Origin of the sequence: Streptomyces sp. NPDC001480 (assembly GCF_042894725.1) — a bacterium.
GTDB lineage: Bacteria > Actinomycetota > Actinomycetes > Streptomycetales > Streptomycetaceae > Streptomyces.
In genome coordinates, this window is the sequence record NZ_JBIAVX010000005.1 from 285,849 (window position 1) to 343,519 (window position 57,671).

47 protein-coding genes and 2 tRNA genes (1 of these 49 only partly in view) are annotated in these 57,671 nt (G+C 71.6%); 9 read left to right on the top strand and 40 right to left on the bottom strand.

The genetic code is table 11. The annotated features are described in order from the left end of the window. The 8 genes from holA to leuS form a co-directional block, all read right to left on the bottom strand. Positions 1-74 carry the 5' end (the start) of a DNA polymerase III subunit delta gene (gene holA / locus ACFY01_RS14205; RefSeq protein ID WP_390735995.1) on the bottom strand. It extends 916 nt beyond the left edge of the window, so the window shows 74 of its 990 coding nt (coding positions 1-74); its start codon is at positions 72-74; the stop codon falls past the left edge of the window. 53 nt (positions 75-127) lie between these two features. Further along, positions 128-373, bottom strand: a complete 246-nt coding sequence (locus tag ACFY01_RS14210; RefSeq protein ID WP_390735996.1) for a hypothetical protein — start codon at positions 371-373, stop codon at positions 128-130. A gap of 4 nt (positions 374-377) precedes the next feature. Continuing rightward, positions 378-1,214: an arylamine N-acetyltransferase gene (locus ACFY01_RS14215; RefSeq protein WP_390735997.1), complete on the bottom strand. Its 837-nt coding sequence runs from the start codon at positions 1,212-1,214 to the stop codon at positions 378-380. A gap of 4 nt (positions 1,215-1,218) precedes the next feature. After that, on the bottom strand, positions 1,219-3,729 hold the full coding sequence (locus ACFY01_RS14220) for a ComEC/Rec2 family competence protein (protein WP_390736221.1): 2,511 nt from the start codon (positions 3,727-3,729) through the stop codon (positions 1,219-1,221). Positions 3,730-3,878: 149 nt separating this feature from the next. Further along, positions 3,879-4,991: a helix-hairpin-helix domain-containing protein gene (locus tag ACFY01_RS14225; protein ID WP_390735998.1), complete on the bottom strand. Its 1,113-nt coding sequence runs from the start codon at positions 4,989-4,991 to the stop codon at positions 3,879-3,881. Positions 4,992-5,105: 114 nt separating this feature from the next. Further along, a complete protein-coding gene (locus ACFY01_RS14230; protein WP_390735999.1) occupies positions 5,106-5,951 on the bottom strand; it encodes a DegV family protein in 846 nt (281 codons plus the stop codon). Between the two features lie 72 nt (positions 5,952-6,023). After that, positions 6,024-6,758 (bottom strand): hypothetical protein, encoded by a 735-nt coding sequence (locus ACFY01_RS14235; protein WP_390736000.1) that lies wholly within the window; start codon positions 6,756-6,758, stop codon positions 6,024-6,026. Between the two features lie 119 nt (positions 6,759-6,877). Continuing rightward, positions 6,878-9,766: a leucine--tRNA ligase gene (gene leuS, locus ACFY01_RS14240; protein ID WP_390736001.1), complete on the bottom strand. Its 2,889-nt coding sequence runs from the start codon at positions 9,764-9,766 to the stop codon at positions 6,878-6,880. Between the two features lie 407 nt (positions 9,767-10,173). Here leuS and ACFY01_RS14245 point away from each other — a divergent pair, with 407 nt between their 5' ends. Both ACFY01_RS14245 and ACFY01_RS14250 read left to right on the top strand, forming a co-directional pair. After that, positions 10,174-11,499 carry a cytochrome b/b6 domain-containing protein gene (locus tag ACFY01_RS14245; RefSeq protein ID WP_390736002.1) on the top strand — a complete coding sequence of 442 codons (1,326 nt, stop codon included), beginning with the start codon at positions 10,174-10,176 and terminating at the stop codon, positions 11,497-11,499. Next, positions 11,496-13,109: an NADH-ubiquinone oxidoreductase-F iron-sulfur binding region domain-containing protein gene (locus tag ACFY01_RS14250; protein ID WP_390736003.1), complete on the top strand. Its 1,614-nt coding sequence runs from the start codon at positions 11,496-11,498 to the stop codon at positions 13,107-13,109. Before ACFY01_RS14245 ends, ACFY01_RS14250 begins: the two co-directional genes overlap by 4 nt. A gap of 130 nt (positions 13,110-13,239) precedes the next feature. Here the strand turns inward: ACFY01_RS14250 and ACFY01_RS14255 are convergent. Beyond that, positions 13,240-13,312 (bottom strand) — tRNA-Ala (locus ACFY01_RS14255). A gap of 113 nt (positions 13,313-13,425) precedes the next feature. Between ACFY01_RS14255 and ACFY01_RS14260 the strand changes: the two genes are divergently transcribed. Beyond that, positions 13,426-14,616 carry a glycosyltransferase 87 family protein gene (locus ACFY01_RS14260; RefSeq protein WP_390736004.1) on the top strand — a complete coding sequence of 397 codons (1,191 nt, stop codon included), beginning with the start codon at positions 13,426-13,428 and terminating at the stop codon, positions 14,614-14,616. On the opposite strand, the gene ACFY01_RS14265 is transcribed toward ACFY01_RS14260, so the two are convergent. From ACFY01_RS14265 to ACFY01_RS14275, 3 genes are all read right to left on the bottom strand, one after another. Continuing rightward, positions 14,606-14,839 (bottom strand): hypothetical protein, encoded by a 234-nt coding sequence (locus tag ACFY01_RS14265; RefSeq protein ID WP_019523121.1) that lies wholly within the window; start codon positions 14,837-14,839, stop codon positions 14,606-14,608. The genes ACFY01_RS14260 and ACFY01_RS14265 overlap by 11 nt on opposite strands. Before the next feature lie 3 nt (positions 14,840-14,842). Beyond that, positions 14,843-15,016, bottom strand: coding sequence for a hypothetical protein (locus ACFY01_RS14270; RefSeq protein ID WP_361797146.1), 174 nt, complete (start codon positions 15,014-15,016; stop codon positions 14,843-14,845). 68 nt (positions 15,017-15,084) lie between these two features. Next, positions 15,085-16,560, bottom strand: a complete 1,476-nt coding sequence (locus ACFY01_RS14275) for an MFS transporter (RefSeq protein ID WP_390736005.1) — start codon at positions 16,558-16,560, stop codon at positions 15,085-15,087. A gap of 109 nt (positions 16,561-16,669) precedes the next feature. Between ACFY01_RS14275 and ACFY01_RS14280 the strand changes: the two genes are divergently transcribed. Further along, complete coding sequence (locus ACFY01_RS14280; protein WP_390736006.1) at positions 16,670-17,548, top strand: helix-turn-helix transcriptional regulator; 879 nt, start codon at positions 16,670-16,672, stop codon at positions 17,546-17,548. Here ACFY01_RS14280 and ACFY01_RS14285 read toward each other — a convergent pair. The 7 genes from ACFY01_RS14285 to ACFY01_RS14315 all read right to left on the bottom strand — a co-directional run bounded on the left by ACFY01_RS14285 (position 17,540) and on the right by ACFY01_RS14315 (position 21,838). Continuing rightward, positions 17,540-17,612: transfer RNA gene (locus tag ACFY01_RS14285), tRNA-Ala, on the bottom strand. The genes ACFY01_RS14280 and ACFY01_RS14285 overlap by 9 nt on opposite strands. 86 nt (positions 17,613-17,698) lie before the next feature. Next, entirely contained in the window at positions 17,699-18,370 is a 672-nt protein-coding gene (locus ACFY01_RS14290) for a histidine phosphatase family protein (RefSeq protein ID WP_390736007.1), read from the bottom strand. Next, the gene (gene rsfS, locus ACFY01_RS14295; protein ID WP_390736008.1) at positions 18,367-18,813 is read right to left on the bottom strand and encodes a ribosome silencing factor; all 447 of its coding nucleotides are present in this window, start codon (positions 18,811-18,813) and stop codon (positions 18,367-18,369) included. The genes ACFY01_RS14290 and rsfS overlap by 4 nt, the downstream gene beginning before the upstream one ends. Before the next feature lie 116 nt (positions 18,814-18,929). Next, on the bottom strand, positions 18,930-20,576 hold the full coding sequence (locus ACFY01_RS14300) for an LCP family protein (protein WP_390736009.1): 1,647 nt from the start codon (positions 20,574-20,576) through the stop codon (positions 18,930-18,932). Positions 20,577-20,592: 16 nt separating this feature from the next. Next, positions 20,593-21,279 (bottom strand): nicotinate-nucleotide adenylyltransferase, encoded by a 687-nt coding sequence (gene nadD / locus ACFY01_RS14305; RefSeq protein WP_390736010.1) that lies wholly within the window; start codon positions 21,277-21,279, stop codon positions 20,593-20,595. Between the two features lie 67 nt (positions 21,280-21,346). Next, positions 21,347-21,511, bottom strand: a complete 165-nt coding sequence (locus tag ACFY01_RS14310) for a hypothetical protein (protein ID WP_165955429.1) — start codon at positions 21,509-21,511, stop codon at positions 21,347-21,349. Between the two features lie 165 nt (positions 21,512-21,676). Beyond that, positions 21,677-21,838, bottom strand: coding sequence for a hypothetical protein (locus tag ACFY01_RS14315; RefSeq protein WP_390736011.1), 162 nt, complete (start codon positions 21,836-21,838; stop codon positions 21,677-21,679). Between the two features lie 101 nt (positions 21,839-21,939). Here ACFY01_RS14315 and ACFY01_RS14320 point away from each other — a divergent pair, with 101 nt between their 5' ends. Next, entirely contained in the window at positions 21,940-23,040 is a 1,101-nt protein-coding gene (locus ACFY01_RS14320; protein ID WP_390736012.1) for a M48 family metallopeptidase, read from the top strand. 4 nt (positions 23,041-23,044) lie between these two features. Here the strand turns inward: ACFY01_RS14320 and ACFY01_RS14325 are convergent, their stop codons facing one another. The 5 genes from ACFY01_RS14325 to proB all read right to left on the bottom strand — a co-directional run bounded on the left by ACFY01_RS14325 (position 23,045) and on the right by proB (position 27,928). Continuing rightward, the gene (locus ACFY01_RS14325) at positions 23,045-24,115 is read right to left on the bottom strand and encodes a hypothetical protein (protein ID WP_390736013.1); all 1,071 of its coding nucleotides are present in this window, start codon (positions 24,113-24,115) and stop codon (positions 23,045-23,047) included. An 89-nt stretch (positions 24,116-24,204) separates the two neighbouring features. Continuing rightward, a complete protein-coding gene (locus tag ACFY01_RS14330; protein ID WP_390736014.1) occupies positions 24,205-24,813 on the bottom strand; it encodes a hypothetical protein in 609 nt (202 codons plus the stop codon). 95 nt (positions 24,814-24,908) lie between these two features. Beyond that, the gene (locus ACFY01_RS14335) at positions 24,909-26,195 is read right to left on the bottom strand and encodes a glutamate-5-semialdehyde dehydrogenase (protein WP_390736015.1); all 1,287 of its coding nucleotides are present in this window, start codon (positions 26,193-26,195) and stop codon (positions 24,909-24,911) included. A gap of 61 nt (positions 26,196-26,256) precedes the next feature. Further along, on the bottom strand, positions 26,257-26,685 hold the full coding sequence (locus ACFY01_RS14340) for a hypothetical protein (RefSeq protein WP_390736016.1): 429 nt from the start codon (positions 26,683-26,685) through the stop codon (positions 26,257-26,259). Between the two features lie 136 nt (positions 26,686-26,821). Beyond that, positions 26,822-27,928: a glutamate 5-kinase gene (gene proB / locus ACFY01_RS14345; protein ID WP_390736222.1), complete on the bottom strand. Its 1,107-nt coding sequence runs from the start codon at positions 27,926-27,928 to the stop codon at positions 26,822-26,824. Between the two features lie 236 nt (positions 27,929-28,164). Between proB and ACFY01_RS14350 the strand changes: the two genes are divergently transcribed. Beyond that, complete coding sequence (locus ACFY01_RS14350) at positions 28,165-29,595, top strand: polysaccharide pyruvyl transferase family protein (RefSeq protein WP_390736017.1); 1,431 nt, start codon at positions 28,165-28,167, stop codon at positions 29,593-29,595. A 22-nt stretch (positions 29,596-29,617) separates the two neighbouring features. Here ACFY01_RS14350 and ACFY01_RS14355 read toward each other — a convergent pair whose 3' ends face one another. The 12 genes from ACFY01_RS14355 to ACFY01_RS14410 all read right to left on the bottom strand — a co-directional run bounded on the left by ACFY01_RS14355 (position 29,618) and on the right by ACFY01_RS14410 (position 47,252). Beyond that, a complete protein-coding gene (locus tag ACFY01_RS14355; RefSeq protein ID WP_390736018.1) occupies positions 29,618-30,820 on the bottom strand; it encodes a glycosyltransferase family 2 protein in 1,203 nt (400 codons plus the stop codon). A 287-nt stretch (positions 30,821-31,107) separates the two neighbouring features. Next, positions 31,108-33,228, bottom strand: a complete 2,121-nt coding sequence (locus ACFY01_RS14360; RefSeq protein WP_390736019.1) for a hypothetical protein — start codon at positions 33,226-33,228, stop codon at positions 31,108-31,110. 159 nt (positions 33,229-33,387) lie between these two features. Then, positions 33,388-34,884, bottom strand: a complete 1,497-nt coding sequence (locus ACFY01_RS14365) for a D-ribitol-5-phosphate cytidylyltransferase (RefSeq protein WP_390736020.1) — start codon at positions 34,882-34,884, stop codon at positions 33,388-33,390. Between the two features lie 195 nt (positions 34,885-35,079). Beyond that, the gene (locus ACFY01_RS14370; protein ID WP_390736021.1) at positions 35,080-36,237 is read right to left on the bottom strand and encodes a hypothetical protein; all 1,158 of its coding nucleotides are present in this window, start codon (positions 36,235-36,237) and stop codon (positions 35,080-35,082) included. An 86-nt stretch (positions 36,238-36,323) separates the two neighbouring features. Further along, the gene (locus tag ACFY01_RS14375) at positions 36,324-37,871 is read right to left on the bottom strand and encodes an alkaline phosphatase D family protein (RefSeq protein WP_390736022.1); all 1,548 of its coding nucleotides are present in this window, start codon (positions 37,869-37,871) and stop codon (positions 36,324-36,326) included. Between the two features lie 314 nt (positions 37,872-38,185). Beyond that, positions 38,186-39,634, bottom strand: a complete 1,449-nt coding sequence (gene obgE, locus ACFY01_RS14380; protein WP_390736023.1) for a GTPase ObgE — start codon at positions 39,632-39,634, stop codon at positions 38,186-38,188. A 118-nt stretch (positions 39,635-39,752) separates the two neighbouring features. After that, a complete protein-coding gene (gene rpmA, locus ACFY01_RS14385; RefSeq protein WP_061922958.1) occupies positions 39,753-40,007 on the bottom strand; it encodes a 50S ribosomal protein L27 in 255 nt (84 codons plus the stop codon). Between the two features lie 14 nt (positions 40,008-40,021). Further along, a complete protein-coding gene (gene rplU / locus ACFY01_RS14390; protein ID WP_099928855.1) occupies positions 40,022-40,342 on the bottom strand; it encodes a 50S ribosomal protein L21 in 321 nt (106 codons plus the stop codon). A gap of 248 nt (positions 40,343-40,590) precedes the next feature. After that, a complete protein-coding gene (locus ACFY01_RS14395) occupies positions 40,591-44,727 on the bottom strand; it encodes a ribonuclease E/G (protein ID WP_390736024.1) in 4,137 nt (1,378 codons plus the stop codon). Between the two features lie 257 nt (positions 44,728-44,984). Next, the gene (locus ACFY01_RS14400) at positions 44,985-45,782 is read right to left on the bottom strand and encodes a TIGR03936 family radical SAM-associated protein (RefSeq protein WP_390736025.1); all 798 of its coding nucleotides are present in this window, start codon (positions 45,780-45,782) and stop codon (positions 44,985-44,987) included. Between the two features lie 46 nt (positions 45,783-45,828). Continuing rightward, positions 45,829-46,701, bottom strand: a complete 873-nt coding sequence (locus tag ACFY01_RS14405; protein WP_390736026.1) for a hypothetical protein — start codon at positions 46,699-46,701, stop codon at positions 45,829-45,831. After that, positions 46,701-47,252 (bottom strand): hypothetical protein, encoded by a 552-nt coding sequence (locus ACFY01_RS14410; RefSeq protein ID WP_390736027.1) that lies wholly within the window; start codon positions 47,250-47,252, stop codon positions 46,701-46,703. The genes ACFY01_RS14405 and ACFY01_RS14410 overlap by 1 nt, the downstream gene beginning before the upstream one ends. A gap of 170 nt (positions 47,253-47,422) precedes the next feature. On the opposite strand from ACFY01_RS14410, the gene ACFY01_RS14415 reads away from it, so the two are divergent. Continuing rightward, positions 47,423-47,845, top strand: coding sequence for a hypothetical protein (locus tag ACFY01_RS14415; RefSeq protein ID WP_390736028.1), 423 nt, complete (start codon positions 47,423-47,425; stop codon positions 47,843-47,845). A 29-nt stretch (positions 47,846-47,874) separates the two neighbouring features. Next, positions 47,875-49,227 (top strand): diacylglycerol/lipid kinase family protein, encoded by a 1,353-nt coding sequence (locus ACFY01_RS14420; RefSeq protein WP_390736223.1) that lies wholly within the window; start codon positions 47,875-47,877, stop codon positions 49,225-49,227. Positions 49,228-49,250: 23 nt separating this feature from the next. Here the strand turns inward: ACFY01_RS14420 and ACFY01_RS14425 are convergent, their stop codons facing one another. The 3 genes from ACFY01_RS14425 to ACFY01_RS14435 form a co-directional block, all read right to left on the bottom strand. Further along, positions 49,251-51,986 carry a cation-translocating P-type ATPase gene (locus ACFY01_RS14425; RefSeq protein WP_390736029.1) on the bottom strand — a complete coding sequence of 912 codons (2,736 nt, stop codon included), beginning with the start codon at positions 51,984-51,986 and terminating at the stop codon, positions 49,251-49,253. Continuing rightward, complete coding sequence (locus ACFY01_RS14430; protein WP_390736030.1) at positions 51,983-52,933, bottom strand: polyphosphate kinase 2 family protein; 951 nt, start codon at positions 52,931-52,933, stop codon at positions 51,983-51,985. Before ACFY01_RS14430 ends, ACFY01_RS14425 begins: the two co-directional genes overlap by 4 nt. 121 nt (positions 52,934-53,054) lie before the next feature. Then, positions 53,055-55,676 carry an amino acid permease gene (locus ACFY01_RS14435; RefSeq protein WP_390736031.1) on the bottom strand — a complete coding sequence of 874 codons (2,622 nt, stop codon included), beginning with the start codon at positions 55,674-55,676 and terminating at the stop codon, positions 53,055-53,057. Between the two features lie 157 nt (positions 55,677-55,833). Here ACFY01_RS14435 and ACFY01_RS14440 point away from each other — a divergent pair, with 157 nt between their 5' ends. Continuing rightward, positions 55,834-56,742, top strand: a complete 909-nt coding sequence (locus tag ACFY01_RS14440; protein WP_390736032.1) for a YhjD/YihY/BrkB family envelope integrity protein — start codon at positions 55,834-55,836, stop codon at positions 56,740-56,742. Between the two features lie 28 nt (positions 56,743-56,770). On the opposite strand, the gene ACFY01_RS14445 is transcribed toward ACFY01_RS14440, so the two are convergent. Then, a complete protein-coding gene (locus ACFY01_RS14445; protein WP_390736033.1) occupies positions 56,771-57,448 on the bottom strand; it encodes a GAP family protein in 678 nt (225 codons plus the stop codon). Positions 57,449-57,671: the final 223 nt, after the last annotated feature.

The window sequence follows — 57,671 nt, forward strand, 5'->3', positions numbered from 1 at the left end:
AGCAGGAGGTCCTCCTGGCCCACGGCAAGCGTCACCGGGGCGAGAGGGTCGTCATTCGCAGTCTTCCTGGCCATCGGGACAAGCATCCCACGCACCACTGACAAATCCGCGGCTCCTGCCCCGCGGCCTACGGCTCCTCGCGCCAGCCGTCCCACTCGCCGGCCAGCGCGTCCAGGTCCTCCGCGGCCAGCCGCTGCTCCTCGTCCCGCAGGACGAGGAGCCACTGCGCGTCCTCGGCGTCGTCCTCACCGGCCAGCGCGTCCCGCACCAGCTGCGGCTCCTCCTTGACTCCGAACCGCTCCCCGAGCGCCTCCGCCACCTCTTCCGCGGCATCCCGGTCGGGCAGCACCAGCACATGTCTCACATCACTCACGGCGTCATTCTCCGCGACCCGCCTCCGGCGCCTGCACGGCGGGCACTCCGGGCACTCCCACGGTCGGCACGGTGGCCCGCTCGATCCCGAACCGCTCCCGGTACACCGCGAGCACCTCCTCGTCCGAGTCCAGTTCCCGCACCTCTCGCGTCCCGTCGGGGGCCGTCACCGTCCAGCTGCGACCGCTCAGGGTGATCCGCCCTCCGTCGTCCGTGATCCGTGAGCACACCAGGGACCGTGTGAAGTGCGACCGCGGCGAGGTGCTGTGCCACCAGGCGCCGGCGGCGAAGTCTCCGAGCGCCCGGGGCCGGGTCTCCAGGCGGTACTGGGGTGTGCCGTCCCGCTCGACGTCCAGGTCCGTGGCCGCGTCCGGGCCGGCCACCGCGATCCGGAAGGTCCCGCCCGGGTCCGGCTGCTCACCCCGCTCCCCCAGCGCCAGCGGATAGTGGCTGTGCGCCCCGAACCCGACGTCGGCGAGCCATTCACCGCCGTCCACCGTCCGCACCCGCAGCGCCAGATGGTCGTACGGGATGCCCAGCCGGCCCTCGTCCCCGTACACCCGCCCCGCGAGCAGGTCGACGTCGAAGCCGAGCGCGGTGAGCAACGCTCCGAAGGCACCGTTCAGTTCGTAGCAGAACCCGCCCCGCCGCGCGCCCACCAGCTTGTCCACGAGCCGTGTCTCCTCCAGCACGATCTCCTCTCCGAGGTGCACGGACAGGTTCTCGAAGGGCACGGTCCGAAGATGGGCGAGATGCAGTTCGCGCAGTGCTTCGGCGGTGGGCCGCGCCGGGTGCGCGACCCCGAGGCGGCGGAGGTAGGCGTCGGCCTGTGCGGAGTTCATGCCCTCAGTCTCTCGCCACCCGCACCTCCCCGTCCGCCCCGCCTCTCCCCACGACCGCCAGCGCCCCGTCCCGGTCGGTGCGCAGCACCACCGCGCCCTCGTCCCGCAACGCCTGTACCGTGCCGGGCGCCGGGTGGCCGTAGGGGTTGTCCGCGCCGCAGGAGATGAGCGCGACGCGCGGCGCCACCAGGCGTATCAGGTCCGGGTCCTGGTAGGCCGAGCCGTGGTGGGCGACCTTGAGGACGTCGACGCGGCCCAGCCCGGCCACCGCGGGAGATCTCAACAGTGCCTGCTGGGACGGCGGTTCGAGGTCCCCGAGCAGCAGCAGCCGCAGCCCGGCCGACCGGACGAGCAGCGCCACGCTGGCGTCGTTGGGCCCGTCCGGTTCCCAGGCGGCCGGGCGGGGCGGCGGCCAGAGGACCTGCCAGGCCAGCGGTCCCGTCCGCCGCTGCTCCCCGGCGAGCGCGTGGGTGAGGGGGATGTTCCGTCCGGCCGCCTGCCTCCGTACGAACTCGGCCTGGTCGGCGGGCTCTTCATAGCCCGTCGTCTCGATCCCGCCGACCACTCGCCCGCGCAGCACACCGGGAAGCCCCGCGACGTGGTCGGCGTGGAAGTGCGTCAGCACGACCAGGGGGATCCGGGTGATGCCCAGCTCCCGCAGACAGTGGTCCACCAGCGCCGGATCGGGACCCGCGTCCACCACCACCCCGGTGCCGCCGCCCGCCGCGAGCACCGTCGCGTCGCCCTGCCCGACATCGCACATCGCCAGCCGCCAGCCGGGGGGTGGCCAGCCGGTGATCACCCTGGTCAGTGGCGCCGGGCGCACCACGGCGAGCAGGAGCAGCAGCCCGCAGACACCGCACCACCACGGGTGCCGCACCAGCCGCCGCCCGAGGAGCAGCACGGCCACGGTGGCGACGGCGAGCAGCAGCGCCCCGGCCCAGCTGCCCGGCCAGCCGACTCCCCCACCGGGGAGCCCGGCTCCGACTCGGGCCACGCCCGCGATCCATCCGGCCGGCCAACCCGCGAGCCAGGCCAGCGCCTTGGCCACGGGCATCGCCACCGGCGCGGTCGCCAGCGCCGCGAAGCCCAGGACCGTGGCCGGGGCGACCGCGAACTCCGCGAGCAGATTGCACGGCACCGCCACGAGGCTCACCCGCGCCGACAGCACGGCGACGACCGGCGCGCACACAACCTGGGCGGCGGCAGCGGCGGCCAGGGCCTCGGCGAGCCGCGGCGGCACCCGGCGTCGCAGCAGTGCCGCGCCGAAGCGGGGCGCGAGCGTCAGCAGGGCGCCGGTGGCCAGCACCGAGAGCAGGAAGCCGTAGCTGCGGGCCAGCCATGGGTCGTACAGGACCAGCAGCAGCACGGCCGTCGCCAGCGCTGGGACCAGCGATCTGCGGCGTCCCGTGGCCAGGGCGAGCAGGGCGACGGCTCCGCAGGCCGCGGCCCGCAGCACGCTCGGGTCGGGCCGGCACACGACGACGAAGCCGAGCGTGAGCGCCGCCGCGAGCAGTGCGGTGGCCCGCAGGGAAAGGCCGAGGCGTGGCGCCGCTCCCCGGCGTTCGGCGCGCTGGGCCAGCCCGGGCGGCCCGATGAGCAGGGCGAGCAGGATGGTCAGGTTGCTGCCGGAGACCGCGAGGGTGTGCGCCAGGTCCGTCGCCTTGAAGGCCTCGTCCAGCTCCGGCGTGATCCGTGAGGTGTCCCCGACGACCAGCCCGGGCAGCAGCGCCCGTGCGTCGCCCGGCAGCCCGTCGGTCGCTTCACGCAGCCCGGCCCGCAGTCGCCCCGCCAGGCGTTGCGGCGCGTTCGGCCTCCCCACGACCTCGGGTACCTGCCCGTCCCGCACCCGCAGCACGGCCGCGCTCCGCTCACCGGCGGCCGGCTCCGGTGCCAGTCGCCCGTTGACGCGGAGCCGCGTCGAGGGCAGGAGGCCGAGCCAGGCCGCCTGCGTTCCCGTCGCACGTTCCTCGGGAACTCCGCGCGGGCTCGGCTTGCCCGCGTCGACGACCACCAGCACGGGGGTCCGGGTCGCCGTCACCGTCCCGTCGGTCTCCTCGACGCGCCGGACCTCCGCCCGGACCAGCACCGCGACCGGGGCCGCGTGGTCGCCCGTGACCCGGGGTCTGCTGAGCCAGGGGTCGGAGCCGACCTCGACCTCGGCGGTCACCGTGGCATGCTGCCTGGCCAGTGCGGGCACGGGCCCGCGTCGCACGTCCGCCCCGTGCAGTCCGGCGGAGGCGGCGGACGCGGCGATGCAGAGGAGTGCCGCGGCGACCGTGGCGCGCGGCCGGGCGATCGAGGGGGGCGGGGCTTGTGTCCACCGCCCGTACAGCAGGATCACCGCCGCGATCAGGCAACCGGTCACCAGGCCGGCGGTCCAGCCCGGCGGGATGTCCAGCGTGAGCGCCGCCGTCCCCCAGGCCGCGAGCGCGGGCGGGACCAGGCGCAGGTCCGTCGGTGCCTCCTGCCGGGGGTGCGCGGCGCCCAGTCGCTTGCCCGAGGCGGCGTGCACGGTCCGGCGGGCGGCGGGGTGCTCGGGGTGGCCGGCGACGGACGGCGGGGTCTCGCACGGCAGCGGGGTTTCGCGCGGTAACGGGGCCTCGCGCGGCACCTGGGAGGGCGGGAGCGTGCCGGGGTGCGTCGGCCGGTCGGGTGCCCGGCTCATGGCCGCACCAGGTTCCGCAGGTCGGTGAAGCGCCGGTCGCCGATGCCGTTGACCTGGCGCAGTTCGTCGACCGAGCGGAAGCCGCCGTGCCGGGTGCGGTAGTCGATGATGTGCTGGGCGAGCACCGGGCCGACGCCGGGCAGGGTGTCGAGCTGGTCGGCGGTGGCGGTGTTCAGGGAGACCGGTGCGGTGGGTCCGGCTCCCGCTGCCGTGCCCACCGCGCCGGAGCCCGTCCCGGTGCCCGGTGCGGGACCTGGTGCGGCACCCGGTGCCTGTGCTGGGCCGCCCACGACGATCTGTTCGCCGTCCACGAGGAAGCGGGCCCGGTTGAGCCCCTCGGTGCTGGTGCCCGGGCGCACCCCGCCCGCCGCGCGCAGCGCGTCGGCGACCCGTGAGCCGGCCGGCAGGCGGTGGATCCCGGGGTCGCGGACCTTGCCGCTGACGTCCACCACGATCTCGGTGCCGGTGCCGGTGCCGGTACCGGTGGCAGCGCCGGTGGTGCTGCCGGGGGCGATCCGTGTGTCCCGCGCGTGCCCGCCGTTCTCCTCCGGTTCCGTCTCCTTCCGGTGCGCGTACGGGGCCTCGGCCCGCACCACCTGCGGTGCGCTGACGGACTCGGTGCGGCCGGCCCAGAAGTGCTGCACGGCGAAGACCGCGGCGACGGCCAGCGGCACCGTGAGCGCGATCACGCCCCGCCGCTGGAGACCGCATCGCGCCTGCCACCACACCGGCATCCGCTCCCGCAGCGCGAGCCCGGCCCGCTCCCGCCAGTCGGAGTTCACCGACTCGTCGTCAGAGCCGGTCTCCACGGCGGCCGTGGACGCGGCGACCGCCGCGGAGCTCATCCCCGGCGCCGGGCCCGTCCCGCTCGTCGTACCCGCTCGCGGCTGCCCCGGTGGGGGTCCGTGTCCCGACTCCTGTGGCGAGTGGGCGCTTTCGGCGAAGAGCAGCTCCGCTCGGCGGCGCAGTTCCTCCGCGGGCGCGTGATGGCGGTGCCGGGCGGGGCGGCGAGCGGGCGGACGGCGGTGCCGGATGCGGCCGTCGGAAGCGGGGGCGCGGCCGGGGCCGCTGGTCGCGGGCGCTGTGCGCGAGCGTGATCGAAGTGCCATGCGACGAGGATCCGACATCCCGTCACTTCGCGATGATCTTGCTCGACTTCCGTGGAGGACGGGCCGGTTGTGGAAAACCGCGCCACCCGTACGAGCGCCGCGGCTGACAGCGGGTCAGCGCGGCGAGACCACGGCTCCCAGCAGCCCCGGGCCGGTGTGCGCCCCGATCACCGCGCCGATCTCGCTCACGTGCAGGTCGGCCAGCCCCGGTACACGTGCCCGGAGTCGGTCCGCGAGGGCCGCGGCGCGGTCGGGGGCGGCGAGGTGGTGCACGGCGATGTCGACCTCGGCGCTGCCCGCCCGTTCGGCCGCGATCTCCTCGAGGCGGGCGATCGCCTTCGACGCCGTCCGTACCTTCTCGAGGAGTTCGATGCGGCCGCCGTCCAGTTCCAGCAACGGCTTGACGGCGAGCGCGGAGCCCAGCAGGGCCTGCGCGGCGCCGATCCGGCCGCCCCGGCGCAGATAGTCGAGCGTGTCGACGTAGAAGTAGGCGGAGGTGCCCGCGGCCCGTTTCTCCGCCGCGGTGACGGCCTCGTCCACGGTGCCACCCGCCTCCGCCGCCTCGGCCGCGGCGAGGGCGCAGAAACCGAGCGCCATCGCGACCATGCCGGTGTCCACCACGCGCACCGGCACCGGCGCCTGGCGTGCCGCGACGACCGCGGCGTCGTACGTGCCCGACAGTTCGGCGGAGAGGTGGAGGGAGACGATGCCGGTCGCGCCGGACTCGGCGACCTTGCGGTAGGTCTCCGCGAACACCTGGGGGCTGGGGCGCGAGGTGGTGACGGGGCGCCGTTTCTGGAGGGCTTGGGCCAGGGAGCGGGTGGAGATGTCGGTGCCCTCTTCGAGCGCCTGGTCGCCGAGGACCACGGTCAGGGGCACCGCGGTGATGCCGTGGCGCTCCATCGTCCGCTGCGGCAGGTAGGCCGTTGAATCGGTGACGATAGCGACATGGCGGGACATGACCTGGAGGTTACCTGGCGTAGCGCCCGTGCGGCAGCCCGGCCCCGGTGACCTGGGCCGGGGCCGGCCGGATCAAGTCGTGCTCTCCGGGCGGGTCTTCTTCTGCCAGGCGTACGGCAGGCGCCGGCCGGGAGGGGTGAGGGCCGGCCGGGCCGGTTCTTCGGCGGCGTCGGGCCGAGGGGGGTCCGGCCAGGTCTGCTGTGCGGTGCGGTCGTCGTCGGCCGGGGCGTCGGGCCATGGCTGCGGCGCCGTCGGGGGCTCCGTGTGCGTCCAGTGCCGCAGCGCGCCGGTCTCGACGTCGATCTGGGCGCTCAGTGTGTCGAGGTCGTCCCCGGCGAAGCGGTGGGCTCGGTCGCGGGCGGCCCAGCGCAGGGAGTCGGCGGACCGGGTGATGCGCTCGGTGCGGGCGCGCAGCTCGGGCAGCCGCTCGGCGAGCGTGGCACGGTCGGGCTCGGACTCCAGGCGCCTGAGCTCGTCGTCCAGTTCGTGCCCGTGTGCGCTGAGCCGCTCGAAGAGGCCGAGGGATTCCCGCAGCGACTCGTCCTCGGCGGCACCGGCCTGCAACGCGTCCCGGGTGGCGCGCATCGAGGTGCGCAGGCTCAGCCGGAGCTGCGCCATCTCGCCGGCCGGGCCGGGCTGGACGACGGACTTGGCGCGCAGCGTGTGGTCCTCGACCGCACGGCGGGCCTGGGTGATCGTACGGTCGACACCGCGCCTGGCGGCGCCGATCACCTTGACCGTGGCGTAGGCGCCGAGGACGACGAACAGCAGGAAGAGCAGGGCGAAGACTGCGATGACGGCTTCCACGGCGCTCCTCCTCCGGCTTCGCGCGGCGCGCACCGCGCTGCTCTCCACGGTAAACGCTGCGGGCAGGCCCAGGGTTCCGGAAGAACCCCGAACCTGCCCGTAGGGGACTACCCCGAGCGTTACGCCGGAACGATGTTCACCAGCTTCGGGGCCCGCACGATGACCTTGCGGATCCCGGCACCGTCGAGCGCGGCGACGACCTTCTCGTCGGCCAGCGCCGCCTTCTCCAGCTCCTCCTCGGAGATGGACGGCGGCACCTCCAGGCGGGCCTTGACCTTGCCCTTGATCTGCACGACGCAGGTCACGGTCTCGTCGACGACGTACCGCGGGTCGGCGACCGGGAAGTCCTGGTGGACGACGGAGTCGGTGTGGCCCAGGCGGCGCCACAGCTCCTCGGCGACGTGCGGGGCCAGCGGCGCGACCAGCAGCACCAGCGGGTCCGCGACCGAGCGGGGCACGGCCCCGCCCGCCTTGGTCAGGTGGTTGTTCAGCTCGGTGATCTTGGCGATGGCGGTGTTGAAGCGCAGGCCCTCCAGGTCCTGGCGCACGCCGTCGATCGCCTTGTGCAGGGCACGCAGCGTCTCCTCGTCGGGCTCGGCGTCGGTGACGGTGACCTCACCGTCGGCCTCGTCGACGATGTTGCGCCACAGCCGCTGGAGCAGCCGGAACTGGCCGACCACCGCGCGCGTGTCCCACGGCCGGGAGACGTCCAGCGGGCCCATCGCCATCTCGTACAGGCGCAGCGTGTCGGCGCCGTACTCGGCGCAGATCTCGTCCGGAGTGACCGCGTTCTTCAGGGACTTGCCCATCTTGCCCAGCAGCCGGGAGACCTTCTCGCCCTGGTAGTAGTACGCGCCGTCGCGCTCCTCCACCTCGGCGGCCGGCACGGCGATGCCCCGGCTGTCGCGGTAGACGTAGGCCTGGATCATGCCTTGGTTGAACAGCTTGTGGAACGGCTCCGCGGAGGAGACGTGACCCAGGTCGTACAGGACCTTCGACCAGAAGCGGGCGTACAGCAGGTGCAGCACGGCGTGCTCGGCGCCGCCGACGTACAGGTCGACGCCGCCGTGCGGCGTGCCCTCGCGCGGGCCCATCCAGTACTGCTCGATCTCGGGGTCGACCAGCTGGTGATCGTTGTGCGGGTCCAGGTAGCGCAGCTCGTACCAGCAGGAACCGGCCCAGTTGGGCATGGTGTTGGTCTCGCGCCGGTACTTCTTCGGTCCGTCGCCCAGGTCCAGGGTGACGTTGACCCATTCCTCGTTGCGCGACAGCGGCGTCTCGGGCTGGGTGTCGGCGTCGTCCGGGTCGAAGGTGCGCGGGCTGTAGTCCTCGACCTCGGGCAGCTCCAGCGGCAGCATCGACTCGGGCAGGGCGTGCGCGATGCCGTCCTCGTCGTAGACGATCGGGAAGGGCTCGCCCCAGTAGCGCTGGCGGCTGAACAGCCAGTCGCGCAGTCGGAAGTTGACGGTGCCCTCGCCGGTGCCCTTGCGCTCCAGCCACTCGGTGACGCGTGCCTTGGCGTCGACGACGTCCAGGCCGTCCAGCGAGACCTCGTCGTTCGACGAGTTGATGATCTTCGCGTCGTACGACGCGAAGGCGTTCTCCCAGGTCGAGGTGTCGGTGCCGCGGCCGTCGGTCGGCTCGACGATGCAGTGGATCGGCAGCTCGAAGGCGCGCGCGAACTCGAAGTCGCGCTGGTCGCCCGCCGGGACGGCCATGATCGCGCCGGTGCCGTAGCCCATCAGGACGTAGTCGGCGATGAAGACGGGGACCTTCTGGCCGTTGACCGGGTTGGTGGCGTACGCGCCGATGAAGACGCCGGTCTTGTCCTTGGCCTCGGCCTGGCGCTCGACGTCGGACTTGGCGGCGGCCTGCGCGCGGTACGCGGCGACGGCCTCGGCCGGGGTCGCGTGGCCGCCGGTCCACACCTGGTGGGTGCCCTCGGGCCAGGCGGCCGGGGTGAACTTCTCGACCAGCGGGTGCTCGGGGGCCAGCACCATGTAGGTCGCGCCGAACAGCGTGTCCGGGCGCGTGGTGAAGACCGTGATGTTCTCGCCGTCGATCGGGAAGTCGACCCGGGCGCCCTCGGACCGGCCGATCCAGTTGCGCTGCTGGAGCTTGATGGCCTCGGGCCAGTCCAGCTCCTCCAGGTCCTCCAGCAGCCGGTCGGCGTAGGCGGTGATCCGCATGTTCCACTGGCGCAGCTTGGCCTTGAAGACCGGGTAGTTGCCGCGCTCGGAGCGGCCGTCGGCGGTGACCTCCTCGTTGGCCAGCACGGTGCCCAGGCCGGGGCACCAGTTGACGGGCGCGTCCGAGGCGTAGGCCAGGCGGAACTCGCCCAGGACGTCGGCGCGCTCCGCGGCGGTCAGCCGGTCCCAGGAGCGCCCGCCGGGCACCGCGCGCTCACCGGACTCGAACTGGGCGATCAGCTGGGCGATCGGGCGGGCCTTCCTGGCCTCGTCGTCGTACCAGGAGTTGAAGATCTGCAGGAAGATCCACTGGGTCCACTTGTAGTAGTCCGGGTCGATCGTGGCGAACGACCGGCGCTTGTCGTGGCCCAGGCCCAGCCGGCGCAGCTGGGACTTCATGTTCTCCATGTTGGCCTCGGTGGACACGCGCGGGTGCGTGCCGGTCTGCACGGCGTACTGCTCGGCGGGCAGACCGAAGGCGTCGAAGCCCAGGGTGTGCAGCACGTTGTGGCCGGTCATCCGCTGGAAGCGGGCGTATACATCGGTGGCGATGTATCCCAGGGGGTGGCCGACGTGCAGGCCCGCACCGGAGGGGTACGGGAACATGTCCATGATGAACTTCTTGGGCCGTGCGACCACCTCGAGGTCGCCGGCCAGGTCACCCTTGGGGTTCGGCGCCGCGTACGTGCCGTCGGCGTCCCAGAAGTCCTGCCAGCGTGCCTCGATCTCGGCCGCCAGGGCTGCCGTGTAGCGGTGCGGCGCGGCCTCCGCCGACACGGCACCGGCGGCAGCGGCGGCAGCGGGGTTCGTCTCGCTCATGATCCTCAAAGCTCCATCGATCGTCTCTGCCTGCGGCTGTGACATTCAAAGAAACGAAAAATCCCCTCACACAGGAGGGGACGCCGCGCCGATGCCGACCACCCGGCTCTCGCCGCCGGTCGGGACTGATCAGCGCGGCCCGCTAAGCAGAAGGCGTACGGCACGCATGGCGTTAGGGTACCGCAGGCTCTGAGCAAGCCGCGACGCGCTTGCGTATGCATAGGTGACAACGACAGCCACTGGACCAAGGTCAAGGATTACTTCGCGTAACACCCACTAAGGGACATCACAACGGCCGGATAGTCCTTTGATAACAACGCAATAACTCAAACCTCGTACTGATCGGTATGGCGCCATTTACAGTTCGGCAGCGGGACCGCTTTCCCGAACCGCTCGGAGTTGCCCCCATGAACCCTCGTGTTAGTACCAGCTCGCTCCCCAAACCAGGCCGGTCGGCCTACGGGGTGGCGACGGCTGTCGTCCTGCTGCTCATACCCGTCGTGGTGCTCTTCGGAGGGCACTGGTTGCAGGACTTCCTGAACTTCGGCGCGGGCGTCCTGTCGCTCGTGAGCCTCACCTCCTCGGTGATCTGGGGTCTGGTGACCCAGGACCGGATCTTCCTGAACACCCGCCAGCGGATCGTCTCCCAGGCCATCCACCGGGTGCTCGCCATCGCCTCGATCGCGTTCCTCCTGGTGCACGTCACCATCAAGCTGGCGCTGGCGCACACCGTCCTGATCGCCGCCCTGATCCCCTTCGGCACGGGCGTGACGGGCAGCGCCGGGCTGATCGGCCTCGGTTCCCTGGCCGGCCTGCTCATGATCTTCGTGGGCATCACCGGCGCGCTGCGCAACCAGTTCGCCGCCCCCGCGCCGGTCGCGGCACGCTGGCGCGCCATGCACATGCTGGCCTACCCGGCCCTGTGCGCGGCACTGATCCACGGCCTGTTCGCGGGACGCGCGGCGAAGCCGTTCTTCATGATCTCCTACGAGCTGTGCCTGCTCGGCATCATGGCGGCCCTGGCCCTGCGCGCCGCGCCGCGCTCCTTCAAGCGCAAGGTCGCCGACCGGCTCATCGGGATCCTGGGCTCCGCGGAGCGTCCGGAACTCGACGACCTGGACGCCAGCCGGGCCAGGGTGTCGGAGACGGGCCCCCTCGGGTCGGGCTCGGCCACGCTGCCGGGCTACGAGAAGCAGGCGGCGTCCAGGGACACCGGCGCCTTCCCCCGCGCGGGAGCCGCCTCGGGGTCGCTGTACGACACTCCGGCGCGCCCGATGGCCCCGGAGCCCGCGTCCGGCTTCGCGGCCGCCTACCGGGCGGTCTCGACGCCCGGACAGCCCCAGCAGCCCTTCGCTGCCGGTCAGACCGCGCGCATGGACCTGCCGATGGACATGCAGGCGACGGAGGCGTTCCCGCGCGTGGACAACGCGTCCAGCACCTCGGGCAGCTGGCCGGTCCCGTCCCCGCCGCCGGTCGGCGAGGCGCCCCCGTCGGCGTACGACCCGCTCGCGGACACCGGGTACAACAACATCCCGACTTACAACAATTCGGGCGCCGGCGGGTACGGCGGAAGTGATGTGTACGACACCGGTGAGACGAACGCCCGCTACGGCACGTACAACTCGAACAACACGTACAACAGCGGTCCCGCCAACGAACCAGCACCCGGTGCGTCCTTCGACTCGCCGGGATCGGGCGAACCTTGGAACACGCCTTCCGGAGGCTATAGGTGAACGAGGCCCTGCCCGACGTACCAGAAGTCCGCGTGGTCGGGCTTCCTCAGCTCACGTCGGGTTTCGACCTTGTCGAAAGGCTCGATCTGCCCATGCACCTCAAGGTGCATGGGCCGCTCGAGCCGTTGGGCGGCGAGCAGCTCGCGCAGCTCTCCGAAGCCATCAATCTCAAGGGCCGCGGCGGCGCGGGCTTCCCCTTCCACAAGAAGCTGCGCTCGGTCGCCGAATCGGCGATCAAGCGCGGCGTCCGGCCGGTCGTCGTCGTCAACGGCAGCGAGGACGAACCGGCCTGCCGCAAGGACACGGTGCTCATCAACCGTGCCCCGCACCTGATCCTGGACGGCGCCCTGCTGTGCGCGGAGGCACTGGGCGCCCGCACGCTGGTGATCGGGGTCACCCGTGAGTCCACCCAGCGCTCCATGGAGGCCGCGCTCGACGAACGCGGCCTGAACAACGGCCGCCGCTCGGCGCTGAAGGCGTTCGTGCAGCGCAACCCGATCCGCATGGTCACCGGCGCCGCCGCGTCGCTGATCCGCTCCATCGACGGCGGCCCGGCGATCCCGCCCGGCCGCAAGACCAGCGCCTCGCAGAACGGTGTCGGCGGCGCGCCCACGCTGCTGTCGAACGCCGAGACGTTCGCCCAGCTGGCGATAGCCGCCCGCATCGGCCCGGAGCGCTACGGCAACACCGGCCTGTACGACGAGCCGGGCACCGTCATGCTCACGGTCTCCGGCGCGGTCGCCCGCCCCATGGTGATCGAGGTCCCCACCGGCGTGCCGCTGCGCTACGTCCTTCAGCTGGCCGGCGCCCCGCCGGTCCCGCAGGGCGTGCTGACCGGCGGCTACCACGGCAAGTGGATCGACGCGGCGACGGTCAACGAGGCGATCGTCTCCCGCAACTCCCTGGACGCGGTGGGCGGCGCCCTCGGCGCCGGCGCGATCCTGCCGATCAGTCAGGACACCTGCCCGCTGGGCGAGTCGCTGCGGGTGGCCCAGTGGCTGGCGGAGGAGAGCGCGGGACAGTGCGGTCCCTGCTACCTCGGCCTGCCGGCCGCCGCGCGCGGCATGGAGGACATCCTCAACGGCGGCGGCCCGGCCGCCCTCGAGGCACTCAAGCAGGTCGCCAAGAACGTCAAGCGGCGCGGGGCGTGCTCGCACCCGGACGGCTCCGCGATGTTCCTGGAGTCGACGATCAAGGCGTTCACCGACGACCTGGCGGCGCACGTCCTCGGAAACGGCTGCGGACGGCCCGTGGAGGGCGTTCTGCCGCTCTTCGAGGACGGCAAGATGCCCACGGGCATCCCGGGCGGCGGAGAGCCCGAGGACAACAGCGCCGGCAGCCGTCAGAAGATCTTCGTCGACTGGACGCTCTGCCGGGGCCACGGGCTGTGCGCGGACATCCTCCCGGAGGTCTTCGAACTCGGCGCGGACGGCTTCCCGACGGTGGCGCAGGCGAAGGTGCCGCGTTACGCCGAGGCCAAGGCTCTACGCGCGGTGCGCCGCTGCCCGGCGCTCGCCCTGCGCATCGAGGAGGACACCCGCGGCCAGGCCCCGGCCCGCAACCTGCCGGTCCTCTCCCAGGGCCGCGGACGCCGCGCCCTGGGCCGCTGAGCAGACGTACGGCGGGCCACCCGGATCCACGGGTGGCCCGCCGTCGGCGTTCCGTAGGGCAACGCTCTGCCGCAATACGGCAAACACCGAAGGCGGACCACTCGATCGAGTGATCCGCCTTCGACTTCTGTGGAGCTAAGGAGAATTGAACTCCTGACCTCCTGCATGCCATGCAGGCGCTCTACCAACTGAGCTATAGCCCCATGTTTCGTTCCGCTCGGTTTCCCTGGCGGCGACGCCAACATTACACGGTCGAAGGGGTGCAGCACCAAATCGTTTCCGTTCTGGGTCGGTACGGGCGCTAATGTCGGCCTTCGTGACTGTGCTCGCGTCCGCCGGAACCCGCCGTCGTGTCCCGACCGCCCTGGGGGCGTGCCTGTTGTCCTTCACGGCGTTCTGGATCGCGCAGCGGGCCGCCCACGTGTCGATGATCGACCTGATCGTGTACCGCGCGGAGGGGGCGGCCGTCCGCGCGGGCGGCGACCTGTACGCGCTGCGGGTGACCGCCGCGCATCTGCCCACCACCTACCCGCCGTTCGCGGCCCTGCTCTTCACGCCGCTGACGTTCCTGGACACCGGGCTCCTGCGCACGCTGGCCACGGCCGGGAACCTGGCGCTGCTGGTGGTGTTCGTACGGCTGTCGCTGCGACTCGTGGGCCACGCGCGCGTGGAGGCGGTCTGGTGGGTCGCGGCGGGAGCCGTGTGGTGCGAGCCGGTGTGGACGACGCTGCGCTACGGGCAGGTCAATCTGCTGCTCGCCGTGCTGGTGCTGTGGGACCTGTCACGCCGCCCCGGGGACCGCTGGGCGGGGGCTGGCGTGGGGCTGGCCACGGCGGTGAAGCTGACGCCCGCGCTGTTCGCGGTGTTCCTGCTGGCAGCCGGTGCCGTGGCACGGCTCAGGGGCGGCCGCGGAGGGCCCTGGCTGCGGCACGCGCGCGGGGCGGCCGCGGTGTTCGCCGGCGCCACACTGCTGGCGGCGGCCGTCCTGCCGGGCGACTCGTGGCGGTTCTGGACCCGCATGGTGTTCCGCACGAGCCGGGTCGGCCACGCCGAGGAGACCGCGAACCAGGCTCTGCGCGGCGTTCTGGCCCGGCTTCTGCACACGCCCGCCCCGGGAGCCGTCTGGATCGCCACGGCGGCCCTGGTGGCCCTGCTGGGGCTGGCGGCGGCGGTCTCGGCGGAACTGAGCGGCCGGCGCGCGTGGGCGGTGGCCGCGTGCGCGGTGACCGCGCTGCTGATCAGCCCCGTGTCGTGGTCGCACCACTGGGTGTGGTGCGTGCCACTCGGGCTGCTGCTGTGGACGCACGGACACCGCGCGGGCGCGACGGCCGTCGCGCTGGTCTTCTGCTCGTACGCGCTGTGGTGGGTGCCGCACGGGCCGGAGCGGCCCGAACTGCACCAGGGGGGTCCGCAGTTCACGCTGTCGGCCCTCTACGCGGGGGCCGGTCTGGTCTTCCTGGTGTTCACCGGACATCGTTGCCGGGGCCCGGCGGGAGTCAGGCCGTGACGAACGAGTAGAACCGCTTGAGGGTGCAGTGCTCCTCGAGGAGCCGGCCGTAGATCGGCTCACCCTCGAGTTCGCGGTACGTCTCGATCGGGTCGCCTTTTATGATCAGCGCCCGCGCGCATTCCTCGCACCAGTACTGGTAGTCGGGATTGAGCGGCTCCATGTCACGGACGATGGGGGTACCGCTCCCGCACCAGTCGCACTTCCGCCTGTGTGCACCCATCGATCAGCTCCAGCTGTGGCCGCAGGCCGTGCACACGTAGGAAACCCCGCCGTTGTCGCCGAGGACTTGGGCCACGTGTCCGGAACCGCAGGAAGGGCAGCGAAGCCGGGTGGCCGTGTCCCGTATCACCGCCGCTTCGAGGAGGTGGTCGACCTCCTCGAGGATGCTCGCAGGCATCGCTACTCCTCCCGTCGGGCCGCGCCCCCTTCCGGCCGTTTGATTCTGCCACGGCCGGACCAATACGGTCAGCGACGCCTCAGTACCAGTCCGGACACGGCACCCACCGCGGCCGTGCCGGCCAGCGCCCACGCGCACACTGAAAGCGCCTCCGCAGAGGTATACGCCCGCGGGGCCCCAAGTGACTCAAGACGGTTCAGGAACAGTGTGCCGAACGCCGCGACACCGATCAGCTGGCCGAGCTGCGCGACCGTCGCCAGCAGTCCGCTGGCGTCCGCCGCGTCCTCGGGCCGCACGGTGGCCAGCGCCCTCGTCAGGGTCGGGCTGAAACCCAGCGCGAGCCCCGCGCCCGCGCCGGCGTACGCGACGTAGAGCAGGGGTCCGCCGTCGCCACCGCCATGGAACGCCAGTCCGGCACCGGCGACGGACAGCGCCAGGAGCGAGAATCCGGCCGGGATCAGCAAGCGCTGCCAGGAGGCGGGCCACTTCCGCCAGGTCAGCCCGACCAGGCCGAAGACGACCGCGGTCGGCGCGAAGGTGAGGCCCGCCCGCAGCGCGCTGTAGCCGAGGCCGCCCTGGACGTGCAGGGTGCCCGCGAACAGGAAGCCGCCGTTGACCGCCATGACGGCCAGGATGCGGAAGACGGACAGCCCCATGCCGGGGTGGCGCAGCACCCGGGGCGCGATCAGCGGGGCGCCGCCGCGCCGGGCGAGCCCGGTCTCGTACCGGCGGAACAGCCCGAACAGCACCGCGGCCACGGCCAGCGACAGCCAGGACCACAGCGGCCAGTCCTCCTCCTGCCCTAGCACCAGCGGCACCGTCAGCAGCGAGACGGCCCCGCCGAGCAGCACCAGACCGGGCAGGTCGAACCCGCGCTCCGCCTCCGGGCCGGTGCCGCCCCGCGGCAGGACCCGCCTGCCCACGGCGAGGAGGACGACGCCCACGGGGACGTTGACGAGGAACACCGGCCGCCAGCCGGTGCCGAAGAGATCGGCGCTCACCAGCACTCCGCCGACGATCTGCCCGGCCGCCGCGCCGACGGCGATGACCGCCGAGTACGCGCCGAGGGCCCGCACCCTGGCCTCGCCGGTGAAGGTGCGCTGGATCAGGCTCAGCACCTGCGGGATCATCACCGCCGAGCCCGCGCCCTGCACCAGCCGGAAGACGATCAGCTCGGTGGCCCCCCGCGCCAGGCCGCAGGCGAGCGACGCGGCGGTGAAGAGGGCGAGCCCCGCGAGGTGGGCCCGGCCGTGCCCCAGCCGGTCCCCGAGGCGCGCGCCGGTGATGAGGAGCACCGAGTACGTGATGGCGTACCCGGCGATCACCAGCTGGAGGTCGGCGCCCGACGCCTTGAGTTCGGAGCCGATGGTGGGCGCGGCGACGTTGACGATGAACACGTCGAGCAGGGCCATGAACTGGGCCGCGAGCACGACCGCGAGCAGCGACCGGGGCCGGTTGTCGGTGCCGGGCGCTTTACTGGTCGCAGGATCTGGCAGCGGGCTCACGGGCGCGCGGCCCGGTCCCGTCCGGGGTGTTGGGGTCATGCCGTCGAGCCTGGCGAGGCCGCGGTACGGGTGCCGAGTGCCCGCCGATGCTGGTACCGACAGCACCTGGCAGCGGACATGTCGGGCACCGACGATGGGGGACGTGACGATGACGGGGACGACACAGCGCCGCCGGCCCGAGCTGGCCGCCTTCCTGCGCAGCCGACGCGCCCGGGTGACCCCGGCCGACGTGGGGATGCCGCCCGGCCTGCGCCGCCGTACGCCGGGGCTGCGCCGCGAGGAGGTCGCCCAGCTCTCGGGCGTGGGCGTCACCTGGTACACCTGGCTGGAGCAGGGGCGCCGGATCAACGCCTCCCCGCAGGTGCTGGACGCGGTGGCCCGGACGTTACGGCTGGACCAGCCGGAGCGGGAGCATCTGTACCGGCTGGCGGAGGTGCCCTTCGACCCGGGGCCGGAGCAGCCGGTGCAGACGGTCGGACCGGAGATCCAGGCCCTCATCGACGCCCTCGATCCGCTTCCGGCGACGGTCTACAACTCGCGGTACGACGTCCTCGCCACCAACCCGCCCTACCGCGACCTCTTCGTCGTGCCGGACTCGCTCGGGCCGGCCGTGCCGAACGTGCTGTGGGCGCTGTGCGTCCTGCCCGAGGAGGTCTGCCCCGTGGTCCAGCGCGAGCGCGAGCTGCCGACGATGGTGGCGACGCTGCGTTCCTCGTACGGCAGGCACGTGGGGGAACCGGCGTGGGAGGACTTCGTACGCGCGCTGTCGGCGGCCAGCCCGCGCTTCGCCGAGCTGTGGGCGAACGGCGAGGTGATACAGCCGGGGCGACGGGTGAAGACGTTCCGTCACGAGGCGGTGGGCGAGGTGAGGATGACGTCGCTGTCGCTGTCGATCGACGGGATGCCGGAGTGCCGGATCGTGACGTACACCCCGGAGAGCGAGGAGGAGCGGACGAAACTCGCTCTGCTCAGGGAGCACAGAAGATCCCGCCCCTCGCGGGACGGGATCTTCGAACTGTGGAGCTAAGGAGAATTGAACTCCTGACCTCCTGCATGCCATGCAGGCGCTCTACCAACTGAGCTATAGCCCCTTGTTCTCGCTCCCGCTCGGCGGGGCGAACAAGAAGAACTCTAGCCTGTGACCTGCCAGAAAGTGAAATCCGCGCTCGGCCGTCGCTCAGTCGTCGTCACCGAGGACGGGTTCCGGCAGGGTGCCCGCGTTGTGCTCCAGCAGCCGCCAGCCGCGCAGGCCCTCGCCGAGGACGGACCAGCAGCAGTTGGAGAGGCCGCCCAGCCCCTCCCAGTGGTGCGCCTCCAGGCCGAGCAGGCGGCCTATGGTCGTGCGGATGGTGCCGCCGTGGCTGACCACCACGAGGGTGCCGTCCTCGGGCAGTTTCTCGGCGTGCCTCAGCACGACGGGGGCGGCACGGTCGGCGACCTCGGTCTCCAGTTCGCCGCCGCCGCGCCGGACCGGTTCGCCGCGCTTCCACGCCGCGTACTCCTCGCCGTACCGGGCGATGATCTCCTCGTGCGTGAGTCCCTGCCACACGCCCGCGTAGGTCTCGCGCAGGGCCTCGTCGCGCGTGATCTCCAGGCCGGTGAGGGCGGCGAGCTCGGCGGCGGTGAGCGCGGCCCGCCTCAGGTCCGAGGAGACGATCGCGTCGGGCTTCAGGGAGGCGAGCAGCCGCGCCGCGCGCCGGGCCTGACCGACGCCGTCCTCGGTGAGCTCCACGTCCGTGGTGCCCTGGAAGCGGCGCTCCACGTTCCAGGCGGTCTGGCCGTGCCGCCACAGGATGATGCGGCGACCGCGGCCCCTGCTGCGGTCGGTCACCTCACCGGTGGCGCTCATCGCCACTCCCCGTCCAGCTCCTCGGCGTCCTCGGCGGCCTGGAGCCTGGCGTGCTCCTCGGCCTTGCCACGGGTGGCCTTGGCGTCGGCGGGCAGCTCGATCTCGGGGCAGTCCTTCCACAGCCGCTCCAGCGCGTAGAAGACGCGCTCCTCGCTGTGCTGGACGTGGACGACGATGTCGACGTAGTCGAGCAGGATCCAGCGGGCCTCGCGGTCGCCCTCACGGCGCACCGGCTTGGCGCCGAGTACCTTCTGGAGTCGCTCCTCGATCTCGTCGACGATCGACTTGACCTGGCGGTCGTTGGGCGCGGAGGCCAGCAGGAAGGCGTCCGTGATCGAGAGCACGTCGCTGACGTCGTAGGCGATGACGTCATGGGCGAGCTTGTCGGCGGCCGCCTGGGCGGCGGTGTTGATGAGCTCGAGAGAACGGTCGGTGGCGGTCACTACTTGGCTTTCCGTCGGCGGTCACTTGACCTCAAGGGTCTCATGAGCCGCCGGGGCACCCCACGTGATTACCGGCTCACGTGGGGCGCGGCCGACTGGCCGTGGTGCGCGGCGTCCTAGGAGGACGCCGGCTTGTAGTCCTGGCCGAGGATCACCGAGACGTCCGCGTTGGAGCTGACCGTGCCCTTCTTCACCGCGCCGGAGGGCAGGCCCAGGGTCTTGGCGACCTCGGTGGCGTTCTCCTTGTCGGCGGCGTCGGCGTAGATCACCTCGGAGGTGGCCCGGGGGGTGGACGCCGTGCCGGCCTCCAGGAAGGTGAAGCCACCGTTGACGATCACCACGCGTGCCTTCTCGGTGGAGTCCTTGACGCCGGTGGCGTTCTGGACGGAGACCCGGACGGCCGAGCCTGCCTCGGGGCTCTTGGCGGTGCCGCCGAGGATGTCCTTCACCACGCTCTCGCTGGTCTGCGCGCTCAGCGTGCCGTCGGACTGGACCGGCAGGAGCGCGGTCTTGTAGTCGCCGCCCTTGGCGAGGTCGGCGAGCTTGGCGAGGAAGACGCCCAGGTCCTTGTCGGTCAGCGAGGGGTCCAGGATCTGCGCCAGCGTCTGCACGGTGGTCGTCGCCGCGGCCGGGTCGGAGGACATCTTGCGCAGCACGCCCTGCATGACCTGGCCGAACCGCTCCAGTTGGGCGTTCTGGGACTCGCCGGAGGCGCGGTAGGTGGCGTAGGCGACGGCCATCTTGCCGCTGAGGGTCTGGTCCTGGCCCTTGTGGACGAGGGGCGCGCCGCCCTTCTTCTTGGCGGCCGGGTCGGGCACGTCGGCGTTGGTGTCGATGTCGATGTTGCCGACGAGCTCGACGAGGTTCTGGAGGTAGGGGGTGTCGAGGCGCCAGGTGCCCTCGATGTTCGTGCCGAGGGCGGTGTCGAGCTGGTCGAGGGTGCCGGAGGAGCCGTCGTCGCCGACCGACTTGGCGAGGGTCGTGGTGGAGCCGTCGTCCCCCGTCATGGCGAGCGAGTTGGGCAGCAGCACGGTGGTGCCCTGCTTGGTGGTGGTGTTGTCGACGAGCAGCGCCGTGGAGGTGCCCCCCTTGGCGGTGTTGTGCAGGTGGACGACTATCACGTCGCGCTTCTGGGCGCCCGCGGCCGTGGTCGTACCCGACTTCGAGCCGGAGGAGGACAGGCCGGGCAGTTTCCCGGCGTACCAGAGGTAGCCGACGCCGCCGACCGCGACCAGCGCGAGGACGACGACCAGGGCGATGACCCGGCTGCGGGCGCGGCGGCGGGCCTCCTCGCGGCGCTCGGTGCGGTTCTCCGTGAACTTCAGCCAGTCGATGACGTCCTCGGAGTCGCCGTCCGGTTCCTCGACGAAGGCGAACTGCTCCGTGCGGTAGTCCCGTTCGCCACCGGCGGGGGCGTCCGTCTCCTCGGCCTCGGCCTCGGAGGGCCCGGCCTGGTGCGGGATGTAGGCGGTCTGCTCGGCGACCTGGGGCTGCCGGCCGCCGGCCGCGGCCTGCCCGTACGGGTCGTACGCCTGCTGGCCGGTGTCATAGTGGTCGTACGACGGCATGGACTGCTGCGGCATGGACTGCTGCTGTCCGGTCGCGTACGGGTCGTAGCCGTAGCCCTGCTGTGCGTACTGGTCGTAGCCCTGGGGCGGCGTGTGCTGGGCGGGGACCTGCCGGTAGACAGGCTGCCCGTACTCGTCGTAGCCGACCAGCTCGTACTGGTCCTGCCCGTACCCCGGGTCGTATCGGTCGTTCACCGGTGCCCCTCTCGGCTCACTCGCCGCGGTACAGCTCGCGCTTGTCGATGTAGCGCACGACTCCGTCCGGGACCATGTACCAGATGGGGTCGCCCTTGGCGACTCTCGCACGGCAGTCCGTCGAGGAGATGGCGAGCGCGGGAACCTCGACGAGCGTGACGCCGCCCTCCGGAAGTCCGTGGTCGGTCAGGTGGTGGCCGGGGCGGGTGACACCGATGAAGTGTGCCAGGGAGAACAGCTCCTCGCTGTCGCGCCAGGTCAGGAGCTGGGCGAGGGCGTCGGCGCCGGTGATGAAGAAGAGGTCGGAGTCGGGGTTGAGCGCGCGCAGGTCGCGCAGGGTGTCCACGGTGTAGGTGGGGCCGCCGCGGTCGATGTCGATGCGGCTCACCGAGAACTGGGGGTTCTCGGCCGTCGCGATGACCGTCATCAGGTAGCGGTCCTCGGCCGGGGAGACCTTGCGGTGGGACTTCTGCCACGGCTGGCCGGTGGGCACGAACACCACCTCGTCCAGCTGGAACTGCGCGGCGACCTCGCTGGCCGCCACGAGGTGCCCGTGGTGGATCGGGTCGAACGTTCCGCCCATCACTCCCAGGCGGCGCTTGCCCGTGCGCGCGGGGCCGTGGCCCGGCCGGTACTCGGGGGCCATCAGCGCGTCGGCGGACGTGTCGTTCGCCGGACCGGTAGGCATGTCCTGCTCTCCCATGCGTGCAGACCCTACCGGCCCGGCCTGAGGGCCCCGGCCGCCAGATCCCCGGGGGCGGTCCGGCGACTCAGCGGTCGCGGTTGAAGCGGGTGGTGATCCACAGCAGGAGCAGCAGGATGAGGAACGCGCTGCCGCCGGTGACGTAGGGGCTGAGGCTCTCGTGGTTTCCGCCGTGCTCCTCGCCCTCGGCGGCGAGGGTGACCAACTGGGCAGCGGTGCTGTGGAAGCTCATCTCGGCAGACCTATCCGATGGGGGTCCCCCCGCTCGAGCGAAGTCGAGAGTGGGGGAGGGCGGGATGAAGATGTCGGCCCATCGTATGCGGGCGGCCCGGACCCGATCACGCCGACTCCGCCGATGGGGAAGCGGGGGCGGGCGCCGGGGAACTTCGCGGGCCGCTCAGTCGTCCTTCCGTTTGTACCCGCGCAGCAGGAACCAGGCGGTCAGCGCGCAGCCCAGGACCATCACGACCAGTACGATCCGGAGCAGATTCCCCGCACCGTGCTGGGGGGCGGCGCTCGCGGCCTCGGTCAGCCAGGCGGCTGGGGGGATGTGCTCCATGGCGGGACTCCTTCGGCTGTACTGCCCGTCCACGGTATCTCCGCCTAGGCTGGGGCCTGCCTCGGGGGCACATGGGGCACTTCAGACGCATGGGGGAAGACATGTCCGACGACGGCCACGCACACAACGGGCAGGGGAACGGGAGCGTGCCGAGCAGGCAGCGCAGGCGTTTCCCGGGGATCTCCTCCCGTGCGTACGAGCACCCGGCCGACCGCTCGGCCCTGGTGGCCCTGCGGAAGCTGAGCGGTTTCGACACGGTGTTCAAGGCGCTCAGCGGGCTGCTGCCGGAGCGGAGCCTCAGGCTGCTGTTCCTGTCCGACTCGGTGCGCGTCTCGGACCAGCAGTTCGCCCACCTCAACGACATGCTGCGGGACGCCTGCTACATCCTGGACCTGGAGAAGGTCCCGCCGATGTACGTCACCCAGGACCCGCAGCCGAACGCGATGTGCATCGGCCTGGACGAGCCGATCATCGTCGTCAGCACGGGGCTGGTCGAGCTGCTCGACGAGGAGGAGATGCGGGCCGTCGTGGGCCACGAGGTGGGGCACGCGCTGTCCGGCCACTCGGTGTACCGCACGATCCTGCTGTTCCTGACCAACCTCGCCCTGAAGGTCGCGTGGATCCCGCTGGGCAATCTCGCGGTCCTGGCGATCGTGACGGCTCTGCGCGAATGGTTCCGCAAGTCGGAGCTGTCGGCCGACCGGGCCGGCCTCCTCGTGGGCCAGGACCTGCGGGCCTCGATGCGCGGCCTGATGAAGATAGCCGGCGGCAACCACCTGCACGAGATGAACGTGGACGCGTTCCTCCAGCAGGCCGAGGAGTACGAGGCCGGGGGCGACCTGCGCGACTCCGTGCTGAAGATCCTCAACGTGCTGCCCCGTTCCCACCCCTTCACCACGGTCCGCGCGGCCGAGCTGAAGAAGTGGGCCGAGTCGCGGGACTTTCAGCGGATCATGGACGGGCACTACCCGCGCAGCGAGGACAAGGACGCCTCGGTCAGCGACTCGTTCCGCGAGTCGGCGACGCACTACGCCGACCACGTGAAGAGCTCCAAGGACCCGCTGATGAAGCTGGTCACCGATCTGGCCGGTGGCGCCGGGGACCTCGGCGGCCGGGTGCGGCGCGGCTTCGACGGCTTCACGAGCCCGCCCCCGCCGAAGGGCGCTCCGCCGCAGGACGCTCCGCCGCGGGACGAGGAGTGACGGCTCACACCTTCGGCTGGGCGCCGGCGGCCAGCGTCCCGCACAGGGCCGTCGCGCTGCCCGTCGCGTAGGGGTCCGTGCCCGCCGGGCCGCCCGCCTTGGCGGTCTGGCCGGCCAGCAGGGGATGCAGGTGGTCGGTGGCGTCCTCGGCGCAGGACAGGGGGCCCGCCTGTACGTAGGAGACGAGCAGCTGGACCTGGTGCGTGCGCAGGTCGTCGCGGTCGAAGCGGAAGGTCAGCTCGCGACGGACGGTGAACAGGGACACCGGGGCCTTGGCTCCGGCGCCGGTCTGCCGTAGCGCGTAGACGAGGGTGTGGTCCGCGGTCACCTCGAGGGTGGCGGAGTCGGTCTCGGCGGCCTGGAGGCTGCCCTGGACGCGGACCCTGCGGTCGGCCAGCTCGGTGCGGGTGGGGTCGAAGCGGACCAGCCATCCGGTCGGGGCGTGCCGGCCGTCGGCGGCGGGGTGTTCGAAACTCTGGTCGAACTGGTCGAGTTGCCCGGGGTCGATGAGGGCCCGGGCGGGCTGGACGTCGCTGCTGTCGAGGACCTCGGGGTAGAGCGAGGAGCGGACGATGTAGTCCTTGGCCGCGGAGAGCGCGGCCACGACCTGGCTGTCCGAGAAGTGCGCGGTGCTCCGGGAAGCGGGCAGCGGTATGCCTTCGGCGCCGACCGCGAACTGGGCGGCGGGGCTGTGCGCGTACAGGTACTCGGCGTCGGCCGACCCGGGCACCTTGCCCTGCGGGGCCAGCGGGATGACGGTCATCCGCAGGGGGTCGACGGTCCGCCGGGCCTGGGCGGAGCCGTAGGGGTGGCGTACACCCATGTAGATGGCGGTGCCGAAGGCGACGGCTATCAGCAGGACGAGGATCAGCACCTGCCGGGACAGCCCACGGTGCAGGGACGGGCGGCGGCGGACGGCCGGCGCGTGGTCCGCCATGCGCTCCTGCGCGGAGTACTCCTGGAGGCGGGCAGCACGGACGAACGACTCGTCGAACACGACGGATCGGTACTCGTCCTCCCCACCACCGGGGCCGCCCTCGGGTGTCCCCTCAGGTGGGTCTCCAGGCCCGCCCATACTTTCAGAGTAGGTCCCGGGAGCCTCAGGTAAACGCCCCGCTGCACGACAACTTCTGACAGGTTCTCACCACGGGCGTCCCGGGTCGCTCACGGGGAGCGCGGGATCGCGGTGGCCGCGGGCTGGGCGGGCTGGGAGAATTCGGCGGACGCGGTGGGGGCCGCTGCGGTGCCCAGTTCCAGGCCGGTGGGGGCGTGTGACGGAACCTGGTCCCGGCTGCCCGAGGAGGCGCCCCGGTAGACCGCGGCGAAGGCCAGCGCGACCATGCCGACGCCCATCACGAGGGCGAGCAGCCAGGCGACGGGGCGGTGCCAGCGGACCTGTTTGCCGTAGGGCCCGGGGGCGCCGTACCGGTCGGCCAGGACGTCGGGGTCGTCGAAGTCGTCCAGGTCCGGATCACGGCTGAGATCGGTGCCGTCGGGGCTGTACCGCTCCTCGTAGCGCTCGCCCCTGGCGTGGGCTCGGCGGGCCTCCGCCTCGGAGGCCTCGGCTCTCGCCTGGGCGGCGGCAAGGAGGCGTTCGACGGCGGTCGGCTCGTGCACCACGGCCGCCTGTACGAAGGCCTCGTCGAAGACCACGGAGGCGAACTCATCGTCCGGCACCCCGTGGTCGTGGTCGTCGTCGGGCTCCCAGCCGTCAGGGAACGGCGTGCCCCCCACGTCCTCCGGCACGGGTCCAGAGTAGTCCTGGGGGGTCAATTTGGGCAGACGGTATGGAAATTCATCCGCCTGATGAGACGTCTCTCACGCGCCCCCGCCGGACAGCGCGGACGGCCGCGGCGACCGGCCGGCGGTCAGCGCCGTACGTGTCCGTCACCGGTGACGATGTACTTGGTGCTGGTCAGCTCGGGCAGGCCCATCGGGCCGCGCGCGTGCAGCTTCTGCGTGGAGATGCCGATCTCGGCGCCGAAGCCGAACTGGCCGCCGTCGGTGAAGCGGGTGGAGGCGTTCACCGCGACCGTGGTCGAGTCGACCAGTTGGGTGAAGCGGCGGGCGGCCTGCTGGGAGGTGGTGACGATGGCCTCGGTGTGGCCGGAGCTCCACAGCCGGATGTGGGCGACGGCCCGGTCGAGGGAGTCCACGACGGCGGCGGCGATGTCGTAGGAGAGGTACTCGGTGTCCCAGTCGTCCGGCGTGGCCTCCACCACGGTGGCCCGGGAGTCCTTGGCGTACGCCAGCACGCGTTCGTCGGCGTGCACGGTGACCCCGGCCTCGGCGAGGGCGTCCAGGGCGCGCGGCAGGAACTCGGGGGCGATGTCCTGGTGGACCAGGAGGGTCTCGGCGGCGTTGCAGACGCTGACCCGCTGGGCCTTGGAGTTGATCAGGATCTCGACCGCCATGTCGATGTCGGCGTCGGCGTCGACGTAGACGTGGCAGTTGCCGGTGCCGGTCTCGATGACGGGGACGGTGGACTCGGCGACGACGGTCTGGATCAGGGAGGCGCCGCCGCGCGGGATCAGCACGTCGACGAGCCCGCGGGCGCGCATCAGCTCGCGCACGCTCTCCCGGCTCTCCCCCGGCACCAGCTGCACGGCGTCGGCAGGCAGCCCGGCGCCGCCGACGGCGTCCCGGATCACCCGGACGAGGGCGGTGTTCGACTCGTAGGCGGAGGCGGAGCCGCGCAGCAGTACGGCGTTGCCGGACTTCAGGCAGAGGGCGGCGGCGTCGACGGTGACGTTCGGCCGGGCCTCGTAAATGATGCCGACCACGCCGAGCGGGACGCGGACCTGGCGCAGGTCGATGCCGTTGGGCAGGGTCGAGCCGCGGACGACCTCGCCGACCGGGTCGGGCAGCTTCGCGACGTCGCGGACGTCGGCGGCGATGGCGCGGACCCGCTCGGGGGTGAGGGTGAGACGGTCGACGATGGCCTCGCTGGTGCCGTTCTCCCGGGCCTTGGCCACGTCCTTGGCGTTGGCCTCGACGATCTCGCTGGTCCGGACCTCCAGGGCGTCCGCGATGGCGAGCAGCGCGTCGTCCTTCACGGCCCGCGGCAGCGGCGCGAGGTCGGCGGCGGCGGCCTTGGCCCGGTAGGCGGCCTGGGTGACCGGGGACATCGAGTCGTACGGCGAGAGCGTGGTCATGAAGGAAGAGTAGTGCTCCCCGGAGCGCCGTTCACGGCCTGTTCCACACCCCGAGATGGGATCAAAACGGGTGAACACCCACGGGAGTCGCCGGCGGCGGTCCGTAGCCCTCGGCGACGCGCTGGTGGTAGGTCTCGCGGTCGATGACCTCCAGGCCGACGATCTCCCAGGGCGGCAGGCCGGCCGTCTGCCGGTGCTCGCCCCACAGGCGCAGGGCCACGGCGGCGGCGTCGTGCAGGTCGCGGGCCTCTTCCCAGTAGCGGATCTCGGCGTGGTCGTTCGCGTACCTGCTGGTCAGCAGGAAGGGGTGGTCGTGGGCCAGCTGCTCCAGGGCGCGCCTGAGGTCCCCCAGGGGGACTTCCTGCCCGGAGACGCTGAGGGTGACGTGCCACAGGCGGGGCAGGTCCCTCGGCTCCTCGTAGGCGTCACCGGCCGCGACGCTCGTCAGAGCACCGCGGGACGCCGCCGCACCGGGGCGCACTCGTCTCACGACGGCCTCCTTCACGCTGTGCCCGTGGGGGGCGTGCGCCTGGAACACGCCCCTCAGCAAAGTTGAGCAGGCCGCAAGGCTCCGTGTGGCGGTTTTACGGAACGTCCCCCACCGGGGTCGGCCGGTACGTCCCGTTTTACGAGTGCAGGACCACCAGGTCGTCCCTGTGTACGACCTCGCGTTCGTACTCCGGGCCGAGTTCCCGCGCCAGTTCCCGGGTCGAGCGCCCGATCAGCCGGGGGATCTCCTTGGCGTCGAAGTTGACGAGCCCGCGGGCCACCGCGCGCCCGGTGCCGTCGCGCAGCTCGACCGGGTCACCGGCGTTGAACTCGCCGTCGACTGCGGCGATCCCGGCGGGCAGCAGCGACTTGCGGCGCTCCACGACGGCGCGTACGGCACCGTCGTCCAGGGTCAGGGACCCCTGCGGGGTGGAGGCGTGCTGGAGCCACAGCAGCCGGTCCGCGGAGCGCTTGCCGGTGGGGTGGAAGTAGGTGCCCGTGTCGCCGCCGCCCAGTGCCTCGGCCGCGTGGATCGCGCTGGTGAGGACGACGGGGATGCCCGCGGCGGCGGCGATCCGGGCGGCCTCCACCTTGGTGACCATGCCGCCGGTGCCGACGCCCGCCTTGCCGGTGCTGCCGATCTCGATGCCGTCGAGGTCGGCGGGGCCCCGTACCTCCGCTATCCGCGAGGTGCCGGGCCGGCCGGGGTCGCCGTCGTACACGCCGTCCACGTCCGACAGCAGGACCAGCAGGTCGGCGTGGACGAGGTGGGCGACGAGGGCGGCGAGCCGGTCGTTGTCGCCGAAGCGGATCTCGTCGGTGGCGACGGTGTCGTTCTCGTTGACGATCGGGAAGGCGCCCATGGCGAGCAGCTTGTCGAGGGTGCGGGAGGCGTTGCGGTGGTGGGCGCGGCGGCTCATGTCGTCGGAGGTGAGCAGCACCTGCCCGACGCGGACGCCGTAGCGGGCGAAGGAGGCGGTGTAGCGGGCCACGAGCAGGCCCTGGCCGACACTGGCGGCGGCCTGCTGGCGGGCGAGGTCCCTGGGGCGGCGGCGCAGCCCCAGCGGGGCCAGGCCGGCGGCGATGGCGCCGGAGGAGACCAGGACGATCTCCCGTTCTCCCCCGCTTCGGCTCTTGGCGAGGACGTCGACGAGCGCGTCGACCCGGTCGGCGTCCAGACCGCCCGAGGCCGTGGTCAGCGACGAGGAGCCCACTTTGACGACGATCCTGCGGGCCTCGCCCACGGCCTGCCTTGCCCTTGCCACTTGCCCTCTGTCCCCTTGCGCGTAGATGCGGCTGCCCTGTCCGGCAATCTACGCGAAGGAGATCGGCCGCCGCCCGTCGATTCCAGCCCCCGGACAGGCGCTGCGTGATCGTTCGCTCACGCCTCGCGTACGGCAAAAAGGTTGCCCTGGTTGCATATAGAAATTAAAGCCTGCACAAACTTAATTTGAATGTTGTGTCACCTACAGTTCGCCGCGTGAAGCGCATACTCCTCCGCTCGGGGAAGAGCCCCTACGACGTCGTCCCGCTGGAGGAAGCCCTCCACAGAGACGTCATCGCCACCAACTCCGGCAACCTGATCTTCAGCGACGCCGCGCACAAGATCCTCGAGACACCCGGTACCGAGGTGGTCTCCAACGGGATGCGCACCGACGTGGCCGCGGCGGCCCGGATCAACGAGGAGTACGACGCCTTCGTCGTCCCGCTCGCCAACGCCTTCCGGCCGTCCTTCGAGGCCGGGCTGAACCGTCTGACCCGGCTCATCAGCCGGCTGCGGATCCCCGTGGTGGTGCTGGGCGTCGGCGCGCAGTCCGGGGTGAGCTACAACCCGGAGCGGCTGAAGCGCCTGGAGCCGGCCGTGCGCGCGTTCTGCGCGGCGGTGCTCGACCGCAGCGCGTCGATCGGGGTGCGGGGCGAGTTCACCGAGCAGTACCTGAAGGACATGGGCTTCGGGGACGTCGAGGTGATCGGCTGTCCGTCGCTGTTCATGTACGGACGCGAGCTCGACGTCCGCAAGCGGACGCCGGAGCTGACGGCCGGGTCGCGGATCGCGATCAACGGCTCGCACAGCGCGGTGCGCAAGCAGGGCCTGGACCGGATCATCACCCGCACCCACGAGCGCTATCCGCACCTGCGCTTCGTCGGCCAGAACCTCAGCGACGCACGGCAGTTGCACTGGCGGGACCTGTCGGACCCGAACGCCGAGGTGACCGCGATACCGACGCACCCGGACCACCCGATGTACCGGGAGGACAAGGTCCGCGTCTACATCGACCCCGCCACCTGGATCGACGACCTGCGTGGCTTCGACTTCTCCTTCGGCTCCCGGATCCACGGCAACATCGCGGCCCTGCTGGCCGGTACGCCCGCGACCGTGCTGTGCGGTGACTCGCGGACGCTGGAGCTGTGCCGTTACTTCGACATCCCGCACCAGCTGCTCGACAAGATCGCGAAGACCCCCGAGGCCGCCGACCCCGCGCGGCTGTACGAGCAGGCCGACTTCGGCGCGCTGGTGGGCGGGCACGCGGAGCGCTTCGAGCGGTTCACCTCGTTCCTGGACAAGAACGGGCTGGAGAACACCTTCACCCACGGCGACGGCGGCGCGGCCTACGAGGAGCGGATGCGGTCGCTGTCGTTCCCGCCGGGCATCCGCCCGTGGAACGACGCGGACATCTCGTCGCTGACCTCGCGGTTCGGCTGGCTCCAGAGCCGGATCACCGAACTCTCCCTGGACAACGCGCAGCTGCGGAAGGAGCTGGCGAGGGCGGGGGCGAAGGCCAAGACCAAGGCCGCCGCCGGCGGCACCGCCAAGGTGGCTCCGGCCGCCCCCGCCACCAGCGTCTACCGCCGCGCCCGGCGCGTGGTGGGCCGCCCCATCAAGCGGGCCCTCCAGGCCGGGCGCCAGTAGCTGCCGGGGGGCCCGGGCCGGGTCAGGCCGCCGCCGTGAAGCCCCCCGTGGGCAGCGAGCGCCGTACCTTGCGCAGGGCACGGCGCAGGAAGGAGTTGGCGGCGGCCTTCCGGTAGCCCTCGAAGGCCCGGGCCTCCCGTTCCTCGGCGAGGTACACCCAGTCGGGTATGCCGGCCTTCTTGGAGCGGAAGTGCGGGTAGACCAGGTAGACCTCGGTGCCCCGCTTCTCCAGGACCGCGGCGGCCTGCCTCTTCGCCCTGACGAACTCCACGACGTCCTTCAGGAGTTCGGGCCGCTGCATGGCCACCAGCTGGAGTCGCAGCCGTTCGTGGACCTTCAGGCGCCGGGCGGCCCCGGGGGTCCAGTAGGCGTCCATCAGCGGTTTGGCCAGCTCCAGCTTGTGCCGCCGCACCTCGTCGCTGTCCTTGAGGTACTTGGGTCCGAACTGCGGCAGCAGGGTGACCAGGAGGGGCCGGATCATCAGCGCGTCGCGCTTGGCGCCCGCCGGGACCATCCGCGCGATCAGGTCCATCAGGGCGCGCGCGGAGTCGAAGCGCAGGGTGTAGCTGCCGGACTTGGTGACGTGCTTGCCGTCGTCGCGGCCGACCAGGTAGTAGCAGGTGTAGTCGGCGACGACCGAGACGCCGTCGGCCCGCAGGTACGCCTCCATCGTGAACAGCGCGTCCTCGCCGGTGAACAGGGACTCGTCGAAGCGCATGCCGTGCCGTTCGAGCAGCTCGCGGCGGAACAGCTTCTGCGCGCTGAGGGTGAACTTGATGTTGGACGAGAAGACGTCGGTGCGGTCGAGGTTCTTGCCCCACATCGACTTCGGCGCCGTCCGGTTGACCCCCTCGACCCGGCCCAGCACCACGTCCGTGCCGTTCTTGTCGGCCGCGGCGACCATGCGCTCCAGGGCCTCGGGGCCGAGCCGGTCGTCGGCGTCCAGGAAGAACACGTACCGCCCCGACGCCCTGCCCAGACCCACGTTGCGCGGGCCGCTGGGGCCGCCGGAGTTCTCCTGCCGGACCACGGTGACCGACATGGCGGCGCGGGCCGCGAACTCCTCCAGGTACTCCCCCGAACCGTCCGTCGAGCCGTCGTCCACCGCGATGACCTCGATGCGTGTCGGGTCGATGGTCTGCGCCTCCACGGACGCCAGGCACTCGACCAGGTACGGCATCGCCTCGTACGCCCCGATGATCACAGTCACATCAGGCTGCGTCACGACGGTCACATTTCCCCCTCTTTCACACTTTCCCCATAGTCAATGAGCGTTTCCCCCGAATCGCATCATTCGCAGTCTGTTAGACGGGTTACCAGGGGAAGCGGTTGCTCCCACGGCCTGGATCCGTGGCGTACGTCACACAGGCCGGCGACAGACGACGATTCGGGGCGGGCGGCACCGGACAGTACGCAGAGCCGGTAAGAGCAGCTCAGAGGGTGCGGTAAGAGGCGAACAAGAGAACGGCCCCCGAGGAGTGGATCCTCGGGGGCCGTCCGGAGAGAGCGGGGTCAGCCGGCGGTCACGCCGTCCGTCTCACCGGTGGACGACATCCGCTGACCGGGCAGGGCGTTCGTCAGCTCGGCCGCCTCGGCGGGGTCGACGTTGGCACCGGTCACCCGGGACTCCTGCCCGACGTTGCGGGCCTCGGACTTCAGGGCGAGGTCGGCCACCGCGGTGTTGAACTGGTCGATGGACTTCGGCTCGTCCGGACCGAGCAGGTACTGCTTGAGCTCGGTGCGCTCGGCGGCCAGCGGGTCGGCGGCCGGGTCGCGCACGGCGTCCAGCAGCCCGCCCAGCTCGGCCGCGCTGTTGGAGAGGATCACGGCGGCGCGCACCGCGGTGTTCTGCCGCTTGAACTCCTCCACGCCCAGCTCGCCCGAGTCCGTCACCGCGTACGGCTTGCCGCTGGCGATGAAGTCGGAGACCACGCTGGAGATGTCGGAGACCATCGCGTCGGAGACGTTGAAGCAGTCGTACAGGCGCGGCTCGGCGCCCGTGACGACCCGGTGCTCCCAGGTGGGGAAGGAGCGCCAGTGGGCGTCGTTCCACTCGGCGCGCAGCCGGGCGACCTCCTCGTGCCGCTTGACGTCGGTCACGCCGTCGCGGGTGGCCTCGGCCTCGTCGCCCTTCTCGCCGCCCGCGCCGGACAACTCGGCGAGGCGGGCCTCGATCCGGGCGAGCTCGGCCCTGGCACGGTCCTGGACGGCGCTGTCGACGGTGAAGCGCGCGTCGGCGGCGCGCTCGACGGCGGCCTTCTCGACCAGGGCGGTGATCCGCCGGTGCGCGGCGCCGGCTTCCTTGCTGACCGTGCCGGTGAAGGGGTGCGGCTTGTACAGGACGCGGACCGGCGGGTCGGCCTTCACCAGCTTGCTCACGATGTTCTCACCGGCCAGCACGATGGAGGTGTTGCCGGGGTTGCCGTCCCAGCCCTCCCAGGTGGGGGCGTACAGAACGGTCGGGATGCGGGCCTCGGGCACGCCCTGCCAGGTCTGGATCGGCGCCAGCTGCGGGCGGCCGACCTCGACGATGTCGTCGTCGCGGACGCCGACGTCGGCGATGGCGTAGCGGTCGCGGCCCGCCCGGCCGGCGGTCCACACCTCGTCGTACACCTTGCTGAACGGGTTGACGCTGGCCAGCTTGTCGCTGTCGCCGTGGCCGATGAAGACGTGCTTCATGGTGGGGACGCGCAGCAGGTGGATGTTCTTGCCGACGTTCGCCGCGTAGAGCGCGACGCGCACCGTGGTCAGGTCCATGTTCATCAGGTGCACCCCTCCGGGCACGCAGATGACGGGGACCGTGGTGGGCGCCAGGTTGTTCAGGATGACCCGCTCGCGCAGGATGATCAGCGGCCGGGTGTCCAGCTGCTCCATGGTCTCCAGCCACATGTTGACCTGGTACGCGGAGTCCTTGGAGCCGGAGAAGTACAGCACCGTCTCGGGCTTGTAGACGGCCAGCCAGTCGTCGACGGCGGCCAGCACCTGCTCGGCCTTCGGCGGGATCTTGCTGCCGCGCACGTACGGCATCAGCGCCAGCACGTACAGGCAGCCCAGGCCGACGGTGAGGCCGATGCCGGCGAAGCCGGCGACGGCCGTGTCCATGACCCCGGAGACCAGCAGACCGGCGACGGCCGCGAGGTCGAGGTGCAGCATCTTCTCCGCGGAGCGGTGCAGCAGGCGGCGCGGCGGGGCGTCCGGGATGCGGACGCGGGACTTGAGGTCGACGTTGCGGGTGGCGACCGGCATCCGGCGGCGGTTGCGGATCAGGGTGACCAGGGCGCCGTGCGGGGCCTGGAGGCCGTAGAAGGCGATGAAACAGGCGATGGCACTGTAGAAGATCAGGTTGTCCGACAGGGACAGCCGGGCCAGCAGCAGGACCAGCAGCAGCTGCCGGATCAGGAAGCGGATCGACAGACCGGCCCGCACCTTGCTGAGGCGGTTGATCAGATAGCTGCCCTTGCGGTGCAGATAGTGGTCCGCCAGATACGTCACGGCGGCCGCGGCCGCGAAGGCGGGAACGCTCGGGACGAGCGCGGCCAGCATGAGCGCCGGGAAGCCCAGGATCATGAGGGCCGCCGCGGCCAGCTCGGCCGCGCTGCCCACCCGGGCGACGCGAATAGCGGTGGATATCAACTGAGAAACCTGCTCTGGGAGGGGGAGTGCCGGTTTTGTGTGGAAATGCTGCGGATTTGCGGGTGATTCGCCAGGTTTACGGATTCAGGCCCCCGCGAACGCCCGGTGAACGGGTGCCCGCAGAGGCCTGAATTCCTAAACGCTAATTGGCGGCAATTATTACACGCCGTCCTGGCGGTCCAGCACCGAGGCCAGCGCCTGCTCGAAGCCGGAGGCCTTGGCGGCGCCCGCCGTCGGGTCCTGCTGGCGGACGTCGATGACGTGCCCGGTCAGCTCCGACAGCAGCACGTCCAGCGAGGTGCGGGCCACCGCCTCGGAGGAGAGCAGGCTGCCCGCGGGCTCCTGACCGAAGGCCTTGGTCCGCATCGGGGTGGCGGTGCGCTCGGGGTTGATGCAGTTGACGCGGATGCCGTCGCCGGCCCACTCGTCGGACAGCGCCTGGGTGAGGTTCACCATGGCGGCCTTGGTGGAGGAGTACAGGCTGTACTCGGCGCGGCCGCGGGTGTAGCTGCTGGAGGTGTAGAGCAGCAGCTGGCCCTTGGTCTCCGACAGGTACTTGTAGGAGGAGCGCGCGATCTGCACGGGGGCGAGGTAGTTGACCTTCAGCGCCTCCTCGATGGTGGCGTTGTCGGTCTCGGCGAGCTTGCCTATGCGCAGCACGCCCGCGGTGTTGACGACGTAGTCGATCCGGCCGGTCTCCGCGTACGCCTTGGACAGCGCGTCGTCGACCTCCTCCGGGTTCTCCACGTGCGTGCCGGTGGTGGAGCGGCCCAGCGCGTAGACCGTGGCGCCGTAGGACTCGGCGAGTTCGGAGATGTCCTTGCCGATGCCGTACGAGCCGCCGAAGACGACGATGGTCTTGCCGGTGAGCAGCTCGCGGTAGGCCTCGTCGCCGTTCTGCTCGGGCGCGGCGGTGGAGGCGAGCTGGAAGAGCTTGTCGGCGATGAAGACGTCGACCGGCTGGGTCACCTTCATGTTGTACTCGTCACCCGCGACGACGTGGATCGGCACGTCCGGCAGGTACTTGAGCACGACGGAGCAGTCGTCGGTGGCCTGGAAGTTGGGGTCGCCGGCCGCGACCTCGTAGGCCCGGCGGATCGTGGACAGCTTGAAGGCCTGCGGGGTCTGGCCGCGGCGCAGCCGGGAGCGGTCCGGGATCTCGGTGATGAACTCGCCGTCCTGGCCGTGGGTGCGCGTCACGATGATGGTGTCCGCGGACGGGATGGCCACGTCCACGGCCTCGAAACGCTCCAGCGCGGCCACGCAGTCGTCGATGACGCGCTGCGACAGCAGGGGGCGGACGGCGTCGTGGAAGAGGACGTTGACGTCCTCGCCCTCGCCCAGGCCCTCGCCGAGGGCGTCGATGGCGCGCTCGGTGGTCTCGTTCCGCGTCGAGCCGCCCTCGATGATCTTCTTGACCTTGGTGAACCCGGCCTTGGCGACGATCTTCTCGACGTCGGGGACGTAGCCCGGCGCCATCAGCACGATGATGTCGTCGATCGAGTCGGCGTTCTCGAAGGTGGTCAGAGTGTGCTCGATGACTGCCTTGCCGGCGATCTTCAGCAGCTGCTTGGGGATCGACAGACCCACCCGCTGACCGGTGCCACCGGCCAGGATCACTGCGGTGGTACGGGGCTTGGCTATGTGCTGTGACACAGGTGACCTACCTTGGGGCGACAGGGAACGCGGAAATGCTCCCACTTCGGGTAACCGCAGTGCAAGGTGAGTGACCGCCATCGCATATGTGCACGCAACCTCTCATTCACCTTGCCCCGCTGGTGACGGACGATGCCCTCTTTGTCAGTTCCGCGGAATTGCTGTGAGTAACTCCACAGGCCTCGCGGGACGCGTTCAGCGCCGGCGCAGCCTCTTCAGGCAGCGGTGTCCGAGCACCCGGACGAGTTCCTTCGACGGCGTCTGGTGAACACCGCGCGCCTGAGCGGGCCGAGCGGGCACGGAGGCGGCCGCGGCGAGCGCGCCGTACAGCGCCTGAGCGGCCACCTCGGGAGCGATACGGGCCGCGCCGGGCACCGGCTCGGTCTGCTCCGGCGCGGCGGACAGCAGCCCCGGGTCGCCGAGGACCCGGACACCCGTCGCCGCGATCCGCTCCGCCATTTCGGCTCCGATCGCGGCGGCGGCCTCCAGGGCCCATCGGGGCGTGGCGATCCGCACGTCCCGGGCGGTGGGACTGCACGCGTTCTTCATATGCATCACCGCGCCGTTGCGGACGAGCCTGGAATACAGCTCGTCGGGCAGTCCATTGCCCCGGAATTCGACATCAAGATTCCGCAGCATTTCGGTCTCGGCGAGGGTAAGGGACCGATTCGCGGTGTCCGGAACCGGCCGCAGAAGACCGTCGGGCAGGCCGAGCAGCGCCTCGAAGGTGCGCAGCAGGCCGCCCCGGTCCCGGTCGTCGACCACGACGACGGTGACCCGCTCCGGCCCGGTCACCCGGGACCAGCGCTCCACGAGCCGGTCGTGCCCGTGCCGGTGCCAGAAGCTGGGATTGGGCTTCTCGTACGGGGCCTTGCGGAGCATGTGGTCCAGCCAGTCCTCGTAGCCCATGCGCAGCCCGTTCTGCACGTACTGCTGCCATTGCGAGGGCATGATCTTCGCCAGCGGGCGCACGGTGACGAGGATGTGCACCCGGTCGCCGCCCAGTTGCCCGACGATCCGCCGGGCGGTGGCGCCGTCGGGGGCGTCGGCGAAGAACTCGCTGCTCACCACGGAGGTGTGCCCGCCGGTGGCACGGACCTGTGCCAGCAGGCGGGTCCAGTGCCCGTCGGTGGGGGCGGTGTCGCCCATCATCGCGGGCCGGGCGCTGGCGGCGAGCGCGGCCTCCATGGGGTGCCTGCTGTGCGCCGGGAACTCGACGCCGTACCGGGGCAGCGTCTCCTTCGCGGCGAACAGGGCGCCCTGGATGGCGGTCGTGCCGGTCTTGTGCGGGCCGATGTGCAGCAGGCGGGTGCCGTTCGGCAGTGGCTGGGGGGTCGTACAGTCCGTCTCCATGGTCAACGGAAGGTAAGAGGCTTACCTGAGACTTACCTTGGAGCGCCGTGGGACTCCGGTGAGTTCCACGGCGCTTCGACGGACCGTCAGACCACCCGCACGCCCGGGTCGTCCGATTCCACCCGCAGCGTGGCCAGCGTGCTCGCGGTCGCCTGCTGCTTGAGCACCGTGTCCACGACCCGGACCCGCGCGTCGATGCCGTCGCGGCGGATGTCGAAGAGGTGGTAGCCGCGGTGGGCGTCGATGACCTTCCAGTGCGGGTTGTCAGCCATCAGCGGGTCCCACTGGGCGTGGAAGGCGGCCTGGTCCTGGTCGCCGCTGCTGGAGATGGAGGTGCCGACGAACTCGGCGCCGACGACGTCGGAGTCGGGGTCGGCGAAGTCCTCCTTGAGGTCGCTGATCATGGTCAGGTGCCGGTCGCCGCTGAGCACGACCGGGTTGCGGATGTCGGTGAACTCCTTCAGGAACGCGTTGCGTTCGGCCTGGTAGCCGTCCCAGGCGTCGTAGTACCAGAGCTTGCCCTCGCCGAGCTGGAGATCGGTCTCGGCCATCATGATCTGCGAGGCGATGATGTTCCAGCGCGCCGGGGAGTCCTTGAGCCCGTCGAGCAGCCACGCCTTCTGGTCCGGGCCGAGCATGGTCATCGACGGGTCCTGGGCACCGGCCTGGCTGGTGGCCTGGTCGCTGCGGAACTGCCGGGTGTCCAGGACGTTGAGCCGGGCCAGGCGGCCGAACTCCAGGCGCCGGTACATCTGGATGTGCGGGCCGTCGGGGATCGCGGTGGCGCGCACCGGCATGTGCTCGTAGTACGCCTGGAAGGCCGCGGTCAGCCGGGCCACGAACGCGTCGTGCGACTGCTTGTCGGGGTCCTGCGGGATCTCCCCGGCCCAGTCGTTGTCGACCTCGTGGTCGTCGAAGGTGACCACCCAGGGGGCGTTCGCGTGCATCGCGGCGAGGTCGGGGTCGCCGCGGTACTGGGCGTAGCGGTTGCGGTACTGCTCCAGGGTGTACGGCTCGCCCTTGCCCTCGTGCTTGCGCACGGCGGTCGAGGAGGGCGAGGACTCGTAGATGTAGTCGCCGACGAAGAGCACGAAGTCGGGGTCCTGGGCGAGCATGTCGGCGTACGGGGTGAAGTAGCCGTGCTGCCAGTTCTGGCAGGAGGCCAGCGCGACGCGCAGCGAGCCGCCCTTGCGGTGCGGGTGGGGGGCGGTGCGGGTGCGGCCGGTGGGCGAGATCTGGCCGTCGGTGCGGAAGCGGTACCAGTACGTGCGGTCGTGGCGCAGGCCGCGTACGTCCACGTGAACGCTGTGCCCGTACTCGGGCCGGGCCTGGGCGACGCCTTTGCGCGCGGTCTTTCTGAAGCGTTCGTCCTCGGCGAGCTCCCACTCCACCGGAACCACGCCGTCGGGCATGCCACCGCCGTTCAGCGGGTCGGGGGCGAGCCGGGTCCACAGCACGATGCCGTCCGGCAGCGGGTCGCCGGAGGCTACGCCGAGGCTGAACACGCCGTCGGGCAGCTTGGTCTCGGCCGCCCGCGCGGTGCCCGGCAGCCAGAGTTGGGCGGAGGCAGCGGCGCCTAATACGGCGGCACCGGCGGTCAGAAAGCGGCGTCGGTCGGGCGTTGCTCCGGTCATGCGCTAACTCCCTTGCCACAGTGGCCTCTTGAACACTCGGAAGCTCCCACGGCGGGACGGTCCGCCCGCTGAACGGGAACCTTCGCGTGCATGACAAATGGGTAGACAACAGAAGACCCGTCGCGGCACGGGAACCACATGACGAACGTGATCTTGCCGCAACGGGTCTTACCGAAGGTCAACCCGAATGACTGTGTGTGCTACTGGGTGTCAGGAGACATTCTGGGGTGGGTTGTTCAGCAGGTGAAGCCCGATCCAAGCCGTGCTCCGGAGGCGGTGGGGCGGTCGCGGTGGGGGCCGGCGCCCGCCTCACTTCACTCGAAGGGGTGGAAGTCGTCGAACTCCTGGAAGGCCTCGTCGCGCTCCGCCTGCCGGTCCCGGCGCCGCTGGACCGCGGGACGCTGCTCCTCGAACCGGTGGTCCTCGCCACGCCGGCCGAGCATCTCCGCGCCCGCCATCACCGACGGCTCCCAGTCGAAGACGACCGCGTTCTCCTCGGGACCGATGGCCACGCCGTCGCCGGAGCGGGCGCCCGCCTTCATCAACTCGTCCTCGACACCGAGGCGGTTGAGCCGGTCGGCGAGGTAGCCGACGGCCTCGTCGTTGTTGAAGTCGGTCTGCCGGATCCAGCGTTCGGGCTTCTCGCCACGCACCCGGAACAGCGGCTGCCCGTCGGCCTCCTCGCGGGTCACCGTGAAGCCCGCGTCGTCCACGGCCTTCGGCCGGATCACGATCCGGGTCGCCTCTTCCTTCGGCTTCGCGGCTCGCGCCCTGCCGACCAGCTCACCGAGCGCGTACGTCAGTTCCTTCAGGCCGATGTGCGCCACCGCCGACACCTCGAAGACGCGGTATCCGCGGGCCTGAAGGTCCGGCCGCACCATCTCGGCGAGGTCCTTGCCGTCGGGCACGTCGACCTTGTTCAGCACGACGATCCGGGGACGGTTGTCGAGGCCGCCGTACTCACGCAGCTCCGCCTCGATGATGTCGAGGTCGGACAGCGGGTCGCGGTCGGACTCCAGGGTCGCCGTGTCCAGCACGTGCACCAGCACGCTGCACCGCTCCACGTGCCGCAGGAACTCCAGGCCCAGGCCCTTGCCCTGGCTGGCACCCGGGATCAGGCCGGGCACGTCGGCGATGGTGTACACGGTCGAACCGGCCGTGACCACACCCAGGTTGGGCACGAGGGTGGTGAACGGGTAGTCGGCGATCTTCGGCTTCGCCGCGCTCAGTACCGAGATCAGCGAGGACTTGCCCGCGCTCGGGTAGCCGACCAGCGCCACGTCGGCGACCGTCTTCAGCTCCAGGACGATGTCCTGGAGGTCGCCCGGCACGCCGAGCAGCGCGAACCCGGGGGCCTTGCGGCGGGCGGAGGCCAGCGCCGCGTTGCCGAGGCCGCCCCGGCCGCCCTGCGCGGCGACGTACGACGTGCCCTGTCCGACCAGGTCGGCGAGGACGTTGCCCGCCTTGTCGAGGACGACCGTGCCGTCCGGCACCGGCAGGACGAGGTCCTGCCCGTCCTTGCCGGAACGGTTGCCGCCCTCGCCGGGCTTGCCGTTGGTCGCCTTGCGGTGCGGCGAGTGGTGGTAGTCGAGAAGGGTCGTCACCGACTGGTCGACGGTCAGGATGACGTCGCCGCCCCGGCCGCCGTTGCCGCCGTCGGGGCCGCCGAGCGGCTTGAACTTCTCACGGTGGACGGAGGCACAGCCGTGACCTCCGTTACCCGCGGCGACATGCAGCTCGACGCGGTCCACGAAGGTGGTCATGGTTCGGTGCCTCCAGATACGTGCGGGGTATTGCCTATGTCAACACGCGAAAGGCGGACCCGCCTTCCCGACCGGGAAGTGAGGTCCGCCTCGCGAAACGTTCGGTCTGAGCGGTAGCTCAGGCGACCGGAACGATGTTCACGACCTTGCGGCCACGGTGGCTGCCGAACTCCACCGCACCGGCCTGGAGCGCGAACAGCGTGTCGTCGCCGCCACGGCCGACGCCGGCGCCCGGGTGGAAGTGGGTGCCGCGCTGGCGGACCAGGATCTCACCCGCGTTGACGACCTGACCGCCGAAGCGCTTCACGCCGAGCCGCTGGGCGTTGGAGTCGCGACCGTTCCGAGTGGACGATGCGCCCTTCTTGTGTGCCATCTGTTCTCAGTCCCTTACTTCGCAGCCGTGGGGATCTCAGTGACCTTGATCGCCGTGTACTGCTGGCGGTGGCCCTGACGACGGCGGTAGCCGGTCTTGTTCTTGTAGCGAAGGATGTCGATCTTGACGCCCTTGTGGTGGTCCACGACCTCGGCCTGGACCTTGATGCCGGCCAGCACCCACGGGTCGCTGGTCACAGCGTCGCCGTCGACAACGAGCAGGGTCGAGAGCTCGACCGTGTCGCCAACCTTGGCAGTGGAAATCTTGTCAACCTCAACGATGTCGCCGACAGCAACCTTGTGCTGGCGACCACCGCTGCGCACGATGGCGTACACGCGGATCTCACTCTCTCGCTCGGGGAACGGCACCCCCGCAGTCCAGCCGCCCGGCACGCGGGCGGCCTCTCCGGAGCACCCGGTGCTCCGGAGGAAGAGGTTTACGGGGATGTGGCGCGTCCATATCCACGGAACACGCCGAGGGTCAAGGTTACGGGGCCACGGTCGAAGGGGTCAAACCGGGCCGGGCCCCGCCGCTGTGCGGCCGGTCACGTGGACCGGCCGCACAGCGTGCCGACCTTGCCGGGTCAGCCCTCGTCGGTGGCGGCGGAGACCGTGGTCTTCTTCGCCGTCGACTTGGCGGCGGCCGTCTTGGCGGTCTTCGCCGCCTTCTTGGCCGTCGTCTTCTTGGCGGCCGTCTTCTTGGCCGCGGTCTTCTTCGCCGTGGTCGCCTTGGTGGCGGCCTTCTTCGCGGTGGCCTTCTTGGCGGCCTTGCGGGCCGTCTTCTTGGCCGGCGCGGCCTCCTCGGGCTCCCCGTCGGCTGCCGGAGCCTCGGTGGGCGCCTCGGCCGACGGGACGACCACGACGGCCGCCTCCTCGGACGCGGTGGGCGCGGTGGCCTTGCGCACGGCACGGCGGCGCGGACGGGCCGGGGCGGCGCTCTCGGCGGGCGCCTCCTCGACTGCGGCCTCGGGCTGTGCCACCGGGGTCTCGGCGGCGGGCGCCGCCGGCTCGGTGATCGTCACCACGGCCGTCTCGGTCCCCGCGGGGGAACCGGCCGGGGCCGACACCTTGCGGGTCGCCCGGCGGCGCGTACGTCCCTTGGGCGCGGCCTCCTCGGCGGCCGGGGCGGGAGCCTCGGCCTCCGTAACCGGCACGACCGGGTCCTCGACGGCGACGGGCTCGGCCTGCGCCTCGGCGGCCGGCTCCGGCAGCACCGGACGCTCGGTCTCCGTCGCCACGGAGACGTCCTGGGCGGTCGGGGCCTCGGCGACCTCGGCCTCCGCCTTGGCAGCCTCCTGCTTCCGGGCCTCCGCCCTCGGCGCGCCGGCCGGAGCCGACGCCCGCCGGCTCGCCCGGCGCCGCGAACGGCCACGGGTGGCGGCGGCCTCGGCCTCGGCGACGCTGCTGTACAGCTCCTCGTCCGGGGCGAAGTCGGGGGCGGGCAGCGCCACCGGCTCGGCGATCTCCGCCGCGACCTCCGCCACGGCCTCGACCTCGGCCTCCTCCTCGGCGGTCTCGGCGACCCCCGAGGCCACGGACACGGTCTCCTGTTCGGTCACCTGGCCGTCGCCGCCGCGCCCGCGCTTCTTGCGCTTGCCGCCGCCCCCGGTGGAGGTCGGCTGCTCCATGTGCACGATGACACCGCGGCCGTTGCAGTGGACGCAGGTCTCGGAGAAGGACTCCAGCAGGCCCTGGCCGACCCGCTTGCGGGTCATCTGGACCAGGCCCAGCGAGGTGACCTCGGCGACCTGGTGCTTCGTACGGTCCCGGCCCAGGCACTCCAGCAGGCGCCGCAGCACCAGGTCCCGGTTGGACTCCAGCACCATGTCGATGAAGTCGATCACGATGATGCCGCCGAGGTCGCGCAGCCTGAGCTGGCGGACGATCTCCTCGGCCGCCTCCAGGTTGTTCCTGGTGACCGTCTCCTCGAGGTTGCCGCCCTGACCGGTGAACTTGCCGGTGTTGACGTCGACGACGACCATCGCCTCGGTCCGGTCGATCACCAGCGAACCGCCGCTGGGCAGCCAGACCTTGCGGTCCAGGGCCTTGGCGAGCTGCTCGTCGATCCGGTACGTGGCGAAGACGTCGACCTCGGAGGTCCACTTCGACAGCCGTTCGGCCAGGTCGGGGGCGACGTGCGAGACGTAGCCGTGGATGGTCTCCCAGGCGTCCTCGCCGCTGACGACGACCTTGGTGAAGTCCTCGTTGAAGATGTCGCGGACGACCCGGACGGTCATGTCCGGCTCGCCGTACAGCAGCGTCGGGGCGTTGCCGTTCTTGGCCTTCTTCTGGATGTCCTCCCACTGCGCCTGGAGCCGCTCGACGTCACGGCGCAGTTCGTCCTCGCTCGCGCCCTCGGCGGCGGTGCGCACGATGACGCCCGCGTCCTCGGGGACGATCTTCTTGAGGATGGTCTTCAGCCGGGCGCGCTCGGTGTCGGGCAGCTTGCGGCTGATGCCTGTCATCGAGCCCTCGGGGACGTACACGAGGTAGCGGCCCGGGAGGGAGACCTGGCTGGTCAGGCGGGCGCCCTTGTGGCCGATCGGGTCCTTCGTCACCTGGACGAGGACCGACTGGCCGGACTTCAGGGCGGACTCGATGCGGCGCGGGCCGTTCGCCATGCCCAGCGCCTCGAAGTTGACCTCACCGGCGTACAGGACCGCGTTGCGGCCCTTGCCGATGTCGATGAAGGCGGCCTCCATCGACGGCAGCACGTTCTGGACCTTGCCCAGGTAGACGTTGCCGACGTACGAGGTCGACTGCTCCTTGTTGACGTAGTGCTCGACGAGCACGCCGTCCTCCAGGACGCCGATCTGCGTGCGGTCGCCGTTCTGGCGGACGACCATCACGCGCTCGACGGCCTCGCGGCGGGCCAGGAACTCGGCCTCGGTGATGATCGGGACGCGGCGGCGGCCCTGCTCGCGGCCTTCCCGGCGGCGCTGCTTCTTGGCCTCCAGACGGGTCGAGCCCTTGATGGACTGCACCTCGTCGGACGGCTCGGCGGCCTTGCGGGGCTCGCGGACCTTGACGACCGTGCGCTCCGGGTCGCCCTCGCCGGGCTCGGTGTCGGTGCCGCTGTCACCGGCGCGACGACGGCGACGGCGGCGGCGACGGCTGGAGCTGGAGCCGCCGGAGTCCTCGGAACGAGCGTCCTCGGCGTCCTCTTCCTCCTGCTCCGCGGTGTCCTCGGCGTCCTGCTCCGCCTGCTCGGCGGCGAGCTCGTCGGAATCGGCGTCCGCACCGGCCTCGCCGTCCACGGCGTCACCGCGACGGCGGCGGCGGCCACCGCGGCGGCGGCGACGGCGCGAACCGGTGTCCTCGCCGTCGTCGGCCTCGTCGGTGTCCTCGCCCTCGGCGAGGTCCTCGGCGGACTCCGCCGGTTCCTCGGCCTCCTCGGCTTCCTCGGCCTCGTCGGCGGTGGTCTCCTCGGCCCGGGCCTCGGCCTCCTCGCCGTACCCGGCACCCCGGCGGCGCCGGCGGCGACGCGAGCCGGTCTGCTCCTCGGGGAGCTCCTCGACCGCTTCGACCGCTTCGACCGCCTCGGCCTCGTCGGTCCCGGCCGCCTCGGCGGCCGCCGCGGCGGCGGCGCGCTCCGGGGTCTGGAACCTCGGCTCGGTGAACACGGGCGCCTGGAACACGGCCACGGCGGGCCGGGCCGGGCGGCGCGGTGCCTCGGCCTCGCGCTCCGCGGCCTGCTGGGCGGCGGCCTGCGCGGGCTCGGCGAATCCGGTCGCGGCCTGCCGCACGACCCGACGGCGGCGGCGCGGGGCGGCGGCCTCGGCGGGGGCCTGCTGGGCCTCGGCGGGCTGTGCGGGCTCGGCGGGCTCTGCGGGCTCGGCGGGCTCTGCGGGCTTCTCGGTCACCGCGGCAGCCTCTTCGGTCACAGCGGTCTCTTCCGTCACCGCGGTACCGGCCGGCGCGGTCACACGGCGCGTGGCACGGCGGCGGGTACGGCGCGGAGCGGCCTCCTCCGCGGCCTCCTCGGCCTCGACGGCGGGCGCCTCGGGAGCCGCTACCGGAGCCTCGGCGGCGGTCTCGGCGGGAGCGGCCTCCGGGGCCGCAGCGGTCCCGGTGGCCTCCTCGGCCGCGCTCGGCGCACCGGCGGGCGCGGCGGCCCGACGGGTCGCGCGGCGACGCGGACGAGCGGGCGCGGCCTCCTCCACGACGGCCGGAGCCTCGGTGGCCTGGGCCTCGGCGGCGGGCGCCTCGGCGGTCTCCACCTCGGCGGTCTCCGCCGGAGCGGGCGCGGCCGCGGGGGCGGACACGCGGCGCGTGGCACGGCGGCGGGTGCGGGCCGGAGCGGCCTCCTGCGCGGCCTGCTCGTCGGCCTCGACGGCGGCGGGGGCCTCGGCCTCGGCGGCAGCCGGGGCGGCGGTGGCCGGTACGACCGTCTCGGCGGCCTCGGTGGACGCCGGGGAACCGGCGGGCGCGGCGGCCCGACGGGTCGCGCGGCGACGCGGACGAGCGGGCGCGGCCTCCTCCACGGCGGCCGGAGCCTCGGCGGCGGGCGCCTCGGTGGTCTCCACCTCGGCGGCCGTCTTCTCCTCGACCTCGTCGACGTCGGCGGCCGGTATGGCCGGCGCGGTGACCTCGGCCGGGGTCTCGGCCCCGGCGGGCGGGCCCGCGGGGCGGGAAGCGGCACGGCGCCGGCGACGCGGCGGCAGGGTGTCGCTGGGGGTGTTGAGTTCGGAACCCTCAGTGGGTTCGGTCGGCTCGAGCATGCGGGCGTTTCTCCCGTCAGGCCCCCGGGCGCCGCGCCTGGTCCGGCGTCGATCTCGTCGACCACCGTTGACGTCCGCGGCTCGCGCGGTGCGCGGTGCCGCCGTTCGCGGCGCGGTCGCCGCACGGGAGCTCTTCGTGTCCTGTCTCGCCGGTTCCGTACGCCTTGTTTTGTACGGCCTGGCGAAAGTCTTGTGGTCGGTGCGCTGCCCGACCCAGGTGGCTCCCGAGTACGAGGGCGGCGCTACGACGTCCGTCCTTACGCGGAACCTTCCGTCGCCGGCGTCGTCGCGGCGGCAGCGGGAACGGCCGTTGTGAGGGCCTCCGCCGCCTCGCGGTCGGGCGCGAGCGGGTCGGTCACCGTGCCGGTCTCTTCATCGAGCAGCCCCTGCGCCAGCCTGGTCACCGCTGCGGGGACCGGCGGCGCCAGGTCGGCCACGGCGCGGAGACCGGACAGGACGTCGTCGGGTCGTACGGCAGGCGTCACGTGCCGAACAACCAGCCGCAGTATCGCACAGGGCTGGTCGGTCGGCCTATCGGCCTGCTGACTCTGTGTTGTCAGATTCTCCTGGCTCTCCAGGCTCACGACCGCGGGTCGAGCGTCGAAGGTACGGACGCCGTTCTTGGTCATGCGCTGGACCTCGACGGCGCCGGCCCCGTTGAAGGCCGTCACCGCCCGCTCGGCGTCGGCCGGGTCGACGCCGTCCAGCCTGAGCTCCCACACGGAAGCCGTCAGCCGGTCGGCGAGTCCCGATGTCCGTGCCTCGACCGCGTCGACGATGTCGAGCCCGCTGGGCAGCGACTCGTCGAGGAGGTCCCGCAGCGGTCCCGGGTCGCGGTGCTCGGTGAGCGCGATCTCCAGGTACTCCGCCTCACTGCCCGTGCCGGTGGGTGCGGCATTGGCGTACGACACCTTCGGGTGCGGCGTGAACCCCGCCGAGTACGCCATCGGCACCTCGGCACGGCGCAGCGCCCGCTCGAAGGCGCGCTGGAAGTCACGGTGGCTGGTGAACCGGAGGCGGCCGCGCTTGGTGTAGCGCAGTCGGATGCGCTGCACCGCGGGTGCGGGCGGCGGGCCTTCGGGCTGTCGCTTGCCCAGTGTTCTAGTCCTTCGTGAGAGCGGTGGTACTGCTACCAAGAGTACGTGTCTCCGGCGCCATGAGTTCCCGCCGGTCCACCGGACCGGGCCGCCGGGGTTCGCCGAACAGCGCCCGGCGGACGTCGGCACGCGCCTGCCGGACGGTCTCCCGGGCGGCGGCCAGCGCCTGCCGTCCGGCCCGTCCCACGGCCCGCGCGGCCTCGGCGACGGGCCTCAGCAGCAGGTCCCGCACGACGTGCCCGACCGGGGTGAGGAGGGTCCGGTACACCCATCGCGCCGGCTCCACGAACATCCACCGGAAGAGGGTCCCGAGGACCCGCCCGACGGCGCGCGAGACGTACCCGGCGATCCGCCAGGCGTGCCCGAGCGCCGCCCCGATCTCCCGCCCGACGACGGCGAGTACCCGGCCGGCCGGCACGAGCAACCAGCGCCACAGGACGAGCGCGGGCAGGACCAGCAGGACGCGGGCGATCCGGTACAGGACGGTGCCGATGCCGGTGGCGGCCATGCGCAGCAGCCACGCCAGGGCCTGCCCGACCGGCCTGAGCACCCACATCAGGGCGTGCCCGACCGGGGTGAGCACGCGCGCGTACACCCATGCCAGGGCGTGTCCCAGGGGTGTGAGGAGATACCGGTACAGCCACCCCAGCGGCACCACGACCAGCCCGTACAGCAGCCATCCGATCGCCCGGCCGGCCGGCGCCAGTGCGTACCGCCACAGGAACCGCCCGGTCGCCGCCAGCGCGTCCCAGGCCATCCGCACCGGCACGACCAGGACGAGCACGACGATCCTGAGCGGGATCCGCAGCGCGACGACGAGGCAGCCCTCGGCGCGCTCGGGCGGGGGCGGCGGCTGGTGCGGGTCCGTACCGGCCATCAGCCGACGACCTGGACGGTCGTTCCCTTCGTGGCGAAGTCCCACATCGCCTTGCCGTCCGCCGCACGCTCCCGTACGGCGCCGGTGCGCAGGCTCGGGTCGGGCGAAGGCGAGGAGCCGTCCACGGCGTTGGAGAAGGCGTTGGAGGTCCCGAAGTACACGGCGTTCTCTATCTGCACGCCGTCGCTGCCGACCCCGGTCTCACGCCGGAACGTCACGGGGAACGCGCCCTTGGCCGGTGTCACCGTCCCCGGCCAGACGGCGAAGGTCCGCTGGGACTTCCCGTCGGCTCCGACCAGCCACACCCGCTTCTGTCCCAGGGAGTACACCACCCGGCGCCCCGTCCCGGAGCCGGCGGGCACCTCGTACCGCGGGGTCTTGGGCGCGGCGGAGTGGGACGCCTTCGCGCTCGGCTCGGGAGCGGCACCGCCGGCCAGTCCCCCGTCCGGGATCTCCTTGCGGGCCTGGAGGGACAGCACGAACACTATGGCCAGTGCCCCCACCAACAGCCCGGTTATCCAGGCACCCGCGGGCACTTTACGCCTCGACACTGGACCAGTCTCCCCACACGCCCCTTGCGGACCTCCCCGACGTCGGCCCTCCGTGTCCGTAGATTATCCGTGCGATGACGCGTTCCGGGCTGCCTCACCCGTGCCGGGTGAGGCGCCCCGGCTCTTGACGTGCGCAAGCTAGGTCGGAGGAGGAGCAAAGGAGACAGATCATGACCGCGACACACCATGCCCGCCCGGAACCGGCCAAGCAGCACTGGGCAGTCGGTCTGATGATGTTCGCCGCCGTCATGCTGGCGATCGTCGGCATGCTCGACATCTTCCGCGGCATCATGGGCATCGCCCACGACAACGTCTTCCTGACGACGTCCGGATACGTCTTCCAGTACGACCTGACCGGCTGGGGCTGGGTCCACCTCATTCTCGGGGCGGTCGCGTTCGTGGTCAGCCTGGGTCTGTTCCAGGTGGCGACATGGGCGCGGGTCGCCGGCGTGGTGATCGCCGGATTCCTCATCATCGCCAACTTCCTCTCCCTGCCCTACTACCCGGTGTGGTCCGTCCTGGCGATCGCCATCTCCGGATTCGTCATCTGGGCGCTGTGCGTGGTGCGGGACGAGAGGCGCCCGGCCGTGTGACGGGAACGGGTGACGCGAAGCGGTTCGACGTGCGACGGGAGCGGCGCGGGTGGACGCCCGCGGCCTGGGCCCGGCTGGCGCTCCTCGCCCTGCTGGGCAGTGTGTTCGTGCTGTTCGTCACCGCCGGGCTGCGCAGCCTGCTCTGGGTGCTGATCGCCGCGGCGGGCGTGGCCGTGACGGCCGCCGGGCTCTGGTGGGCCCTGGCCCACTTCGGAGTCGTCCGGGCCGTCGGTGTCCTCCTGGTGGTGCTCGTCCCGCTCGCGGTCCTGGCCCTGTTCGCCGCGCACGACATGCTCTGGCCGGCCTTCGTCTCCCTGGGCCTGTGGGTGCTGGCGCTCGCGGCGGCCCGGATCGCGACGACCCCCGCGGACCGCGCCGCCGGGCCCGGCGGTGAGCCCAGGCCGGTGGCGGCCCCGCGGCATCCGTGGGTCGTGATGAACCCGCGCTCCGGCGGGGGCAAGGTCGACCGCTTCCACCTGGCCGAGAAGGCGAGGGCGGCGGGCGCCCGCGTCGTCCTGCTGGATCCGGCGCACCACCAGGACGTGGCGGACCTGGCCCGGCGTGCGGTGGCCGAGGGAGCCGACCTGCTGGCCGTGGCCGGCGGGGACGGCACGCAGGCGCTGGTCGCCGAGGTCGCGGCCGGGCACGACGTCCCCTTCATGGTGATCCCGGCGGGGACCCGCAACCACTTCGCCCTCGATCTGGGTCTGGACCGCGACGACCCGGCCGCCGCCCTGGAGGCGTTCACCGACGCCGTCGAGTTCCGCGTCGACCTGGGGTTCGCAGCCGACCGGGTGTTCGTCAACAACGCCTCCTTCGGGACCTACGCGGTCGTGGTGGGCGATCCCGGCTACCGGGACGCGAAACTGCGCATGACGCTCCAGGCGCTGCCCGGTCTCCTCACCGGCCCTGAAGCGCCACGGCTGCGGATGCGTGCCGGACAGACGCACGCCGAGGGCCTCCAGGCCGTGCTCGTCAGCAACAACCCCTACCGGCCCGTCGTGGACTCGGCGCATCCCGGGCTGCGGGAACGCCTCGACTCCGGACGGCTGGGTGTACTGGGTGTACGCGTCGACAACTCCGCCCAGGCCGCCCGGCTCCCGGCCCGGCTGATGGGCAGGGCCCGGCGGTCACCGGCCGTGACCCGGCTGACCGCCCGCGAAGTGGTCGTCGGGTCCGACGGGGACACCGTCGCGGCCGGCATCGACGGGGAGTCCGTCGTACTGCCCGCTCCGGTGGTCTGCCGGGTTACCCCCGGAGCGCTGCGGGTCCGTGTCCCGCGTCACCGGCCGGGAACACCGCCGAACAGGCCCCCGGCGGACTGGCGGCGAGTGGTGCGCCTGGCACTGGCCCGGCCCGGCCGGCCGCGGGTTTCCCTCTGACCGGGCGGCGTCACCGGGCGGTGTCACCTGTGGTGCAGCACGGCCGGTCCGCCGTTCCAGCGGGCGAGGAACTTCCCGAGCTCCCACAGCGCCAGCAGCGCCAGCGCCGGCACCAGCGTCCAGGCGAACTCCCGCAGGTTCAGCTCGGTCGTTCCGAGCAGCCGGCGGAAGGCGTCCATCTGGGTGACCAGCACCGCGAGGACGAACTCGACGAACATGGCCCGGTTCATCTGCTTGCTGTCGAAGCTTGCGGTGGTGAGCACGGTGTCCGTCTCGCTGCGGCACTCCAGCGCGGCCACGATGAGGCAGAGCGCGAAGGACGTGAACGCCATCGACTGGCCGACGGCGACGCTGTCGAAGCGCGACTCGCCCAGCTTGATCAGCAGGAGCAGCCCGATGGTGATCACCAGCCCGGAGAGCCCGACCGTCAGCACCACTCCCCTGGTCAGCACGGGCATGCCGCGTGGGCGCGGCCGACGTTCCATGAGGCCGGGGCTCTGCCGGTCGAAGCCGAGCGCGAAGCCGAAGGCCGCGTTGACGAAGAAGTGGATCCACAGCACCTGTGCCGGGGTGAAGGGTTCCCCGGCGGCGATGTCGAACAGCGACGCGCCGAGGAACGTCAGCACGAAGACGACGAGAAGGACGAGGACGAACCGGATGTACTTGGTGAGGTTGTCGTAGATCTTGCGGCCCTGCTCGACGGCGAAGACGATCGTGGCGAAGTTGTCGTCGGCCAGCACCATGCGCCCGGCGTTCTTGGCGACCTCGGTGCCGGACCCCATGGCGATCCCGACGTCGGCCGCCTTGATCGCCGGGGCGTCGTTGACGCCGTCGCCGGTCATGGCCACCACATGGCCCTTCTTCCGCAGGGTGTCGGCGAGCAGCACCTTGTGCTCGGGGGCGACGCGGCCGACGACCCCGATGCCGTCGATCCGGTCGAGCCGCTCGCTCTCCGGCAGCGCGGCGAAGTCCGCGCCGAGCATGGACTCCCCCTCGATGCCCAGCTGCCGGGCGATGGCGGCGCCGGTGACGACGTCGTCGCCGGTGACCATGCGCACCCTGACGTGCGCGGCCTGCGCGTCCGCCACCGCGGTGCGCGACTCGGGCCGCGGCGGGTCGACCATCCCGACCAGGCTCGTCATCTGCAGTTCGGTGACGTAGCCGAGCAGGTCGCCCGCGGGGTCGAACGTCGCGGGGTCGAGGTCGCGTTGCGCGGCGGCCATCACCCGCAGGCCCTCCCTGCCCATGCGCTCGACGTGCTCCTGCGCCCTGCCTCGCAGGCCGGCGTCCCACGGGACGGCATCACCTCCCGACAGTGCGGTGGTGGCCCGCGCCATCATGGCGGGCGCCGCCCCCTTCACGAAGCAGCGCACGACGGGGCGGCCCGCGGCGTCCGTGGCCGCGTTGAAGGTGGCCATCAGCTTGTACGAGGGGTCGAAGGGCAGGGTGGCCAGGCGCGGCAGCCGGTCCCGGGTGGCGTCGATGTCCACTCCGGCCTTGTGGCCGAGCACCAGCAGCGCGCCCTCCGTGGGATCGCCGACGACCTCGCCGTTCACCAGCCTCGCGTCGTTGGCCACGAGGTAGGGCAGGATCGCGCTCTCCATGTCCGGTGCGCTGCCGACGGCGTGATGGACCTTGCCCTGGAGGTCGTACCCGGTGCCGGAGACGGTGTAGCGATCACCGGGGTCCACCACCTCCACGGCCGTCATCTGGTTCATCGTGAGCGTGCCGGTCTTGTCGGAGTTGATGGCCGAGGTGAACCCCAGCGCCTCCACCGACGGCAGGTCCTTCACGATCGCCTCGCGCCGGGCCAGGTCGACGGCGCCGATGGACAGGATCGTCTGCGTCACGGTGGGCAGGGCCTCCGGGATGGCGGCGATGGCCAGCGACACGGCGGTCACGAACAGGGCGTCCCAGGCCGTGCCCCGGCTGCGCCCCAGGACGAACATCACGATCATCGTCAGCCCGGCCGTCGCCGTGATCCACAGGGTGAGCCGGTCCATCTCCTGGGCCAGCGGTGAGGCCTCGCGCGGCGTGGCCGACAGCATCCCGGAGATGCGGCCGAGTTCGGTACCGGAGCCGGTGGCCGTGACGATCACCGTTCCGCTGCCGTGGGTGACCGGCGTGTTCATGAACGCCATGTTCCGGCGGTCCCCGGGCGCCAGGTCGGTCCCGGGCAGCGTCCCCGACTCCTTCGCCGCGGGCACGCTCTCACCGGTCAGCGCCGACTCGTCGATCTGGAGGGCGTTGGCGGTGACGATCCGGCCGTCGGCCGGCACCTCGTCCCCCGCCGCGAGCAGCACCACATCGCCGGCGACGACCTCCTCGGCCGGGATCTCGGACTCCGTCCCGTCCCTGCGCACCCGGGCGGTCGCCTTCATCATCGACTTGAGCGCGTTCATGGCGCTCTCCGCCTTGCCCTCCTGCCGCATCCCGACGACCGCGTTGAGGACCGTCAGTACGAGCAGCAGCACGCCGGTGCTCCACTCCCTGATCACCAGGGAGACCACGGCGGCGCTCACCAGGACCAACTGCATGTAGCTGCGGTACTGGGCCAGATAGCGGCGCCAGCCCGGCACGGGTTTCTCCTCGGGCAGGGCGTTCGGCCCGTCCGCCCGCAGCCGCTCCGCCGCCCGTGCCGCGGGCAGCCCCACGGCCGGATCCACCCCGAACGCGGCGGCCACCTCTTCGGGCGCAAGCGCGTACCACACTCGCCCGTCCGTGGCCCGCTCCTGCGGGGCGTCTGTCCGCGCAGTCATGGCTTGTTCTTCTTGTTCTTGTCGTTCTTGTTTTTCTTCTTTGTCTTCTCCTCGGGTCCTGCGAGGTCTTTTCGGATTTCTGCCAGTTCGCGGCGGGTCTGCTCACTGACCTGCGGATACTGGGGGTCGATGTCGATCAGCGTGTGCACCAGCACGGCGGCCGCGCACAGTCGCGCGAACCATTTCCGGTCGGCCGGTATCACGTACCAGGGCGCCCACTCGGTGCTGGTGGCCGACAGCATCTGCGAGAACGCCCGCTGGTAGTCGTCCCACCGGGCGCGCTCGCGGACGTCCGCCGGCGAGAACTTCCAGTTCCGCTCGGGCACGTCGATGCGCTTGAGGAAACGGACCCGCTGTTCTTCCTTCGACAGGTTCAGGAACAGCTTCACGACCCTGAAACCGTTGTCGGTCAGATAGCGCTCCCAGTCGTTGATCTCCCGGTAGCGCCGCTCCCAGACGTCCGGGCCGCGCGCCGCGCCGGGCAGCTTCTGGCGCCGGAGGTTCTCGGGGTGCACCCGCACCACCAGGACCTCTTCGTAATGGGACCGGTTGAAGATGCCTATCTCTCCGCGCCGGGGCAGGTGACGGGAGTAGCGCCACAGGTAGTCGTGGTCGAGTTCCTCCTCCGAGGGCACCTTGAAGCTCGCCACCCGCACCCCCTGCGGATTGACCCCGCTCATCACATGGCGGATGGTCCCGTCCTTGCCGCCGGCGTCCAGTGCCTGGAGGCACACCAGCACGCCGTAGACGTCCTGCGCGGCCAGCCGCTGCTGGTAGTCGGCCAGCAGTTCGATGCCGCCGCGGAGCAACTCGACGCCGTCCTTCTTCTTGCTGATGCCCGCCTTGTACGCGGGGTCGAAGTCGTCCGGCAGACGCACCTCGGTTCCGGGTCGGACCCTCAGCGGGCTGACGAACTGCGCTATGCGCTCGGCTCTCACGTCGGCCATCGCCCCTTCGTCCCTTCGTCGCCCCCGGCCCCCCGGCACCACGGCCACGCCTCCGTTCCAAGGTTCGGCCTGGTCAGCGGGGGCGGCATCACCCTCCGCGGGTGGTTCGCGCCGCCGGCCGTCACGGCAGCAGGTCCTGCTCGGTCCAGATCGTCTTGCCGGTGGGGGTGTAGCGCGTGCCCCAGTGGTGAGTCATCTGGGCGATGATGAACAGTCCCCGGCCGCCCTCGTCGTCGTTCGCGGCGTGCCGCAGATTGGGCGTGGTGTGACCGGTGTCGGAGACCTCGCAGATCAGGGTGCGGTCGCGGATCAGACGTACCTGGATCGGGCCGCCGACGTAGCGGATGGCGTTGGTGACCAGTTCGCTGACGATGAGCTCGCTGGTGAACGCCATCTCGTCCAGGTCCCAGTCGCCGAGCTGCTTGCTGACGGCGCCGCGGATGGTGGCGACCGCGGCCGGGTCCGGGGACAGTTCCCACTGGGCGAACTGGTTGCGGTTGAGCAGGCGTGTGCGGGCCACGAGCAGCGTCGCGTCCTCGTCCACGGGCCCGGGCAGCAGGGTGGTCACCGCCCGGTCGCACAGTTCTTCCAGGGAGCCGTGGCCGTCGGCGAGGATGTCCGCCAGCTGCGCGAGCCCCGCGTCGCGGCCGTCCGTCGCCTGGAGGAGGCCGCCCGTGAAGAGCGCGACGAGACTGCCCGACGGGAGCTGGAGTTCCGTGCTCTGGTAGGGCGCGCCGCCGACTCCCAGCGGCGGTCCCGGCGGCAGTTCCGGATAGTCGACGACACCCGTGCGCGGGTCGACGACCGCCAGCACCGACTCCCCGGCCCGCGCCAGGCTGCAGCTGCCCGACACGGGGTCGTACACCGCGTACAGACAGGTCACGTCGACGGCCGAGACGGCCCGCGACCTCAGGCGGCCCGGGCCGTGGCCGTTCCCGCGCTCGTGCGCGGTCTGCTCGGCCAGGTCGTCGAGGCGGGACAGCAGCTCGTCCGGGCTCAGGTCCAGCCGGGCCAGGACCCGCACCCCCGTACGCAGGCTCCCCATGGTGGCCGCGGCGCGCAGCCCGTGACCGAGCACGTCGCCGACGACCAGGCCGACCCGGGTGCCCGACAGCGGGATGACGTCGTACCAGTCGCCGCCCACCCCGGACCCGCTGTCGGCGGGCAGGTAGCGGCTGGCCGAGTCGAGGGCGGTGTGCTGCGGCAGACGGCGGGGAAGCAGGCCCCGCTGGAGTTTGAGCGCCACGGTGTGGCCCCGGGTGACCAACGGCAGCAGCAGGAGACCGAGCAGCAGGGCGCCCAGGCCGATGACGGTGACCCCGCCGGTCGGTCCGATCAGCGGCAGGTCGACGCTGGTCGCGCCGTATCCGGGGGCCGCGTAGACGTACGTGGCGTACAGGAACAGGCAGAGCATGATCACCGCGCCCACCCCGGGCAGCACACCCTTGAACACGAGGTCCTTGGTGCTGTGGGTGAGGACCTTGCGGTGGTACCAGAGGCAGGCGAACCCGGTCAGCCCGTACTGGAAGGTGATCGCGAGACCGACCGAGTCGATCGAGTCGGCCAGCACGTTCCCGCTGAAGGAGGACAACAGGACGAGGAAGGCGATCGAGACCGCTCCCATGCCGATGGTCGACCAGGTCGGGGTGAGGAACCTGCGGTGGACCCGGGCGAACCGGGAGGGAACGGCCTTGTGCACCGCCATGGAGAAGACGGTCCTGGCCAGGGGCAGGATGGTCGTCTGGGTGGAGGCCAGCGCCGAGGTCAGCACCATCAGGATCAGCAGTCTCGAAAGGACGAGCCCTGTGTCGTGGCTCCCGAAGACGGCCTCGCCCAGTCCGGAGAACACATCGCCGGAGTGGACGGCGTTGCCCAGCCCGATGCCCGCGGGGCCGACTCCGGCGAAGGCCTGCGCCGAGGTGGCCACCAGCGCGTACATGACCAGGAGCAGCACGGTGGACATGACCGCCGCGCGCCCCGGGATGCGGGTGCTGTCGACGGTCTCCTCGTTGATCGAGACGGCGGTGTCCCAGCCCCAGTAGATGAAGACTCCCGCCAGGAGGCCCGACGTGAGGCCCTTCACGGAGGACACCTCGAAGGGGTTGAACCAGGAGGCGGAGACATGGATCGCCGTCGGCGGAGGATCGGTGTAGACCCTGACCAGCGCGGCGACGGCGAACAGGACCAGCATCCCCACTTCCAGGCACAGCAGCCAGCGCTGGACGGCGGCGGAGAACTCGATGCCCACGTAGCAGACCGTGGTCATCACGGCGATCCATACGATGCCCGCCACGGTGGTCCACAGCCGGTCCTCCGCCAGTCCGTCCAGGCCCACCAGCCGGAAGCTGTAGGCACCGGCGATCTCGGCGAGGCTCGCCATGACGATGACGTTGGCGACGATGATGCCCCAGCCGCCCATCCATCCGGTGCGGGGACCGAAGGCGCGGGTGGCCCAGGTGAAGGTGGTCCCGCAGTCCGCGTTGCTCGCGTTGAGCTCCCGGAAGGCGTACGCGATCAGCAGCATCGGCACGAACGACAGCATGGTGACGATCGGGGACTGGAGGCCGACCGCCGCCACGATGAGCCCCAGCGTCGCGGCGAGACTGTAGGCGGGGGCGGTGGACGCCACACCGATGACCACCGAGGAGAACATGCCCAGGGCGTCGTTCTTGAGCCCCTTCCGGCCGGCCCCCGTCCCGGGAGCGGGGCGGCCGGCGGACACGACGCCGCCAAAGTGCCTCACACTTGATTCCAACGCCGGGCCGCTCTCCTCCGCAACAGAAGCGGCGGCCGCCGGCGGGCCGGACGATCACCGTCACGGCGGAACCCCGGGGGGCGGGCCGAGGCGGACGCGCCGCCCCTGACGTGCTGCGGAACGCCTGGTCCCGCACGCTGGGGGCATGCTCACACTGCATCACCGGGCCGCCGGCGTCTGCCGTCGGCGGAGATCGGCACGCCGGCTGGTCGCTGCCGCCCGGTCCGCGCACACCCGGGCGGCGGCCCGGTTCCCGGTGGTCACCCACCTCGCGGACCGCTTGCTGTCGGTGAACATCTTCGACTCCGCCACGCGCCTGGCGGCGCAGTGCTTCCTGACCGCGGTTCCGCTGCTCTTCGTGGTCGGGGCGTACGCTCCCCCTGCGGTACGGCAGCAGCTCGTCACCTCGGTGCGCACCGTCTTCGGGGTCACGGGCGCCGCGAACGCCCAGCTCGTACACGCGCTCACGCCCACGACGGGTGATCTGCGGCAGGCGACCGGTGTGGTGGGCGGGCTGATGGTGCTGCTCTCGGCCACCGCCGTCAGCAGGGCGATGCAACGCCTGTGCAAACGCGCCTGGGAGATCCCCCGGGCGGGAACCCGGACCGCCCCCTGGCGCTGGCTGGCCTGGCTCGTACTGTGGCTGGGGGCACTGCTGGTGCAGGGCCCCATGCGCGACGGGTTCGGCGTCGGGGCCTGGCTGGGGATCCCGGTCACGCTGGTCGGTCTGACGGGGCTGTGGTGGTGGACCCAGCACCTGCTGCTCGGCGGCCTGATCGCCTGGAAGCCGCTGCTGCCCGGCGCGGTCATCACAGCTGTCGCCGTCACCACGCTGAGCGTGACCGCACGGTTGTACCTGCCGCGGGCACTCAACCACGCCCTCGCCGAGTACGGCTCCCTCGGCTCGGTGTTCATCATGCTGTCGTGGCTGATCGTGGTCTGCGTGGCCGTCGCGATCAGCATCAGCGCCGGCGCCGTGGCGGCCCAGGAACCACCACTGGCCACCCGCCTCGAAAGCCCACCTCCGGCCCGGGACCGGATTGCCCATCCCTGACCCCGCCTGCCACGGCGCTCCCTCCGGCTCAGGAAGTCAGCACGCCGATGCCGTCCCCCAGCAGTTTCAGCCCGAACACGAAGAGCAGGACCGCCATGACAGCCGTGTTGTGCCGTGCCGCCCATTCCCTCCAGTTGCCCAGCATGTTCTTCGCCCGCTCGCCCATGACCAGGTAGACCCCCAGCGGAATCAGCAGCCCGAGGGAAGCGATGAGGACGAAAATCGCGAGCGCGCCGATCTGCTCGCCGACCGGAATTCCCGACGAACTGATGGTTATTGCCGCAGCAATGGTCAGCGGGGCGTTCTTCAGGTTTCCGGCAGACAGCAAGAGAGCCAGAAGGAATGTCTTCACCGGGGTGAAGCGGTCGAGCGCGGCCATCCACTTGGGCAACTGCGCCTGCGTGACATCGGCGGGACGGCGACGCCACAGCCGCACGCCGAGGAGAACCAGTGCCGGCCCCAACGCGAGCTTGAGGGCCCCCACCCAGTCGGCCGGCTGCCCCTTGACGGCGGCATCCCCTTGACCGCCGATGACCAGCGTCACCGCGCCCAGGGCCGACAGCCCCACCACCCAGCCGGCCGCGAACACCAGTCCGTTCAGGCGTCCGCGAGGCGTTGCCAGCACGATGATGACGGCGATGATCGGAAGCGGACTGACGGCGACACCGGCCGCCAGGCCCAGCACATCACCCAGCACTTGACCCATGCGGCAAGCATCGGCGACGGCGCTCGGCCTCGGCCGCACGGGCGCGGCGAGCGGGTGAACACCGCTCACGGCCGCGCTGGTTCCCCGCGTGCGGGCGGTGTACGCGCGGGATAGGCTTTTCCGGTCGAAGTCAGGTCCTCTGGGCGGTATTTCCGGGCGGTATTGCAGGCGCCGGTCGCCTTGTTCGCGACGATCAATTGTTTCTGCGGAGACCCGACGTTCT

Coding starts and splice junctions, on each gene's coding strand:
- ACFY01_RS14265 (WP_019523121.1), bottom strand. CDS start 14,839: ATGGGTGCACACAGGCGGAAGTGCGACTGGTGCGGGAGCGGTACCCCC.
- ACFY01_RS14310 (WP_165955429.1), bottom strand. CDS start 21,511: ATGAGCTTCCACAGCACCGCTGCCCAGTTGGTCACCCTCGCCGCCGAG.
- obgE (WP_390736023.1), bottom strand. CDS start 39,634: ATGACCACCTTCGTGGACCGCGTCGAGCTGCATGTCGCCGCGGGTAAC.
- ACFY01_RS14430 (WP_390736030.1), bottom strand. CDS start 52,933: ATGGCCGACGTGAGAGCCGAGCGCATAGCGCAGTTCGTCAGCCCGCTG.
- ACFY01_RS14320 (WP_390736012.1), top strand. CDS start 21,940: ATGTCCGACGACGGCCACGCACACAACGGGCAGGGGAACGGGAGCGTG.
- ACFY01_RS14325 (WP_390736013.1), bottom strand. CDS start 24,115: ATGGGCGGGCCTGGAGACCCACCTGAGGGGACACCCGAGGGCGGCCCC.
- ACFY01_RS14425 (WP_390736029.1), bottom strand. CDS start 51,986: ATGACTGCGCGGACAGACGCCCCGCAGGAGCGGGCCACGGACGGGCGA.
- ACFY01_RS14225 (WP_390735998.1), bottom strand. CDS start 4,991: ATGGCACTTCGATCACGCTCGCGCACAGCGCCCGCGACCAGCGGCCCC.
- ACFY01_RS14405 (WP_390736026.1), bottom strand. CDS start 46,701: ATGGCCGGTACGGACCCGCACCAGCCGCCGCCCCCGCCCGAGCGCGCC.
- ACFY01_RS14215 (WP_390735997.1), bottom strand. CDS start 1,214: ATGAACTCCGCACAGGCCGACGCCTACCTCCGCCGCCTCGGGGTCGCG.
- ACFY01_RS14280 (WP_390736006.1), top strand. CDS start 16,670: ATGACGGGGACGACACAGCGCCGCCGGCCCGAGCTGGCCGCCTTCCTG.
- nadD (WP_390736010.1), bottom strand. CDS start 21,279: ATGGGAGAGCAGGACATGCCTACCGGTCCGGCGAACGACACGTCCGCC.
- ACFY01_RS14245 (WP_390736002.1), top strand. CDS start 10,174: ATGAACCCTCGTGTTAGTACCAGCTCGCTCCCCAAACCAGGCCGGTCG.
- ACFY01_RS14415 (WP_390736028.1), top strand. CDS start 47,423: ATGACCGCGACACACCATGCCCGCCCGGAACCGGCCAAGCAGCACTGG.
- ACFY01_RS14445 (WP_390736033.1), bottom strand. CDS start 57,448: ATGGGTCAAGTGCTGGGTGATGTGCTGGGCCTGGCGGCCGGTGTCGCC.
- ACFY01_RS14230 (WP_390735999.1), bottom strand. CDS start 5,951: ATGTCCCGCCATGTCGCTATCGTCACCGATTCAACGGCCTACCTGCCG.
- ACFY01_RS14370 (WP_390736021.1), bottom strand. CDS start 36,237: ATGGAGACGGACTGTACGACCCCCCAGCCACTGCCGAACGGCACCCGC.
- ACFY01_RS14270 (WP_361797146.1), bottom strand. CDS start 15,016: ATGCCTGCGAGCATCCTCGAGGAGGTCGACCACCTCCTCGAAGCGGCG.
- ACFY01_RS14375 (WP_390736022.1), bottom strand. CDS start 37,871: ATGACCGGAGCAACGCCCGACCGACGCCGCTTTCTGACCGCCGGTGCC.
- ACFY01_RS14275 (WP_390736005.1), bottom strand. CDS start 16,560: ATGACCCCAACACCCCGGACGGGACCGGGCCGCGCGCCCGTGAGCCCG.
- ACFY01_RS14395 (WP_390736024.1), bottom strand. CDS start 44,727: ATGCTCGAGCCGACCGAACCCACTGAGGGTTCCGAACTCAACACCCCC.
- ACFY01_RS14290 (WP_390736007.1), bottom strand. CDS start 18,370: ATGAGCGCCACCGGTGAGGTGACCGACCGCAGCAGGGGCCGCGGTCGC.
- leuS (WP_390736001.1), bottom strand. CDS start 9,766: ATGAGCGAGACGAACCCCGCTGCCGCCGCTGCCGCCGGTGCCGTGTCG.
- ACFY01_RS14315 (WP_390736011.1), bottom strand. CDS start 21,838: ATGGAGCACATCCCCCCAGCCGCCTGGCTGACCGAGGCCGCGAGCGCC.
- ACFY01_RS14440 (WP_390736032.1), top strand. CDS start 55,834: ATGCTCACACTGCATCACCGGGCCGCCGGCGTCTGCCGTCGGCGGAGA.
- rpmA (WP_061922958.1), bottom strand. CDS start 40,007: ATGGCACACAAGAAGGGCGCATCGTCCACTCGGAACGGTCGCGACTCC.
- ACFY01_RS14335 (WP_390736015.1), bottom strand. CDS start 26,195: ATGACCACGCTCTCGCCGTACGACTCGATGTCCCCGGTCACCCAGGCC.